Source organism: Streptomyces sp. NPDC048197 (assembly GCF_043202395.1).
In the GTDB taxonomy this organism is placed as follows: domain Bacteria; phylum Actinomycetota; class Actinomycetes; order Streptomycetales; family Streptomycetaceae; genus Streptomyces; species Streptomyces siderophoricus.
The window spans coordinates 232,868-290,538 of the sequence record NZ_JBIDAJ010000001.1; the positions used below are offsets into that span (position 1 = coordinate 232,868).

Genomic DNA, 57,671 nt, shown 5'->3' on the forward strand with positions numbered 1-57,671 from the left:
GCCGTCGAGGGCGTCCTCGCTCAGCGGGACGACCTCGACCTCCGCGCCCCGCACGGTCAGCTTGCGGCCGCCCGGGCACGGGTCCGGGTCCCCCCTGCCCGAACGCAGGTGGGGGCTCGCGTGGGGGTCCCCCCTGCCCGAACGCGGTGGAGAGCTTGGGGGAGGAGCGATCAGCCGGATCTCGCCCCAGATGTCGGCCCGCTCGGACAGGATGCCGAGCAGGACCGAGCCGACGGCGCCGGTGGCACCGACGACGGCGAGATCCGGCTTGCCGGCCGGCTCCCGGGCCGTGCGGGCCTGTGCCCCCGCCGTATCAGCGAGGGACGGGCGGCCCGCTTCGGCCGGAATCATCGACCGGTGCCGCCATAGACCACGGCCTCGTCGCTCTCCGAGTCCAGACCGAACGCGGTGTGCACGGCGCGCACGGCCTCGTTGACGTCATCGGCGCGGGTGACGACCGAGATGCGGATCTCGGAGGTCGAGATGAGCTCGATGTTCACATCGGCGTTCGACAGCGCCTCGAAGAACGTCGCGGTGACGCCCGGGTTGGTCTTCATGCCCGCGCCGACCAGCGAGATCTTGGCGATCTGGTCGTCGTAGCGCAGCGAGTCGAAGCCCACCGTGGCGCGGGTCTTCTCCAGGGCCGCCACGGCCTTGCGGCCCTCGGCCTTGGGGAGGGTGAAGGAGATGTCGGTCAGACCGGTCGACGCGGCGGACACGTTCTGCACGACCATGTCGATGTTGACCTCGGAGTCCGCGATTGCACGGAAGATGCGCGCGGCCTCGCCCGGCTTGTCCGGGACTCCGACGACCGTGACCTTCGCCTCGGAGGTGTCGTGTGCGACGCCCGAGATGATTGCCTGCTCCATCGGCTGGTCCCCTTGCGGTTCGTTGCTGACCCACGTGCCCTGCAGCCCGGAGAAGGACGAGCGGACGTGGATCGGGATGTTGTAACGGCGTGCGTACTCGACGCAGCGGTGCAGCAGCACCTTGGAGCCGGAGCTGGCGAGCTCCAGCATGTCCTCGAAGGAGATCCAGTCGATCTTCCGGGCCTTCTTGACGACCCGGGGGTCGGCGGTGAAGACGCCGTCCACATCGGTGTAGATCTCACAGACGTCGGCGTTCAGCGCGGCGGCCAGCGCCACCGCGGTGGTGTCCGAGCCACCGCGCCCCAGCGTGGTGATGTCCTTCTTGTCCTGGGACACGCCCTGGAAACCGGCGACGATGGCGATGTTGCCCTCGTCGATGGAGGCCTGGATACGGCCCGGGGTGACATCGATGATCCGTGCCTTGTTGTGCACGGAGTCGGTGATGACACCGGCCTGGCTACCGGTGAAGGACTGCGCCTCGTGACCGAGGTTTTTGATCGCCATCGCCAGCAGGGCCATGGAGATCCGCTCTCCGGCGGTCAGCAGCATGTCGAACTCGCGCCCCGACGGGATCGGGGACACTTCCTGCGCGAGATCGATCAGCTCGTCCGTCGTGTCGCCCATCGCCGAAACCACCACGACAACCTGGTTGCCGTTCTTCTTGGCCTCGACGATTCGCTTGGCAACGCGCTTGATGCCCTCGGCATCCGCAACGGATGAGCCGCCGTACTTCTGCACGACAAGGCCCACGTGCGCTCCTCGCAACTGTCTCTTCGGGAGTTTCCTCCCGGACCCCCGGACATGGGGGTACTGCGGTCGGCTCAGTCTAACGAGCAAGCGGAGTCCGCCCTGCTGTTATCACATGGTGAGACGCGTCCGTGAGACGGACCGTCCGCGCCGTACGTCGGGAGACGCCCGGCCCACCGCGTGATGATCTCCCGCCGGTCGGTTCCGCGTGGCGCACCGTCGCGCCCGCTCGGCGAGCACATGCCCGCTACGGGCCGGTACACACGGAAAGGTAACCCAGGTCACAGCCACCGGCCCGGCAGCCCGGCCCCCGCGGGCCCAGGGACGCCCCACAGCTCCCGGGCTCATCAGATGCCCCGCAGCTCCCGGGCTCAGGTGCCCCGCAGCTCCCGCAGCCCCAGCGGCCCGGCGATCTCCGCCGCCATGACCTTGCCGGCCTCCTCCGCGAGCCGCTCCTCGTCACCGTCGCCGTTGACGCCGCTGTCGGTGTCCAGCCCGTCCAGCTCGTCCAGCGGCTGGTCCAGGCGTACGTGGGCGACCAGCGACTGCAGCGCCCGCAGGGCGGCCGAGGCGGTCGGGCCCCAGTTGGTCAGGTAGGAGAACTGCCACCACCACAACGCCTCGACGATCCGCCCGGCGCGGTAGTGCGCCAGCCCGTGCCGCAGGTCGGTGATGATGTCCGCCAGGTCGTCCGAGATCCGGCAGGCCACCGGCTCGCTGCGCGGCACGTACGGGTCGAAGACCTCGGAGTACACGTCCACCGGGTCGAGCAGGACGGCGAAACGCTCCCGCAGCTCGTCCACATCGGGCTCCGGCCCGGTGTCCGGCTCGTAGCGCTCCTCGGGGACGATGTCCTCGTGCGCACCCAGCCGGCCGCCGGTGAGCAGCAGCTGGGAGACCTCCAGGAGGAGGAAGGGCACCGCGCTGTCCGGCTCGTCCCCCTTGGCGACCTCCGTGACCGCGACGATGAAGCTCTCGATCGAGTCGGAGATCGAAACGGCGAAGTCGTCCGGGTTCTGTCGCGCGTTGTGCAGCGTGGCATCAGACATCGAGAAGTCTCCTCCCTTCGAAGGCCCGCCCGAGCGTGACCTCGTCGGCATACTCCAGATCGCCTCCGACCGGCAGACCGCTCGCCAGTCGTGTCACCCTCAAACCCATGGGTTTGATCATGCGGGCCAGATACGTGGCCGTGGCCTCGCCCTCCAGATTCGGGTCGGTGGCCAGGATCAGCTCCGTGACGGTGCCGTCCGCGAGCCTGGCCAGCAGTTCCCGGATCCGCAGGTCGTCGGGGCCGACGCCCTCGATGGGGCTGATCGCGCCACCGAGGACGTGGTAGCGGCCGCGGAACTCGCGGGTCCGCTCGATCGCCACGACGTCCTTGGGCTCCTCCACGACACAGATGACCGCCGGGTCACGCCGCGGGTCCAGGCAGACCCGGCACTGCTCCTCCTGCGCCACGTTGCCGCAGACGCTGCAGAACCGGACCTTCGCCTTGACCTCCATCAGCGCGTTCGCGAGCCGGCGGACATCGGTCGGCTCGGCCTGAAGGATGTGGAAGGCGATCCGCTGCGCGCTCTTGGGACCGACGCCGGGCAGCCTGCCCAACTCGTCGATCAGGTCCTGGACCACGCCTTCATACACGGAACGTCTTCTCTCTCTTCTGCCGTGATGCGTACGCTAGTTGGCTACTCCTCAGAAAGGGAGACCGGGGATTCCTCAGAACGTGAGGCCGGGGATGCCGCCGCCACCCAGACCCTGGGCGAGCGGACCGAGCTTCTGCTGCTGGAGCTGCTGGGCCTTGGCGTTGGCGTCCCGGACCGCCGCGAGCACGAGGTCGGCGATGGTCTCGGCCGTCTCCTCCGCGGAGTCGGTGTCGACCGCCTTGGGGTCGATGACCAGGCCCTTGAGCTCACCGGAGCCGGTCACCGTCGCCTTGACCAGGCCGCCGCCCGCGGAACCCTCCACGGGCGTCTCCGCCAGCTCCTGCTGGGCGGCCGCAAGGTCCTGCTGCATCTTCTGGGCCTGCTGGAGCAGCTGCTGCATATTGGGCTGACCACCGGGGATCACGACGTGACTCCTGCCATACGACAACGATTGTGCGGTAGCCCGAGCCTACGTGTTTCGACGCCCCGGCGCCCTACGCCGCAGGGAGGAGCACAGGTGTACGTCCGGTGTACGTACCGCTCCCCGGCCACACACCGTCACCACCCCTGACGCACCGCTTCTCCTGCCGTGCGCCAGGCCCTGTGACCTGCCGTACGTCCTGCCGTACGTCCTGCTGTTCCTCCCGCCGTTTCCGGCCCACGCGGCGTCGTCCTACTCGTTGTTGAACTCCTCGATCACCGTCGCGCCCAGCTCGCGGACGATGAGGTCGTGCCCGCTGAGCGCGGAGTCGACGAGGTCGGGGTCGTCCTCGGCCGGCATGTCGTACTCGATCGACATCGGCGGGGGCTCGGGGGTGTACGAGGGCTCCACGGCGGGTGCGCCCGGGGCGCCCCCCGCGGACGCGGACGGGGCCACGGCCTCACGCGCCATCCGGGCGCCCTGACCGCCCCCGCCGGCACCGCCGCCGGAGCCACCGGCCGGCCCGCCGCCCTGGCCGTACGACCCGCCGTACGCCCCGCCGGATGCTGCCGGCGCCGCCGGGCCGCCCTGCGAGGACGGTGCCTGGGGCGCGGACGGCTGCGCCGGCGCACCGCCGAAGCCGCCGCCGCCGCTCCGGGGCGCGCCACCGGCCGGCGGATTCGCGCCGCCCGACGGGTCGACGATCGCCTCCACCCGCCACTGCACCTGGAACCGCTCGGCCAGGACGTCCTTCAGCACGTCCTCGCTGCCGCCGTTGGCGAAGCTGTCGCGGGCTCCGGCATTGGGGAAGCCGATCTGCAGGGTCGTGCCGTCGAAGCCGGAGACCTGGGCGTTCTGGCTCAGCAGGATCCAGGTGAAGCGCCGGCGGGCCTTCACCGCATCCAGGATGTCCGGCCACATCTGACGCACCTGGGCGGCACCCTGCGCCGCCCCCGGAGCCGCTCCTACGGCCTGCGGTCCGGGCCCCGACACTCCTCCGGGCGCGCCACCGGGCACACCACCGGCCGGGCCGCTCGCGGCCGGCGGCCCGGCGGGCGTCCGGCCGCCCTGCGGCGCCGGCACCTGGCCGCCGCCCTGCCCCGGCGCCACGGCCGTGGGCCAGCCCCCGGGCTGCCGCGCCGCACCACCGACACCGGCTCCGCCGCCGCTGCCGTTGCTCGCGCCACCGGGGGCCGCACCCCCGGAGGCAGCACCACCAGGACCGGCGCCGGCACCCGCGCCCGCACCCCCCCGGCCTGTCCCTCCGGGCCACGCACCGGGCCGCGCCGGGCCCCCCTCACGGTCATCGGCCGGCCCACCGGCCTGCGGGGCCACGCCCTCGCCGCCCTGCGCGCCCCCGGCAGCCGGGGCGTCCGGCACCGAGGGAGCAGCGGGAGCAGGAGGAGGCGTAGGAGCCGAGGGGGCAGCGCCCGCCCCCGTGCCCCGTACCGCGGCCCGCGCGGCAGCCGGTCCCGACGGGCCGCCGGGTGCCGGCATCGGCGGATGCGCCTCCGGACCCGGTACGTATCCGGCCGCGGGCCCGCCACCGGACGCCACGACCGGCGCCGGCTCGCCCCCGAGGCCCGCACCGGGGCCGCCGGGCACGCCACCGAGGCCGCCCGTACCCGCTCCGCCCAGCAGCGCCGCGCCCGCGCCGCGCTCCAGACGGTCCAGCCGCGCCTGCAGCGACCGCTCGTCGTCGTACGCCGCGGGCAGCAGCACCCGCGCACAGATCAGCTCCAGCTGGAGCCGCGGCGAGGTCGCGCCGCGCATCTCCGTCAGCCCGGTGTTGACCAGGTCGGCGGCGCGGCTCAGCTCCGCCGCCCCGAACACCGAGGCCTGCGCCGTCATCCGCTCCACGACGTCCGCGGGGGCGTCGATCAGCCCCTTCTCCCCCGCATCCGGCACGGCAGCCAGAATCACCAGGTCCCGCAACCGCTCCAGCAGGTCCGCCACGAACCGGCGCGGATCGTTGCCGCCCTCGATGACGCGGTCCACGACCTCGAACGCCGCCGCCCCGTCCCCCGCGGCGAACGCCTCCACGATGGAGTCCAGCAGCGAACCGTCGGTGTACCCGAGCAGGGCCGTGGCCATGGCATACGTCACACCGTCGGCGCCCGCCCCGGCGAGCAGCTGGTCCATCACCGACATCGAGTCACGCACGGACCCGGCACCGGCCCGTACGACCAGCGGCAGCACCCCGTCCTCGACCGGAATGTCCTCCTGCCCGCAGACCTGTCCCAGGTACTCGCGCAGCGTCCCGGGCGGCACCAGCCGGAAGGGATAGTGATGGGTCCGCGACCGGATCGTCCCGATGACCTTCTCGGGCTCGGTCGTGGCGAAGATGAACTTCAGATGCTCCGGCGGCTCCTCGACGACCTTCAGCAGCGCGTTGAAGCCCGCCGACGTGACCATGTGGGCCTCGTCGATGATGTAGATCTTGTACCGGCTGCTGGCCGGCCCGAAGAACGCCTTCTCCCTCAGCTCACGCGCGTCGTCGACACCACCGTGGGACGCCGCGTCGATCTCGATCACATCGATCGAGCCGCGCCCGTTCCTGGCCAGGTCCACGCACGACTGGCACGTCCCGCAGGGCGTGGGAGTGGGACCTTCCTCACAGTTGAGGCAGCGGGCCAGGATGCGCGCACTGGTCGTCTTGCCGCAGCCGCGCGGACCGCTGAACAGATACGCGTGGTTGACGCGGTTGTTCCGCAGCGCCTGCTGCAGCGGATCGGTCACGTGCTCTTGCCCGATGACCTCGGCGAAGGTCTCGGGGCGGTAGCGGCGGTACAGCGCAAGGGACGACACGCTTACGACGATATCGGGCCCCACCGACAATCGACCGGCCCGCAAGCGACCGGCCCCGCAAACGCAAGCGCCCCTCACGCACCCGCCAGAGCCGACCTACCCTTGCTGCCTTCCGGCCCTGGGGGAGTTCAGTCAGATAGCGCCACGTGAGGGGCTGCGACCCACCCTAGCGGATCCCACCCCCAACCCACGAACCCGTCCCCCACCCCGTCCCTCCTCCACCCCCCTCCCGAACCCCGCCCCCGGATCATGTTCGCGAGCACTCCCCAACGTCTTGTATTGTTTGCGGCGGAGGATTCGCCTAGTGGCCTAGGGCGCACGCTTGGAAAGCGTGTTGGGGGCAACCCCTCACGAGTTCGAATCTCGTATCCTCCGCACTCGCCCATCAGGGCAAACGAAGGTCCCGGCCGCTCAGCGGCCGGGACCTTCGTTGTTCCGTGGTCTCACTTCTGGTCTCAGTAGGCTGCGACCTGGCAGAGCTCGGGGCCGCGACGACCGCTGCCTGGGGTCTCCTGCCCGAATCATGGTGTCCCCCAAGACACTGGCAGCCAGCCCAGATACGTGACACCTCGGCGAGACCGCGCAGCCCGGCCGGAGTAGGCAGCGCGCTGCGGTCGACATGATCGCCAGAGCTTGCGCTGCTGGGTGACCAATCCGACTGATCACGGCCGCGGCCTCTGACATGCTTGCCCAATAACACCGGCAGTCAGAGAGCAGGACCCTGAATTGAGCACCCTGGGTGGCCTCGTCTGGTCGATCGCCGACCAGCTGCGAGGCGTCTACAGGCCGCATCAGTACGGCGGCATCATCCTCCCGTTCACGATCCTGCGTCGCTTGGACTGCCTGCTCGAGCCCACCCGTGACGAGGTCCGCGCTCTCGCCAAGGAGTACGAGGGCGGCGCCCTGGACGTCCAGGTCAAGCGCAGGACCGGCCTGACCTTCTACAACACGTCTCAGTACGACTTCGCCCGACTGCTCCTGGACCCAGCGGGCATCCGCGCCAACCTGATCGACTACATCTCGCGCTTCTCAGGGAACATCGACGTCTTCGAGCGTTTCGGCTTCGAGGCGGAGATCAACAAGCTCGACGAGAAAAACCGGCTGTACCTGATCGTCTCCAAGTTCGCCAAGGTTGACCTGCACCCTGACACAGTCCCCAACGCGGAAATGGGCGACCTGTACGAGCACCTGATCTACAAGTTCGCGGAAGCATCCAACGAGGAGGCCGGCGAACACTACACGCCTCGCGACGCGATCCGTCTCATGGTCGACCTGCTGTTCGCGGAGGAGAGCGAGGCTCTACTTGAGCCTGGCACCATCCGCACCATCTATGACCCCACGGCAGGTACGGGCGGCATGCTCTCGGTGGCCGAGGAGCGCCTACTCGAGCGCAACCCTCAGGCTCGTCTGCGCCTGTATGGTCAAGAGATCAACGACCTGTCCTATGCCATCTGCAAATCGGACATGATCGGCAAAGGGCAGGACGTCGGCAACATCCGGCTCGGAGACACCCTGGCCGATGACAAGTTCTTCGATAAGACCTTCGACTTCTGCCTGTCCAATCCGCCCTATGGCGTGGACTGGAAAGCCTCGGAGGCAGCAGTCAAGGACGAGTGCAAGAAGGGCGGGCGGAACGGTCGCTTCGCTCCCGGTCTTCCGCCGGTCACCGACGGCCAGATGCTGTTCTTGATCCACTTGGCTCACAAGATGCGACCCAGGAACGAGGGCGGTGGCCGTGCGGGCATCGTCCTGAACAGCTCCCCACTGTTCAACGGAGCCGCCGAATCCGGCCAATCGGAGATCCGCCGTTGGCTGCTGGAGAACGACATGGTGGACGCCATCATCGCGCTCCCCACCGACATGTTCTTCAACACCAACATCTCCACCTACATCTGGGTTCTGGACAACGCCAAGCAGGCCGAGCGTCGAGGACGGGTCCAGCTGATCGATGCCTCCGACATGTGGACCAAGATGCGCAAGGGTATGGGGTCTAAGCGCAAGGAAGTCGACGCAGCCGCCCGCGAGAGGATCGTGAAGCTGTATGACACATTCGCCGAGGCCGAGGACTCCAAGATCCTCCGAAACTCCGACTTCGGATACTGGGCGATCACCGTCGAGCGCCCTCTCCGTCTGAACTTTGTTGCTTCCCGCGCCGCTGGATTGGATGACAAAGCACTAGCCAAGGTATTCGGGAAGGGCGCAGACCCAGCCCCGTTCGTCGCTGTACTGGCGGGCATGGGCAAGCAGATGTACCTGAGCCAGGAGAAGTTCGTCGAGGATGTCCGTGGGGAGTTCGTTGCTGCTGGCCTCAGGCTGACCTCCACCCAGTACCGCCACTTGGCCGTGGCCCTCGGCGAACCCGATGAGTCTGCAGAGATCGTCACGGACGCAAAGGGCAACCCTGAGCCTGACACGTCCAAGCGGGACACGGAACACATCCCGTTCACCTACGCTGGCAACACCCTCGGCGAGACCGCCCGAGACGAGATCATTCGGTCCTACTTCGAGACCGAGGTGACCCCGCACGCCCCGGATGCCTGGATCGACACGAAGAAGACGAAGGTCGGCTACGAGATCCCGTTCAACCGGATCTTCTACAAGTACGCCCCGCCGCGCCCACTAGCAGAGATCGACCGCGATCTGGAGGAACAGATCGCCAAGATCATGGGACTGCTGCGGGAGGTTGAGGCGTGACTGACCGCAACACGGATGTCGTGGACTCCAAGATCCCTTGGGTCGGGGAGATCCCAATCGGTTGGAGTGTGAGACCACTCTGGTCAATGTACGAACGCATTAAGGACGTCAATCACCCCGACGAGCAGATGCTCTCAGTATTTCGCGACTACGGTGTAGTCGCGAAGGACTCCCGCGAAAATACCAACCAGACAGCGGACAACAAGAGCATCTACCAACTCGTACACCCAGGCTGGCTCGTCACCAACCGGATGAAAGCGTGGCAGGGGTCCCTCGGTATTTCACGCCTCAGGGGAATCGTTTCCGGGCACTACATCTGCTTCGCTCCACGCCACGAAGAAAGCCACGACTACCTAAATTGGCTCTTCCGATCGCCCCCCTATATCGCCGGATATAATACGATTTCGCGTGGTGTTCGCCCCGGCCAAGCCGAAATTGACAACGACCACTATCGACTCCTACCGGTAATCGTCCCTCCTGTTCCTGAGCAGAAAGCAATCGCCGCCTACCTCGATCACGAAACCGAGCAGATCGACACGCTGATCAACGAGCAGCGGCGGCTAGTGGAGATGCTTCGCGAGCGCCGTCAGGCGGTGATCGACCACGCGTTTGCCGAGCTCCCCAAGGAACGTATCCAACTTCGAAGGTTCACCAGGTTCTTGACCAGTGGATCACGCGGATGGGGGGCATACTACGCGGACTCGGGTGACGTTTTCATCCGAATTGGAAACTTGCCCAGAGGATCTCTTTCGCTCGGCGGAGAGGTGCAGCGCGTGGACCTTCCTCCCGACGTCAATGAGGGGTATCGCACCAAAGTCGAAGTGGGCGATCTTCTATTTTCCATCACTGCCTACATCGGCTCAGTCGCAGTGGTCGACGAGGAATGGGCTCACTCCTATGTCAGCCAGCACGTCGCTCTATGCCGGTTGGACTGGTCCGTTCTAGACCCCGAGTTCACCGGCTATTTCATGCTCACCACAGAGGGGCAAGACCAGCTTTCCGAAGGGGCAGTCGGCGGCACAAAGGTACAACTTGCGCTCGATGATATCCGCGCGCTCCGGGTAGCCGTCCCACCTCTTGATGATCAGCGGCAGATCGTAAAGCACCTGAACCGCGAGACTTGCCGGATTGACACACTTATCGCCGAGTCCGAGCGACTGATCGAACTGTCCAAGGAGCGGCGCGCCGCTCTCATCTCTGCGGCCGTCACCGGCCAGATCAAGGTCAGCTAGGAGCGCTGATGGCCCAGCACGACGAGGGTGAGTTCGAGAAGGAACTATGCGAGCACCTTGCCACCCACGGCTGGCTGTACTCCGGGAACGATGCCGGCTACGACCGTGACCGTGCGATCTTCCCGGAGGACACCTTCGGGTGGCTTCAGGACACTCAGCCCGGCGAGCTGGCCAAGGTCGTCAAGGCTGGTGCGACGGACGAGGCCAAACAGCGCAAGCAAGTCCTGGACCGTCTCGTGAAGTTACTGGCGATCGACGTGGAGAACGGTGGCGGCACGCTCAACGTGCTGCGCCACGGGTTCAAGCATCTGTCGGCCAGATTCCGCATGTGCCAGTTCATGCCCGAGTCCACCCTGAACGCCAAGACAGTGGAGGACTACGGGAAGGTCCGCCTGCGCGTGATGCGGCAGGTCCACTTCTCCACGGCTGACCAGCGCAGCGTTGACCTGGTGTTCTTCATCAACGGCCTGCCGGTGGCCACTGCCGAGCTGAAGACCGACTTCACGCAGACGGTCGAGAACGCCAAGCAGCAGTACAGGACCAGTCGGCACCCGAAGGACCCCGGCACGAAGCATGTGCAGCCGCTGTTCACCTCTGGGCGCGGCGCGCTGGTGCACTTCGCGGTGTCCAACGACGAGGTCTGGATGACCACGAAGCTGGCCGGCGAGAAAACGGTCTTCCTACCGTTCAACCGGGGCACCGAGGATGGTGGGGCCGGCAACCCGCTCAACTCGGAGGGATCGCCATCGTCGTACCTGTGGGAGCGCGTGCTGCAGCGGGACGCGTGGCTGAACATCTTCGGCCGGTTCATGTACATCAAGCACGACCAGCACACCGATCCGATCACCGGCAAGAAGACCCGCTCAGCAACACTGCGCTTCCCCCGATTCCATCAATGGGAGACGGTCACCGAGGTGACCAATAAGGTCATCGAGGAGGGCGCTGGCCACCGGTACCTGATCCAGCACTCGGCGGGCTCGGGCAAGACCGACTCGATCTCCTGGCTGGCTCACCGCTTGGCGCGGCTGCAGGTGGACAACACCAAGGTTTTCGATTCCGTCATCGTGGTCACCGACCGCAACGTGCTGGACGGGCAGTTGCAGGACGCGATCAAGCAGATCGACAACGATCAGGGCATCGTGTTGGCCATCGACCGGAAGCTGGCCGCCCGTGAGGGCTCCTCCAAGTCGGGGGTGCTGGCCAAGGCCCTGGCCGAGGGCAAGCTGATCATCGTGGTCACGATCCAGACTTTCCCCCACGCGATGGACGAGATCCGGCAGTCCAAGGGGCTGAAGGGCAAGAGGTTCGCCGTCATCGCCGACGAGGCGCACTCCTCTCAGTCCGGGCAGGTGGCCAACAAGCTGAAGTCTGTGTTGACATCCGAGGAGCTGAAGGAGATCGAGGAGGGCGGCGAGGTCGACGTCGAGTCGGTCCTCGCCGCCGAGGCATCCGAGCGGGCGGCCAGCGAGAACATCTCGTACTTCGCATTCACCGCCACGCCCAAGGGTAAGACGTTGGAGCTGTTCGGCCGGGTGCCCGAGGGCACGACTCTGCCACCGCAGGCTTTCCACGTGTACTCGATGAAGCAGGCCATCGAGGAGGGTTTCATCCTCGACGTACTGCGGGGCTACCACTCCTTCAAGCTCGCCTTCCAGGTCGGACAGAAAGCGGCCGGCGGCGACTCGGAGGTCGACCAGAGCGAGGCGACCAAGCAGGTCATGCGGTGGGTGAAGCTCAATCCGCAGACCATCGCGCAGAAGGCCGCGATCATCGTCGAGCACTTCCGTTCCAACGTCGCGCACCTACTGGACGGTCACGCCAAGGCCATGGTCGTGGCCGACTCCCGCAAGGCGGCTGTGCGCTTCAAGCTGGCGATCGACGACTACATAGCCAAGAAGGGCCTCGGTTACGGCACCCTGGTGGCTTTCTCCGGCAAGGTCGACGACCCCGAGTCCGGCCCGACGGACTTCACCGAAGCCTCGATGAACCCGGGGATATGCGACCTGCGCACCGCGTTCCAGGGCGATGAGTACAAGGTAATGATCGTCGCCAACAAGTTCCAGACTGGCTTCGACCAGCCGCTGTTGTGCGCCATGTACGTCGACAGGCCGCTGTCGGGCGTCACGGCTGTGCAGACGCTGTCCCGCCTCAATCGCACGTACGTCACCCCCTCGGGCATCCACAAGACCTCGGCGATGACGCAGATCGTGGACTTCGTGAACCCTCCGAACATCATCCAGGAGGCATTCGAGCCGTACTACACCGACGCGCACCTGGAACAGTCGACCGATCCGAACCTGGTTCACGACCTGTCCGCCAAGCTGGACACCTTCGGAATCTACACGCTGACCGAGATCGACCAGTGCGCCGAAGCGTTTGTGAAGAACAAAGGCAACAACGCCCTGACGGCCGCAGTAAACCCCGGAAAGAAGCGATTCCAGGATGCGTATACCGCCGCTCTTCTCGCGAACGGCGGCGAGGGGGACAAGGCCGTCCTGGAAGAGCTCGACATGTTCCGAAAAGACGTCGGAACCTTCGTGCGCCTCTACGACTTCATGAGCCAGATCATCGATTACGGCGACGCGGACCTGGAGAAGCGCAGCATCTACCTGCGGCTGTTGTCCCGCCGGATCCAGCCCGACAACTACACCGCCCCGATCGACCTGTCCGACGTGGTGCTTCGAAACGTCAAGCAGATCGACAAGGGCAAGGCCGACATTTCCCTGGGCAGCCAGGACGTCGCGCTCAAGGGCATGACGGGTGCGGGGTCGGCGAGCAAGAAGGACCCCAAGGTGGTTGCGTTCCAGACCGTCCTGGATCGGCTCAATGACCTCTTCGGCAACGAAGATTTCACGGCCACCCAGAAGGTGTCCTTCCTTGAGGCGCTCCTCGGGTATCTGCTCGAAGATGAGGACCTCGTGCAGCAGGCCAAGGTCAACACCCCGAGTCAGTTCGCCGAATCCCCAGACTTCGACGATGCCGTCACAGGGGCGGTTGCGGACAATCAGGGCGCCCACAACAAGATGAGCGACTACTTCTTCACAAGCAGCTCTGGGCGGACGCAGTTGGTCGCCGAAATCGCGAAATGGTTCTATGCCGTTGCCGTTGGCCAAGCCGAGCGGGACATTGAGGTCGCAGAGGAGGCCAGACGCTGATACACAGCAAGGTGCTCGTCGGAAGAGCCCACCGGGCACGGGCCCTGCGGCGCCAGTGCACCATCTGAGCTGCCAAGCCGAGCCGTCCGATCAACTCGCAGCCGTGGAGTTCAGCCGGCGGCAGGGTTGGTACGGGCGGCGATGCCACCCGTACCAACCCGACTGCTCACAGCAGCCGAAACCCAGCGATGGGGCTACCAGTCATCGGCATCACCGTATTTCCCTGGGTTCCGAGCACGATCCACAGCCTCCGCACAGGCATCGGCCAATGCAACGGTGACAGCCGCCTGGTCCGTGCCGCGGACCTGCGCCTCGACCTCTTGGCCGGGTCGCCGTGTGGTGTGCCAGCGCACCGGGAGGTCCGTGTAGAGGTCGGTTTCGAACTCCCAAGCCGACACGGACCATTGCTCATCACGGCCAATATTGAGTCGTTCGCCGCCGGGCAGGAAGACAGCGTTGGCGTGGTGAACAATTCGGCGGTCGGGCATCCGATCGCGGATGGCCCGCATTCCGCCGACGCCTTCTTGCTCCCACTTCCGCCGATCCCTCTCCTCGACCTCCGCAAGGCGGCCGGGCTGGCCAGTGCGCCACTGGGCGACCACGGCCTCGGCATGCTCGCGGTGCAGGAACGGGATACGGCGCTCGCCGAGGAGAGCCACGTACACCGTCGGCGCCCCCGGGACAGGCGCCTGACTCAGGCCAGGCCCTGGACCTCCTGGGACCGGTTCGAGCGCATGCGCCCCCGTGCCCCACAGCAAGCCTCCGACCTTCGCAGCGGTCTGCTGCAGCACGGGACCGGTGAGGTGCTGGTAGCGGCGGCGCATGCGGGCGGACTTGCCGGGCTCCCAGCCCATGATGCGGTCGACGACCGCATCGGGGACGCCGAGGATCAGCAGGACGGTTGCGGCAGTGTGGCGGGCGGCGTGCAGGCGGCCGTCGCGAACCTTCGCCGCCTTCAGCAGGTCCTTCCACCTGTGGAAGTCGGTGTTGGGGTTGAGCGGTTCGCCGGTCGGCGAGGTGAAGACGTACCCCTTCTCCACCCACAGGTCACGTGCGAGGGCCCGCTCGCGTTCTTGCTGCTCCTTGTGCCGTCGTAGCAGCTTGAGCAGTTCCTCCGGCACGCCGATCGGGCGCTTGCCGGCGCGAGTCTTGGTGTCCTTTGTCTCGCGCCGGATGTTGATTTTCTGTGGGCAGTAACCGGGCTTGCGTCCACAGCGGTTGCCGCAACCGTGCTTGTAGCGGGGCCGCAGCCGTCCACGTCGGACGAGGATCACGCCCGCCTCGAAATCGACGTCCTCCCACTTCAGGCCGAGCGCCTCGCCCTGGCGCAGGCCGAGTGCGAGCGCGATGACCCAGCGAGCGGTGTTGCGCACCTTGGCGGCCTCGGCGAGGAGGCGCTGGACCTCCTCCAGCGAGTACGGCTCGACCTCCTCCTCTTCGACCTTGGGCGACTTGGCGATGGAGGCCGGGTTGGTGGTGAGATGGCGGCGGCGTACGGCCTCGTTGAGCGCTGTGTTGACGGTGCGGTGCGCCTGGTGGGCGGTGCCGGCGGCGCTGCCGTTGGCCCGCATCTTCTGGTAGAAGCGTTCCAGGTGCTCCGGCTCCAGCTTCTCCAGCCGGTGGGCGCCGAGGCCCGGTATGAGGTGGTGGTAGACCGCGACGCGGTAGCCATCAATGGTGTTCTCGCCGACGTTGGGCGCGGCGATGTTCTCCACCCAGTGGGTCAGCCAGGTCTTGACGGTCCAGGTCTGGCCGGCCTTGCGGACGCCGGTGGAGTCGCGCTGCCGCTCCAGCTCGCGGACCGCCTTGGTGACCTCGGCGCGGGTCCTGCGGGAGAGGTGTCGGCGGTCGGGGGTGCCGTCGTCCTTGACTCCGACGGTGACGCGGCCGTGCCAGCGGCCGTCCTTGCCGAGGTAGATGGACGACGCCCCATTGGGCTGTCGGTTCTTTGCCATGTCCGCCGCCTTCAGGCCGCAGCCACGAAGTCGCCGGCGCTCAGACGCCTGGCAAGGAACTCGTTCACCGCCTCAGCAGGGATGCGGCGAAGGCTTCCGATCTTGACAGAAGGGATCTCGCCGGAGCTGACGTACTCGTACATCTTGGTGCGGCCGATGCCGATGCGGCGGGCGGCTTCGGCGACGGTAAGCCCGACAAGGGTGGGGTCACCTTGGGAGCCGTCACGCTCCTCCATCAGGGCTCGGAGGTTCTCCTCCGGTACGCCGAGGAGGTGGGCGATCTGGGGTATGGGCAGGTTGTGCTGGGGCAAGGGGGATCCTCGTCTCGGCGGGCCTTATGGGGCGGCAACCCCGGCCATGCCGTACTGGTCGTTCAGGGATGGGCGTTGGTGTTGGTGTGGCCTGGTGTCCGGTGTTCGTAGCACCGGATGACAGGTGGTCCGTCTACTCGGCGTCGGGCTTGGCAGGGGCGTCGTCGCCGATGAGGCTTCTGTGTGAATGGGGAACGTCGCGGTGGCGCCTGAAGTCGTTGCCGGAGGCGCCGGAGACCTCGTAGGTGAGCAGGGCCTTGACCATGTCTTCCTGGTCGGGGTGGGCCTTGATGTACTCGTCGATGTCGTCTCTGGCGCGGTCCATCGGCTTGCGCGCGGCCCGCCAGTCCTTCCATCTCTCGACGTATTCGCCGATGAGCCTGCGGACCTCGGCGTTGGAAACGTGGCCCGGAGGGCTGGTCAAATCGTCGAGGGGGATGTCGAAGACCTTGCAGAAGCCGAGTGCCTCGTCGAGGTTGACCCTCCGGCGTGGTTTGCCGCTCTCGATGCGCCAGATCGCGGACTGGTTCACCGGGTGGCCGACCTCGGCCATCCTCTCGGCGAGCTTCTGCGTGCTCCAGCCGCGGATCTCGCGTTCGAGCTTGATGCGCTCGGCCACGTTGTTCTCCGGCAGGGGCCGCTCGGGGCCGGCGCGGGAGGCGCCGTCGTCACTGCTCACTCTCACACCTCCTCGCGGGCATGCCTCGGCCGGACCGCTGTGGCACGGGGTGAACAGGTAACCTCATTTCGGAGCCGAATGCAACTCGTTCGGGAACGCATCAGATGGGGTAGTGTTGTGGGCGTCCGCCGCCGAACGGCTTCGGACATGCGAAAACCCCCGGTGCTACGACACCGGGGGCCCGAATCAGAAACCTCACGACCGCCCATCCCTGAACGACCTACCGGCCCGGCCGGGGTTGCCGCCCCATATGGCCCGCCGGGTGAGGAGTTTCCTTGGCACAGCCTACGGCCCAGCCGCGGCAGACGCCATCCCGCCAGGCAGCAGGAGCCGCTCCGCCCGCCGACATCACCGCGGTTCCACCGCATGACATGGACGCCGAGGCAGCGGTTCTCGGCGCCTGCATGCACGACGCGGCAGTGGTCAACGCCGTACGCAACCTCCTCGACGGCGCCGACTTCTACCGCCCGGCCCACGAGACGATCTGGCGCGCCATCCTTGTCCTGCGCAGCGAGGAGAAGCCCACCGACCCGATCGTCCTGTGCGACCGCCTGCATGAGCAGGACGACTTGGAGCGCGTGGGCGGCAGGGTCTACGTGCACCGGCTCGCAGACGCCCCACCCTCCGTCAGCGGAGCGGCCCACTACGCCAGCATCGTGCGCAAGATGGCCGACCTGCGCCGATTGCGCGCGTCCGGCCTCCGCACCGTGCAGCGCACCATGGAGCCGGGCGCCGATCCCGACCTGATCCGCAGTGATGTCGAGTCGGATGTGCGCGCCGAGCGGGAACGGGCACTGGCCTCCGGGCAGGGACGCCTGTCCCGCTTCGCCGTCGACGGCTGGCGGTTCCTTACCGAGACCGGCGCGGCGACCGCCCCTCTGTGGGGGACGCCCGAGCAGACCGCATGGTCCTCGGGCGAGAGCCTGATGATCGTCGGACCGCCCGGTGTCGGGAAGACCACGATCGCCCACCAAGTGGTCCTCGCCCGCTTGGGCCTCGCCGGCAGCGTCCTGGACATGCCCGTCGCACCCAGCAAGCGCGTGCTGTACCTGGCGATGGACCGCCCCAAGCAGATCGCCAAGGCCATGGTCCGCCGCATCCGGCCCGAGCACGAGAAGCGGATACGGGACGGGCTCATCGTCTGGCAGGGCCCGCTGCCCGCCACGCTCGACAAGGAGCCCGACCTCCTCGCCGACCTCGCCGCCGCCCACCAGGCCGACACGATTGTGATCGACAGCCTCAAGGACGCGGTCAGCACGATGGTCGACGACGCGCTCGCCGTCGCCTTCCACAACGCCCGCCAGCGCACCTTGCGTGAAGACGTGGAGATCATGGAGATCCACCACTGCCGCAAGGCCACCGCAGAGTCCCCACGCGCCCAGCAGCCCACCATGGACCAGGTCTACGGCTCCACCTGGTACACCTCCGGCGCGGGCAGCGTCCTGTTCGTCAACGGCAAGGCCGGCGACCCCGCGGTCACCGTGCACCACCTCAAGACCCCGACCGGGGAGGTCGGCCCTCTCCAGGTGATCCACGACCACGAGCGTGGTACCACCACGGTCGGCCCCGCCCTCGACCCCGTCGCGATCCTGCGCTCCCGGCCCGACGGACTGACCGTCCGCGACCTCGCCACCATCCAGAGTGGCAGCGCAGCCCCGGACCGCGCCGCCACCGAGAAGGCCAGGCGCACCCTGGACCGACTCGTCAAGGCCGGGCTCGCCGCCAAGGCAGAGGGCACAGCAGGCGGAACCGGAGGCGGACAGCAGGCACGGTACTGCGCCTCCGTCCGCCACATCGGCGTCGTCTCCTGACCTGGCCCCAAGACCGGCAGGACCGTACACGGAGGCGTACACGCGCCCCTGTCACCACCCCAGGTCCACGCCACGCCCCACGCGCCCACGCTGACCGCAAATCCGCAGGTCAAACGTTCACGCGACCGTACACGCCGTACACGCGCCCCAGCGTTCACGCGCGAGCCCCCCTTTAGAAGGGGGCTCGCGTGTACGCCCCCTCCGTGAACGCCGTGATCGACCGCCCAGAAGCACCCGGAGCACTCCCGCATGACCGCGCTCGCCATACCCGCCGGCACCACTGGCCACCACGTCACCAGCTGGGACCGCGCCGCGATCCTCACTCTCGGCGCCGCCGCGTGCGCTCTCTCGTACGACGCCCTCCAGCAGATGGCCGTAGCCATTCACATCCGCGGCCTGCTTACCTACCTCTTCCCGCTCGTGATCGACGGGTTCATCGCCTACGGCGTCCGCGCCCTCCTCGTCCTGCGCACCGCCCCTTTCCGGGCCCGCCTCTACGTATGGACACTCTTCGGTACCGCCACCGCCGCGAGCATCTGGGCCAACGCCCTCCATGCCATCCGCCTCAATCAGCAGGGCACCTCAGGCGAACTGCACTTGGGAGATGCCACCGTCGGCCTCTTGTCCACCATCGCCCCGCTCGCCCTGGCCGGAGCCGTCCATCTCCACATCCTCGTCACCCGCGAAGCCACCGACGATGGCTCGTCGGAACCGGTCGCCGCGGTTCAGGACACCCGGGTTCGGGGCGCGGGAGTTCAAGAGGCCAAGCGCCGAGGCGGCCGTCCGGCCGACGCCACCCTGGACGAGCTCCTGGAGGTCGGGCGCATTGCCGCTGGCGAGCAGGGGCGCCTCTCCCGTGCGGTCGTCCTGAAAGCCGTACGGGGCAAGGGCCTCAAGGTCGGCGGCGAACGCCTGACCGAGGTCATGAACATCCTGCGGACCGAACTCGGGACCGACGCGAACGGCCACTGACCGCAGGGTGACCGGAACCCTTCCGACAACCCCACCAACGGCCGTCCCCGCTTTCCCAGCGCCTGTCCACACCTGTGGACCGGAGCTGGGACCGCTCAAGCGACACCGAACCGAAGTGCCTGCCCGTCCCCACCAGCCCGCCTGCCCTACTCAACGCCTCCCCGCCCGTACCGGAGAACCATCCATGCCGCACCCCCCACACCACCCTGACCACACCGACAACGCGCCCGCGCCCCTGACGAAGTCCCCTAAGCTGATCGCCGGTTTGCGGCGGGCGTTCGGAAGGACGGCCCCTGGCGGAGCCAGTAGTACCCCGAGTCCGACTCAAGGCCGGACTTCGGGGATCTCCGCCCCAGGGGTGGCGGAGACGGCCCAGCGCCAGGGGGCGCCGGGCCAAGAGGGCGGGGCCGAGGGCGGCCCCGCCCCGGACACGCTCCACGCCGTCCAGCGCGAGACCCTTCGCCCCGCCCGTGCCGCCGAGACCGCCATCGGTGAGCCCGTCGTGAAGAGCGCCCAGACCACGATCCGTCGCTTCAGCGGCAACAAGCGCACCGTCCGCGTCGGCCCGCTGCGGTTCACCGACGACGAGCACGCTGGCCTTCACGAGGCTGCTGCCGAGCACGGCTACAAGGGTGAATCCGGCTTTGCCGCCGACGTCGTCCTGGCCTTCATCGCCGGCCGGTTCACTGCCAACCTGCCCCTGTCCGAGGACCGCCGCCGCACGCACATGTTCCGCGCCCAGGTCCTGCGCCAGCTCAACCGCATCGGCGTCAACGTCAACCAGATCGCCCGCGCCCTCAACAGCGACCTCACACCACCCGACATACGCCACCGCCTCGACGAACTCCACCACCTGCTGGAACTGATAGCCCAGGCCCTGCGCCAGCCCGCCATCGAGGAGGAGGTCTCCGCATGATCGCCGCCATCAAGCGACAGGGTTCGAACACCCGCGGTCTGCTCGCCTACCTCTACGGCCGGGGAACCCACGACGAACACTTCGACCCGCACATCGTCGCCGGCTTCGCCACGCTCGGCATGCCCGACCCCGGCCGCGACGAGAAGGCCACCCTCACCGAACTCGCCCGCCACCTCGACGAGCCCGTGCGCCTGCGCAACAGCGAGTTCGGCAAGCCCGTCACCGACCACGTCTGGCATTGCCCCGTCCGCGCCGCCCCCGAAGACCACCACCTCTCCGACACCGAATGGGGCGAGATCGCCCAGCGCATGGTGGCCGCCGCCGGCATCGCTGCCGAAGGCGACGACCTGGCCTGCCGCTGGATCGCTGTGCGCCACGCCGACGACCACATCCACATCCTCGCCACCACCGTCCGCGAAGACGGCCGACGCCCCAAACTCCACGACAGCGGCATACGCGTCGGCGACGCATGCCGCGAGATCGAGAAGGACTACGGCCTGCGCCGCCTGAAGAAGGGCGACCGCACCGGCACACGCCGCCCGACCCAGGCCGAGATGCACAAGGCCGAACGCCTCGGCTGGGAACAGCCCGCCCAGGAGTGGCTCGAAGACCGCATCCGCGCCGCCATCCCGCACGTCACCGATACCGAGGAACTCCTCACCTACCTCGAAGCCGACGGCGTCCTGCTCCAGGTCAAGCGCGGCCCCTCCGGCGACCCCCTCGGCTACGCCGCAGGCCGCCCCGGCGACCTCAACGGCAAACAGGAACAGATCTTCCACCCCGGCGGGGGGATCTCCCCTGACCTCTCCCTGCCCAACCTGAAGAAACGGCTGGAGACCGCCACGCCGGAGGAACACCCCACCGCCCGCCGCAACCGGCCCAGCACCCCCTGGCACCAGGCCACCAACGCCCTCGACACCCTCCACACCGAGCTCGCCGACACGAGCGCAGGTGATGACGGGGACGCGCGGGCCCAGGCCCACATCGCCGCCCTCGGCGAAATAATCGAGGCCACCGCACAACGGATGCCGACGGATCTGCGCGTAGAACTTCAAGCCGCCGCGAAGGCGTTCGCACGCGCCCAGCGGTCCCAGATCCGAGCAGAAGATCGCGCCGCCGACGCCGTGCGCATCGCCGCCCGCGACATCATCAACACCGCCACCGGCCCAGACGGCAGCGCACTGGCCGCCCTGCTCTCGGCCATGGTCTGGGCGACCATCCTCGCCAGCCGCTGGCACGAGGCGAAGCAACACGCCCACCAGGCCGACGCCGCCCGCAGTGCCCTCCAGCACCTCCAGGCAGCCGCCGACCGCGCCCTCACACCGGTACTCACCGAACTACAGCACCGTCAGCCCAAGGAGCAGATCCGCCGCACCCTGGCCAGCGACGTCCGCTCAGCCGTCCCCGACCACGCCCAGCGGATCCTCGCCGACCCCGCCTGGCCCGCCCTCGCTACGGCTCTCGCCGACGCCGAGGCCGGCGGCCACAAGCCACACCAGCTCCTCAAGGAGGCCGCCGGCCAGCGTGAACTGGACACTGCCCGCCAGCCCGCCCGCGTCCTGATCACCCGCATCCAGCACACGAGCCGCAACCCCGTACCCAACCGCCGCGCCGAAGCCGCCCGGCGTCGTACAACCATGGCAGCAGACATCAATTCCTGGCAGGTTCAGGTCCCGCAGCCCATAGCGGCCACGCCCCCCACCAGCCAGCAGCACCGGCAGCGTCGGTAGATCCGACACCCTCGTGGGGCCGGCCGGCGGCAGTACGGACGGCCCCAGAAGGGCTCTGCCCCAGAGCTGGGCCGGATTCAGGCCCCAGCGGGCCGCCAGTGCTTCGGAGGCTTACAGGGTGCCGATTCCGGTGAGCACGCACCGACTGCACCGTGGCTGAATTGCGCACCCGCCAGGTCCCTTGTCAGTGCTGTATGTCATCGTCACTAACGGTGAGCTGAACGTATCGTCAGCGGCTCACGATGGGTTACGAGAAGAGAGCCAAGGGGGAGGCATGGCCGGCGACGGCTTTGACGTAGACACCGACCAACTCAAGTCCGCCGCTCCGACGTTCCACCGAGAGTCTGTTGCCCTGGAACGGGCGACGGCCCAGCTTCGCCACACTCTCGGTGGGCTGGGGGAGCCGTGGGGCGGTGACGAGCAGGGCAAGAAGTTCGAGCACGCCTACGCCCCGCACCAGGCGCAGATCGAGAAGGCGGCCGCGGCCCTGGTCAAGGGTCTGTCCAGCATCACCAAGGCCATAAACGACATGGCCGCCAACCACGAAGACGCTGACCACTCGGCCAAGTCCGGCTTCGAAGGTGGTAAGTGATGGGCGCTGCCGACAAGGCCAAGGAGATCGTCCAGGACCTCACCGGCATGTGGTGGCCGGAGGGCGACGAGGACGAACTCCGGGAAGCCGCCCGCGCTTGGCGCACCTTCGCGGACGATGTCGAGGACTGCACTGCCGCCTGCCACAAGAAGGCCCAGGATGTGATCGACAACAACAAGGGCAAGTCGATCGATGCGTTCGGGGAGTTCTGGCGCAAGTACCACGGCGGTAGCAAGGGTTACCTCGACGACGTGGCCAGCGCAGCCCGCGACATGGCCAAGGCCCTGGACAAGTACGCCGACCAGGTCGCCGAGGCCAAGAAGAAGATCGAGCACGAGCTGGAGATCGCCGGCGCGGTCCTGGTCGCCGGTACGGCCCTGGCCCTCTTCACCGGAGGCATCAGCGAGGTCGCGGCAGCCGGCGCCACCGAGGCGATCGTCGCCGCAGCAAGTACGGCGGGCGTCGCAGTCTCCGCCACTGTCGCCGAAATCGCCGGAACCGTCCTGGCCACCGCAGCCATCGGCAGCATCGAGGCCATCACGGTGGACGTGGTCGTTGCCCAAGGTGGCCGAAACCTGCTGGGGGACCAGAAAGGGTTCAACCTGTCAGAGGCCGCTGAAGCCGGCGTGGTTGGTGGAGCTCTCGGAGGCGTTTTCGGGGGCGTAGCCCGTGGGGCAAGGGTCCTCAAGGACGCGCGTCTCCCCGAGGTCTCGGTAGCCGAACTCCGTCTGGCATCCAAGGATGAATGGATCACTGGTGCTCGGCGACGCCCGCGCGATCTGTTGGACGTCGATCAACAAAGCAAGTGGGCAGATGACGCCTACGCCAATTTCATGCAAGACTCTCGCGACATCGGAGCTATCAGCAAATATACCCGAGATGTCGTACGAGGAGACGGGACCAAAGGGTTCTCTGAAGAGGAAATCGCCAGCGTTAAGAAACATGTCTTCGATACCGAGCACCCCATCGAAGACTACGAAACCGGCCGGGTCGTTACTCGAAAATTTGATGCCGATCCCGAAATCGCTGACGCTTGGATTCGCCTGCGGTCTGGCATCTCCCTACCTGAAGATCACATCTTGCTAGAGCATGAGCTGACAGAGCTTAAATACCTTCGCGAGAATCCAGGGGCGACCTACCAAGAGGCGCACAGAGTAACAAATGAGACGTATAATTGGGAAAGAAACATTCCGTTGAACAAGCGCCAAGACTTTGAAAGCGAGTGGGGCTAGTGGCTTCGCTGGTATATTTTAAGAAGCTCTCAGAGGACTCCGACTCCATTGTCTACTCATTCGGCCCAGAGCCTTCCGAGATGGATCGGAAGTTGACGATGGACCGGACTACGCATAGGCCGCAGCCGGGCGACGGGGACATCGACTACTTGTTCCTCAAAGCGTCGTGGAAGATCGCTGCTATCTATAACGAACGGAATGAATGGCCTGAGCGCGGGATGAGTGCCAGCTGACCTTTCGTCCCCCTCGCAGATCTCAGTGACGACGCGCCTCCGATCCGGCATGTGGCCGGATCGGAGGCGCTTTTCGCTTTGCGGCCGTGGCTGCTCTGAACCCTAGGATGCCCAGCCCGCGTCGACGGCAGTGGACACTGCCGAAGGCCCGGGAAAGTCCGCAGGCAGGGCATCCGTGATCACTTCATCGACGCACTTCCCGAGCCAGTAGCCCGCCTGTCGGAGTCGCCCGGCTGGACGGAACCCAGCCTTCTCATAGGCCGTGATGCCGGCCTGGTTCGGCCGCCCCAGGACCTTGAGCCACACCATGCGCAGCGAGCCGAGGTGGAACGCCCAGTCGAGCGTTAGACGGGTGGCCTCGGCTGCGTAGCCCTTCCCCCGCGACTCGGGGGCGACGAGCATGATGTACTGCGCCGTGCGGACAGCCTGGTCGACGTACAGGACCGTCATACCGACCGGTTGCTGTCTTCCTCCGGTGCCGCCCGGGCTTCGGGTGCGGTGAGCCCCGGGCTTCACGCGGCACGGTGTGGACGTGGCGCACCGGGGCAACGAGGAACGGATCGGCTGGCAACCTCCTCCTCCATGGCACTGCAGATCAGGGGCCACGGCACCTGAAGATTCGCGCTGGCCGCCCAATGCTGGTGGAACGCTCGAACAATGGCGCTAGACCCAAGCCGTATAAGCCCCGGCGGGATGTTCGCGATCACTCGCCGGGCGACGCCGCCAGCGCCCCTCGCCGAGGGCATGATGCCGCTCCCCAGGAGCAGAGTCGCCGTACGGATCGCGTCTAGGACAGAGACCGGCGCAGCGTCAACGAACGGGCCGAAAACCAGCTTGTTCCAGTCCCGACGCGTCCGCGCCCAAGCGAGGCGTTCGAGCCCTGTGCCCAGATCCAAAGCCATGCGGTCGGGATTCTCCCTGTCCCACAGAAGGACGAGGTCGCCGACGGTGAGGTACAGGTGGTTGAACATTAGGGTCACTCCGGCGACCTGCCTGCGCTGCCACACCTCGACACGCCCGTGGACCTCTATGTGCCGTGCGTGAAAGCCGAGTTGGGAGAGGACGAAGAGCCAGTCGTCCAGCGCCTCGGCGTAGTCGTCAAGGCCGGCGATGGGCTGAACCTGGGAGACGTTGACGAATGCGGTCAGGAAGCCGTCGAGCAGGTCTCCGTGTTCATCACGGTCTCCGGTGAAGCGGACCACGGGCTGCGGAAGGAAGCCCTTGCGATAGGGGTTGACACGGCCGTCCTTGAGCACGGGATCGAGCGCCTGCACCGCGGAGATCGTCAGTTCTGTCTCGCGGCCCCAGCGCAGGGGCAGGCAGTCGTCCCGTGTGACACCTCGGGCCGCAAAGGCCGTGGTCAGGGTCGACAGCAGCTGATCCCATGAAGGAACCGAGCGCGGCGGGATGTATGGAGTGCCGCGGTCACGGTGACGAATCTCGAAGGTGCGGTTGGCAGGGGCGGTAAGGGAGAACTCCCATTGAGGGCCGAGAACGTGGCGTAAGGCTGAAACTGCCTGGTGAGCGCGCGAGTGGCTCTCCATCAGAGCGCCGCCAGAGCCTTGAAGTGGCTCGTGGGGTCGAAGCGCGCCAATCCTGTTGCTTGTACGTCGAAGTGGTCGAGTGCGGAGGCACGCTCGATGGCCTCGGCAAGCGCTTGGGCTGCGCTCTCGTCGTCGTCTGCGGGGTCTGCAACGACCGTGGCGCCTGTGCGGTCGCAGATCGCCGCTTGGGCGCAGGTGCCGTCACGCCAGGTCAAGGCGGCGATGGGGGTTCCGGCACGCAAGGACTCGCCGAAGACGGCAGCGCCGGCCTCCACGTAATGCCGCGCGTAGGTGTAAACGAAGACTGAGCCCTCGGCAATGGCGGCGGTTTTGGCCGCCCCTCCCAGTTCACCGACCCATTCCACGTGGTCCGCCGCGAAAGTCCTCTCGAAGCGGCGGACGTAGTCCTCATCGAAGACGGGGCCGACGATGCGTATCCGGCGGCCGAGAATCTGTGCCGCCCGTACGGCGAGGTGGGGCGCCTTGTCCTCGTCTATACGACCGAGCCACACGAGGTCGCGGCCCTTCACGGCCGGAGGCTCCTCTTCGTCGAGCCCCAGGTGGACGGCGAGCTCGGCGGTCGGGTTGTGGGTGGCGTACCGCTCGACCATCTCGGGCGAGTAGCAGTAGAGCCGTGAGCGATCGCCGTCGAAGGCAGTGGGGGTGTGCTGGAACGTCGGCGAGTGCTGGAAGGTGGCAACGTCGCAGTCCAGCTCGCGCCAGGTTCTGACCCATGACGGCCGGGATGGGTATTCGTGGCCGACGACGAGGAGCTCGTAGTCGGCGGACTTCAGGTCGCGCTCGGCGAGGGAGCCTGCGGTGATGTCCTCAAGGCGGACCGGCTTGCGGACCCATTGGTCTTCGAGGTCCGCAAGCCAGCCCGGCCCGAGGAGATGCACGTCGGCGCCTGCGGTGCGGGCTCCTACAGCGACTGCCCAGAGCCATCGTTCGATCCCGCCGTATCCGGCCGGGGGGAATGCGTAACTACCGGGGAAGTCGCAGACGCCGACCAGCACTTATTCCTCCGAGGGGGTTCCGTCCGCCTTGATCCGGCGGAAGCCGAGGTACTTCACGAGGGATTCGGGCAGCAGGACCGAGCCATCGGCCTGCTGGTGTTGCTCAAGGACGGCCGCGAGGGTGCGGCCGATCGGCAGTCCGGAACCGTTGACCGTGGCTGCCGGGGTGGGCTTGCCGTTCTCGTCACGGGTGCGGATCCCCGCGCGGCGGCCCTGGAAGGTGCCGAAGTCGGAGACCGAGGAAATCTCGCGGTAGGTGGCCTGGCTGGGCAGCCAGACTTCGAGGTCGTACGTGAGCTGGGCGGAGAAGCCGGTGTCGCCGGCGGCGAGCGTGACCACTCGGTAGGCGAGGTCCAGTTCCTTCAGGCACGCCTCGGCGTGGCCGACCATCTTCTCCATCTCGGCGCGGGCCTGGTCCGGTGCGGCGATACGCACCATCTCGACCTTGGCGAACTGGTGCTGGCGGATCAGGCCGCGAGTGTCGCGGCCGTACGAGCCGGCCTCCGAGCGGAAGCACGGGGTGTGCGCGGTCAGCGCGACCGGGAGCTCAGTCGGCGGGATGATCTCGTCCGCGTACAGGTTCGTGAGCGGGACCTCGGCCGTGGGGATCAGGAACAGGTCCCGGTCCGCGACGCCCGTCTTGAACAGGTCCTCCTCGAACTTCGGCAACTGGCCCGTCCCGGTCATCGTCTTACGGCTGACCAGGAACGGCACCGAGTGCTCGACGTAGCCGTGACGGCGGGTGTGCAGGTCCAGGAACAGCGTCGCCAGCGCGCGTTCAAGGGCCGCGCCGACACCGCGCAGGACGCTGAAGCGTGGCCCGGACAGCTTGGTCGCCCGGCCGAAGTCCAGGATGCCCATGGCCTCGCCGAGGTCGACGTGGTCCTTGGACTCGAAGGAGAGGGCCGGCGGGGTGCCGACGCGGCGCTGTTCGACCGCGAACTCCTCCGAGTCGCCGTCGGGCGCCTCGTCGGCGGGCAGGTTGGGGATGGTGAGCAGCAGCTCGGTCAGCTCCTGCTGGATGCGCTCCTGCTCGGCCTCGGTCTCCCGGATCTGCTCCTTGAGCTTGCGCGCGGTCTCCTTGAGGGCGGAGATGTCACCGCCCGCCTTCGCCGTTTGCTGGACCTCCTGCGCGATGCGCTTGGACTCGGAGCGCAGCTCGTCAGCGGACTGAATGCTCTTGTTCCGACGGGACTGGAGGCTCTCCAGAGAGGAGAGGTCCAGCGTGTAGCCACGGCGGGCCAGGCGACGGACGGCGTCCTCGCCCATGTCGATCAGAACGCGAGCATCATGCATCGGGAAGATCCCTCTGTGCGTGCGGATGGTTTACCCGATCGAAGGTAGCAACATCCGGTTCTGGCTCCGCTCGGGTTTTCTCCGCATCACACCGCGGTTCCGAAATGCTGTCGGGCTCTGCGGCAATCTCGGATAGGAGACTCTTCACGCAGCGCAGCAGATCCTCGTCCTCGAACGAGATCGGCTGTGCGTAGGGCGCCTCAGGGAAGAACAGCGGCATGGAGTCGCCGGCGGACCGCTCCCGGTACCAGTGGAGGACCGAGACGAGTAGCCCATGGCAGACGATCACCCGTGGGCTGGGGTGCTCCACGGCCGCCTGAAGCCCCTTGAGCATGCGCTTGATGCCCTCCCGCTGGGATTCGCGCGCTCCTGGTGGCCGGCGCCGTCCTCCGTGCTGCTCCAGCCAGGAGGCGTACTTCAAAAACGGGCCTCCTTCGAAGTCGCCGTAGTCCAGCTCGTTGAGCTGCGGGTCGACGATCGGGCCCGGCTCCGGGACGCCCATCAGCCTCGAAGCCGTCTGACGCGCCCGCGGAAACTCGCTGGAGAGCCATGTGGACACCTGCCGCAAGGGCAGCGTGTGCCAGACCAGGCCGCAGGACAGGAGGCCGTCCTTGCTGAGCGGGACCGGTCGTGTCGGATCGCCGTTCACGAGGTACTGACGGCTGTAGTGGGTCTCAGCGTGGCGCAGGATGTGCGTCGTCATGCCTGCCTCACCCCTCCAAGCCTGATGCCATCAGCGCGGCCAGGACGTCTGCGGCCAGTTCCTGAGCCTGATCGCCGATCTCCGTGTAATAGAGGAGCCCGTCCAGGGCGACAGCCCGACACCATGCGGAGATCTCCGGAACCGGGATCCGGGATATCCGTGACGCGATAGCCATACGCTGGAAAGTCGCCTGACCGAGGCCGTAATAGACGCTCCAGAACGCCCAGTCGTATACCGCGTCACCGACCATCGGATGCGGATCAATGAGCCTGGCGTTCCGCCGGGCATCGAAGACCACGTTCTCCCGGTAGAGATCGGCATGGAGGACCGTCGTACGGGCGGGCGACTCCCTGAGCGCGTGAAGCTCGGGCACTGCCTCCCGTACGAGCCACTCACGCCGTCCGAGATCCAGGGCCGCCGCCCGTCGGGCCACGCGTGGCAGCACCGTGTGCTGGAGATGATCTCCCAGCCGGGGGAGCGCCGGCCGGCCCTGCTTCGCGCCAACCGCATGCAGCCCCTGGATCACCGCGGCCACCATCTGGACTTCCCGCTCGGGTCTGGCCGTGCCGCCCGGCCGGCCGCCCACCAGTTCCATCGAGGCCACTGACAGGTCGTCCGCGGTCTCGATGACGTCCGCCGTCGGGCCACTGCCCCACAGCCGTAGCGCAGTGACCTCGTCGCGATAGCGGGCGGATTCGTACCAGGCTTTGAGCAGGACGGGGACATCATGAATGTCTCTGGCCACGGCGACGACCGAGGAGTGCCCTGCGTCGTAGTAGCCCCGTAGCCTCAGCTTCCATCGCTCGGCGGCCTTCTCCAGGAGCTGCGGGGCGGTGTCGAGCCACTTGCCGGCAGCGGGACCGTAGTGAGCCAGAAGTCGGTCCCGTGCTCCCGGGAGGACGCTGCCGAGCGATCCTGCCGTCATCAGCTCAGCACCAGCCCGTATGAGACGAGCTCGTCGGTCAGGGCAGGGAACTCGTCCATGGCCTCGTTGACGAGGGCTTGCACCTTGTCGACCTCCACATCGGGAGACGAGAGTCGCACCAGAATGCGCCATGGCTGATCGAGCCGCTGGCCGGTTGTGCTGACGAGGTGGACCTCGGCATGCTCGCCCGTGGCTTCGTGCAGACGGTGCGCCAGCCGTTGCGCCGCGATGTTGTAGAGCTTGCCGACGTGGTAGACGGGGTTCTTGCCGTTGACACCCTCTAGGTTCATGGGTCGCAGGGGCGTGATCAGACCGTTGACCCGGTTCCCCCGACCGACGACTCCCTCGTCCCCGGACTCGATCGAACTGCCTGTGTAGGTGAGATACAGCTCGTCCTTCTCGGGGACGTCACGGGCGTTGAGCCGGAAGCCGACCGTGGCGCCGGAAAGCCTTAGTGCGGCCATGCGGCGGCACTCGTCGAGCACGGTCTCGGCGTTACGGATGTACTCCGCCCGGCTAGGGACATGGCGGGACTTCTGGGGCACGCACAGTACGACGTCGGCCTGCTCTCCGTCCCAATAGCCCATGAGCTTGACGTCGGAGCCACACCAGGAGTGAGCGCGGGTGAAGTCGCTGTCGCCGGAGAAGTGGTTCACGAGCTCCCGCACGAACGACTCGAAGGCGTTCTCCGGCGCCCATCCCGTCCCCAGCGACGTGTCGTTCGACAGCCGTACCCGCCGCTCGCGCAGGTCATCGATCGAGCGCGGGTTGAACCACCGCGTGCGGTCGGGGACTGCGTCACCGGTGAGCACGGCTCCGGGGCTGGAGTTGCTGGTGACGTTGAAGACGATGTCGAGATGATCGGAGACCTCTGGGAGCCGCTCGGCGAAAAACGCCCGGATCTCGGCCTCAACGATCTCGGTAGTCGGGATGCGCTCGCCGCCGCACATGGACGCCGCCCTGCCGTTGACCAGAACCCGGACGGGCGCGGTCATACCCCCACCGCCGTACCGGACCTCGCTGGCCCCGCCGAGCAGGGCGAGCTTGTCGAAGTTGTGGTGCAGGACGGCGCCGAAGTGGCGAACGGTGTAGCGGCTGTAGGCCCGGGACAGCCTCTCGGCCAGGTGGTCGGCGAGGGTGTCCGGGTGACCGAGACCCTTGCGCTCCACGATCGTGGTCGCGTCGGGCCGGGCGGCACCGGTTTCGATCACCAGATGGCTGTTGCCGAAGGTCGTGCTCGTGCGGGGCATGAACGTGCTCCCATCTCAAGGTCGACGGCTGAGCGACTGATGATGAGTGAAGCCGTCTGGCGATCGGGCGGGAACGTTTCTAGGGGGTTTCTCTCGGCGTCGAGGGCTCTCATGCGCACGTCAGCATGGGTAACCTGCCCATCACTGCACGCAGTTGACGGGAGGCATGTCGTGACTGGTGAGTCGTTAGCAATGCACCCACTGACCTTCGTCCGCCAGTCGAGCGGATGGGGGAAGGCTGAGCTCGCCCGACTCATGCAGGCGCGGGGGAAGGAGCTGGGCATCTCTCTGGCGACCAACCGCACCACCGTGTGGAAGTGGGAGCAGGGCCAGGAACCGGACGCCGACGCTCAGCTCGTCCTCGCCGACCTGCTGTGCGTTCCGTACGAACGGGCCCAGGAGGAAGGATGGCCGCGGTGGCTGCCCGTGTGGGAGGTCACCGGGCTTACTGCCCCCTGGACAGAGGCCGGTACCGTCGAGGCGCTGGCTGACCTGGTGGGGAGCGGCCGCATGGACCGTCGGGGGTTCCTCACCATCACCGGCGCCGCCCTGACGGGGCTTGCGGCGAGCTGGGCCGAGGCGCCCTCCGCCTTCGCCTCCGCCCTCAACGGAGACCGGGTCACCGACACGATGGTCTCGACGATCGAGCAGCGCATCAGCACGCTCCGCACGCTCGATGACCAACTCGGAGGCGCCCGACTCCTGGAACAGGCACGAGGCGATCTCGCCCTGATCACCAGCCTCCTGGGCACCGGCCGATACACCGACAAGATCCGTCTCCGTCTGTACTCGTTGGCGGCCCGAGTGTCACATCTGACGGGCTGGATGGCCTACGACGCAGGGCTGCGCTCCGCGGGACAGCGGTACTACATCGGGGCCATGCGCAGCGCCCGAACCGCCGGCGACGACGCCTTCGGGGCCTTCGTCCTGGCGGAGATGGGTGTCCACGTCTCCGAGGCCGGACGGACCGCCGAGCGAGTCGACCTCATTTCGACCGCCATCGACAACGCGCCTAGAACGCTGTCGCCTTACGCTCAATCCTTCCTCTACCTGCACAAAGCTGAGGCGCTTTCCCGCGACGGCGATCACCAGAGGGCAGGTACGGCGCTCAACCGTGCCGCTTTCCTCTGGGAGCGCCACACGGTGGAGGAGAATCCGGACTGGCTCGACTGGTTCGGCGAGGCACAACTGAAGTCGACCGAGGGCAAAGTTCTTTTGCGTTCTGGCCAGTTGGACCGCGCGACAGCCTCCCTGGAGACTTCCGTAAAGAAGGCCGCCCCTCGCGACAAGGCTGTACGGTCCGCCCGTCTGGCCGAGGCCCGCCTCGCCGGCCACGACCTGGAGGGGGCCCTCGACGCCGCCAACTACGGTGCCGAGCTCCTCGAAGACAAGGTCAGCTCCGTGCGTGCCACGGACCGCCTGAAGGAGTTCTCCGAGCAGCTCCAACCCCACAAGTCCGTCCCGGCTGTCCGTGAATTCCGCGAGCGCCTCCATGCGCTGCCCGATGCCGCCTGATTGGTACGGACTGCTCGCTCCCAAGGAGCCCCTCGGAGCAGGCGGCTGCAATGTCAGGATGGAACGCATGACGACGATCAACGGTGAGGTCGCAGCCGGGTTCGAGCCAGTACGCGAAGCCTTCGCGGCGAACTTCGATCACCACGGGGACATCGGTGCGGCAGTGTGCGTGTACAAGGATAGCTGGCCGGTAGTGGACCTGTGGGGTGGGATGGCCGACCCCGCCACCGGTCGTCCGTGGGAGCGGGACACCCTGCAACTGGTCTACTCGGCAACCAAGGGCGCCACGGCCACCGCAGCGCATTTGCTAGTCCAGCGAGGCGCGCTCGACCTGGATGCCCCTGTGGCCAAGTATTGGCCGGAATTCGCCGTGAACGGCAAGGCGGAGATCCCGGTGCGGTGGCTGTTGTCCCACCAGGCCGGCTTGGTCGCACTGGACCAACCGGTGCCGCTGGCCGATGCGCTGGCCTGGCAGCCAATGGCAGACGCACTAGCCGCTCAGCGTCCTCTGTGGACCCCAGGCACGGCGCACGGGTACCACGGCCGGACCTGGGGCTGGTTGGTCGGCGAGGTCATCCGCCGCGTATCCGGCCGTACGCCAGGCCGTTTCTTCGCCGAGGAGGTCGCCACCCCCCTGAGCCTTGACTTCTTCATCGGGTTGCCAGCGAGTGAACGCGACCGTGTCAGTCGGATGGTGTACCAGCAGCCCGAGATCGACCTCACCACCCTGCCCACGGAGTCGATCCCCGAGGAGCTCCGCGAACAGGTCACGGCCTGGCGCGACCCGAACTCATTCAGCAACAGGGCGTACCAGGTCACCGACCCGGCCGCGATCGACTTCAACTCCCCTGAGGTGCAGGCCGCGGAACTCCCGGCCTCCAACGGCATCAGCACCGCACGCGGACTGGCTCGGATGTACGCCACGGTGATCGGCGAGGTAGACGGCGTGCGCTTGCTCAGCCCGGAGACCCTGGTGTCGGCGACCGAGGAGCAGGCCAGCGGCAGGGACCAGGTGTTGGTGGCACCAAGCCGGTTCAGCTCCGGTTACATGCTGCCCACCGAGACCAACCCCATGATCGGACCGAACTCCTTCGGCCACACAGGCCGAGGAGGCTCACTCGGCTTCGCCGACCCAGAACATGGCATCGCGTTCGGCTACGCAATGAACCACATCATCGGGGGCCCTGACGATATCCGTGCGCCGTTGCTGGTGGACGCAGTACGGAGGTCGCTGGCGTAACGGACAAGGGCAGCACTCTTCTGCTCCAGGGCATAGCCATGGCGGCCGATTGTCTTCGTTGGCACGGATTGACCTCGCAGCGATCGCCTGAGCTCTTCAAGCTCCTGTCTGTAACCTCATCGGCAGTGGCCGTGATCTGAGAGTGGGCGGGGAGATCATGACGGACGAGGAGATTCGGCAAGCCCTGGATCGGGCGCGCAAAGCCCTCGACAAGATGGGGGTGTTTGAGCGCCCGCATGGCCTCCGCTGGGCAGCAGCCCACGGGATTGTGCTTTCCGTCTGGCGCAATGGTCCCATTGAGGACGCCCATGCCTCTCCGCCGACCAAACGGCGCAAGCGCCTGCATGACGGCGTGATGTTTGCCCGCAACACATGGCTGACACAACAGGCGTTTGACGTCCTGGGGAGCAGCAAGAGCTACCGCCTGCTACGCCTCGAACGTGTGATCTTGGATGGTGACGCGATCTGGCCCGGGACCGACGGGACGCTGACGGACTTCGGCTGGGGCTTCCTCGGCGAGATCAAGAACCACGTCAAGCAGCGCATCAACACACTGCTGCATTTTGAAGATCAGCTCTCTCCGGACGACTTCCTGGTCTTCGCGGGTGCCCCACAGATCGGAACCCATGTCGGCCACTTCGGCATGCCGAAGTGGCCTGCATGCGTGAACGCGGCAGTGCACCGTCTCCGCGGCGAGGACGAGGAGTTCTTCCGCGAGTGGGATGATCTGATGCAGCGCGTCGGGCCGGCGCCGGATACGGTCACCTCCGACCTTGAGGCGACGGAGAAGGTGCTGCTGAACGCGCCTTGGGAACTCGGCGCCGAGGTCCTCAAATGGTTCGCCTGGAACCCGATCCTGCACTTGGAATAGCGGCCCTCCCCTCCACCACGGACGGCATGGCCAAGGGCGTATAGAGCACGCTCGACAACCAGCATCGTCGTCCGAGCCGAACGCTCCCGCCAAAGAAACCTGCCGAGGGACCGAGGCCCATGTACTGGATGCTTGGAAAACGTGCGATCGAGCTTCTCAGCACACTTCGATGTGCTCTGCCGACTGAGCTGACCTGGGAAGCACGGGGCACACCCCTGCAGCGTTTTCGCGAGCACGGGGTCGAGGGCCTGCCCGTCCGGTCGTCGAGACGCTCGGGCAGCGGAATGCGGGAACATCACCATTCTGGTTGTAGGAGCTCGACGGGACCGGTACCACGGTCACCATGTACCGATGGTCGCCGCTCAACGATCGACAGCTGGCCTTGCTCACCCGAATCGGAGAGGGAACGAATCCTGTTACCTCCGAGAGTTCGGAACTCGCCGTCACCGCCCGTGCCCTCAAGAGCCGTGGCCTCATCACCATGCCCAAGCATGGGGGGAAGTGGCAGGCGGAGATCACCAATGACGGTCGCTTCTACCTGGAACACGGTCACCACCCGGACCGGCCCGAGCCGGCCCCGCGCAAGCAACGACCGGTAGCCGCCGAGCCCAAGCCGACGGTTGCGGCACCTCGCCCCCAGCGAGTGGTGCCCCCACCTGCGCCGAAGCCGACACCAACGCGTGCCGCGAAGCCTCCCCGGCAGTCGCCAGCGGAGGTCGGCGCGGCCTTAATCGCGCAGGTGCAGAAGGCCGGTCGGTTCCTTCGAATCCCCGACCCGAGCACCGAGGAGCGGGCCCGCTATCGACGGGCGTTCGACGCAGCGCGGCAGTGTGCGCCGGAGGGCTACCACCTGAAGTACAGCGGGCGGGCGAAGGGGGACTTCTTCCTCGGCCTCCTCCGGGTGACAGGCGAGGACGACACCGAATGGAACCGGATCCGCCTGGCACGCAGCCGAGTGATCACCGACGTCGAGGATGTCATCGCGGCGGTCACCGCGGACCACAGCGCCTTCGAGATCTCGGACGAGGTACTCCCACGGGTGGTCTCCCTTCTTCGGCTCCTCGCCGAGCAGGCCCTCGCACGGCATGGCGAGATCGCGGTGTCCAAGAAGCGCAGGCAGCCGAGGCCGCTGCTCACGATCCATGGCAGAACGTACGAGATCAGTTTCAGTGAGCGACAGAAGCAGGTCAGGTACGTGCCTAAGCAGCCGGGAAGACGAACGTATGACTGGCAGCGGGTCACCCCGGCGCACCGGTTCGAACCGTCCGGCGAACTGGAACTGGTCGTGAGCCATGCCTCGGCCTACAGCAGCGGCTACCACTACGGCTGGAAGAAGGAGTGGGGCGACACAGCCAAGAAACCGTTGGAGAACCAGATCAGCTCGATCTTCCGGGCGCTGAAGGCCCGCGCGGAGGAAGAGGAGCGGGCTCGGCTGGCGCGGGAGGCGGAGCAGCAGCGTCTGCGTGAGGAGCGGGAGCGCCTGGCAGAGGAACGTCGCCTGCGAGAGGCCAAGGAGCAGGAGGAGCGCCGTCGGCGGGAGGCTGAGGCGGAAGAGCGCACGCGGCGGGAGTGGGAAGCGGCGGTCAGCGTCGCGACGATCAAGGCAATGGACGCCGTGCGGGTCGATCGGTTCGGCACCGCCCTGGCGCAGTGGCGGGCCGCCGGGGAGATGCGGGCCTTCTGCGCCGCGCTCGATGAGGCCGCCTCCGTCTCGGATGACGCTCACGAAGCCGGGCGGCTAAGAGAGTGGTCAGCGTGGGGGAACGCTGAAGCCGACCGGCTCGACCCGACCGTGGCCGGCAGGGGCCTGACCGGCCACAGCCTCCACGCGAAGCCCACGGACGACCAACTACGACCCTTCCTCGATGGATGGCACTCCCAACGGCCGGAGAAAGAGAAACCTCCGAAGAAGGAGGAACCCAAGGCGGAAGCTGAGCCGCCCAAGCCGGAGCCGGAGCGGTGGCGCAGCTTCACCGACGAACGTCTGGATCAAGGCTGGAGATATGGGTCCCGAGGTCGCGCTCAATGGTGGAGGCGATGACACCGTGCCCACGGTCGCGCAGGGCCTTCACCGACTTCTCCACGAGCTTCCCGAGCCGGACGACCTCGTCGCGCAGGGCGACCAACTCGTCGTAACGATCCGCCTTGTCCTGGCCGCACCACTCCCGGACGGTCCGCAGGACGGCCGCTTCCTCGTCCAGCTTGCGGTCGTCCCTGCGGCTGTAGGAGTACCAGGAGGATTGGGTGCGCTCCTGATCGACAGCCTGCTGTCTGCGGTCCACCTCGGGGAGGATGTCGTCGGCAAGTCGGCCGGCCACGTGACGCGCGAGCCGCTCAGTGACCGGCCACCCGGCCAGACACTGCCCCTCGCGATTCTCGTGGACCATCGGATCACCCCGAAGCTCCGCGGGTTCCAGCCCGACAAGCCTGGCGCCTTCGTCGAGACAGCTCATCTCCAAGATCCCAGCGTCAGCAGCGCCGCGCCGCAGGCGCAGCTTGCTCTTCGGGCGGACAAATCCAAGCACGAACCGCGCCGCCTCAAATTCGGCACTTCCTCGGACGCTCCGCGACGCTGCGGCCAGCGCTCGCTCGCGCGCATCGTCCGCGCGGAACGCCTCGACGTCCTCCCACCGCGCCACGAGAGAATTCGGGTTGACCCACTCCTGCAGTCCCGCGTCATCACCTTCGAGAAACCGCACGTGGAGCCATCCAGACCTGCCGCTCCCACCCACCCGAACGATCTCAACTTGGCGAACCGCGGCGCCCAGCTCCTTCGGCCGGGCGCGGTAGGCCCAGTTCTCACCAATCTCCATGTGCCTATTCAGCCAGGTCTGTCACTCCCGTCGCCCAGCCATTGCGAAAAGAAGCAGGAGATGGAGAGCAGGGCCCCCTGATGTTCCCAGCCACGGCCGCCTGTCCGTCCCAGTTGGCCGAACGGTACTCACGGCGGCAACCGTCCAAGCTTCAATGGTCAAGCCAGGACGATCGCAGCGGCCGCAACGTCGTGAGACGTGCATGCCGGGCGACTCCCCAGTAGCCAGCCCGTTCACCGGAGGATCCCGCATTGACGCCCGTGACACAGAGCTTCCCGATCGGATCGATCGTCCTGTACATGGGGAACCGCGCCAACGTCACCGGGCACACAGCCGACGGCGACGTCGAGATATGCATGCTCAACACGGGAAGCGAACTCTCCGTCTCTCCAGACAGGCTGTCGCCCCTGACGCCCTCTGCCCCGCCGCGGCCCTCCCGGACCGGGCTGATCTTCGGCACCGGAGTAGCCGGGGTGTTCGCCCTGGCAATGATCTACGGGCTCTTCGACACCGCCGCCAGCGAGCCCAAATCGGCAGTCCCGCAGACATCGCCGTCGGCGGACGCGTCCGTTCCCTCTTTAGAGGCAACGCCAACAACGCCGGCCGCCCCTCGCTCTCGTGACGCCACCCCGTCCGTGGCCCCCAGCTACGGGGCAGGAGTGCCCGCGTGGGTCAAGCGCCTCCGGGGCGTGAAGGCCGCGTACATCCAGCCTGGCAACCCCGAAGAAGCGAACCCAGCCGACCGTCGCGACTCGATTCAGATCGAGTTCACCGGCGGCGACGCCGGCCAACACTGCACCGCAGCGAGGGACCTGGCTGAGACCCAATACGGCATTATCGTCACCACCCCCACCGGCATAGCGGTGGACTCAAACGACTGCCTCAGCGTGAACCTCGATACGCCCTGAGAGCCATGCTTGTGGTCTCAGTTCTGGTCTCTTTCGCGTCCGTCCGGCCCCGTCCGAACGGGGCCACCCCCGACGCTCCGCCGCAGGTCAGGACACCCACGTCCCCCGCCGGACTCCCAGACGAACATTTGGAAAGCGTGTTGGGGGCAACCCCTCACGAGTTCGAATCTCGTATCCTCCGCCTGATGGAAGGCCCCGACCGGTTCGCCGGTCGGGGCCTTCGTCGTTCTCCCGGCTCGGTTTCCGTCTCAGTCGGGTCGACCTCAGGGGATGCCCAGAGCGCGTCCCCGATCTGCGCCGCGACCTTCAGGAGCATCGGACCGGTGATGTGCATGTACCGAGCGCGCATCGTGCCGCTCCCCTCGGCTCCAAGCCCATGATCGCGTCGACCACGACGTCCCGGACGCCGAGGAGCAGCGGGAGGCTCCCCGGTGCCACCGCCAGGGCGACCACCCACCGCGCTCCGTTGCGGAGCCTGGCAGCCTCAACGAGGAGGCTCAGCACCTCCTCGATCGTGAAGGATTCGGTATGCACCTCTTGGCGTCGCAGCGCTTGGCGATCCGGGCGACGTTCGTGGACAGGCGTTTACGCCATACCGTCTCGCTCAGGGTGGTGCGAATGGCCCGATGGACTGGCGGGCAGCACTGGCCGAGCTCCCGGAGCCCTGCATCTTCCGGTAGAAGGCGCTACAGGGGTGCTCCAAGCAATGCAGCTTGGAGTTTCCGGGCCGAGCGCTCCAACTCGAAGGGTGCCTTGTCTGAGGCCTGGGAAGAGACAGGCATCCACGCCGAGGTGACGAGCTCACGGAGTTCTACAGGAACACGACCCGAAGCATCGTCGCCTTGGTCTTCCGCCGCAAGTCCATGTCCGAGGTCTATGCGCCCCGTTCCTGAACGCCCTGAGCGGAGCATTCCTCACGTACGAAGTCATGACGGCAAGCGCCTGACACCGCGCGCTAGAACTTTCCCTACTCCTCAAGGCCCGCGCACGACGCGGGGCGCACCGCCTCGGCGGCGCGGCCTGCCTCCTGTCTTCGCCCCGCTTACCGCCCGGCGGCGCACTCGCGGCGGGCACATCGTGTGGAGAAGCCCTCGCTGGCTGGGGCTGTCGGCTCCAAGGCTTTAAGGCAGCCAATTTGGCGCGAGCCTCGAAGATCACGACGCAAAGATCGAACACTAACGGGCAGGCTCACAAACCTGCCCGATCCGCTGGCTAGCGAAATGGACCATGATCGCTCGCGCCACATCAGATCAGAACAAAGCCGCTCCACCGACCTCGCTGAAGAGCATGACAGGTTGCGATTCTAAGCCGTTACTCGATCTCAGGAAGCGAATTCCAGCTTCCAGCAATCCGGAAGGCGTCTTGGAGTTTGTTAATGCCGATTCGAGCCGGCTTGAGCGATTTCCTTAGGGGGGAGCTCATTACCTCGAAAAGCGTCAGCATGGAGAGTACGCCCGACATTTGCGTGATCAGCGATTGAAGCTCCGAGGGCTCTCCGCGTAGACTTTCAGCGAATTGTCTTGCGGCTTCACGCGCTTCAGGATGCCCAGTTCGAGACAGCTGCTCAATCATGAGTCGCATAAGGGCATCCGTCTCGGCTGCCGTATCGGCGAGTGCCGTTCCGGCGTTTCTGAGACGGATCGAAGGATCTTTTGCTTTGCTTGCCATGCGAAGAGAAACGGCTTGCATTTGCTGAGGTGTTTTCTGGTTCGAAAAGGACTCCATATCTTCGGAGATGGCCTCCACCCATGCTTCAACAGCATGGCCGGCTTCCTCCATCTCCTCCTCGACTCGCGCTGAGAGAGTTCCTAGGTCCGACATCCCTTGCAGCAGGTCGCCATCCTCACCATCAATGGCAGCATCTGAGGGGAGTGCGGGTTGGCCAGCTTCCCTACGCGCCTCCTGTTCGGCCTCAGCCGTCCCTACGATGTCGATGAGCTCGTCGGTGAGCTTGCTGAGGGTGGTCCGCCACTCCGGCGTTCCCGGGCCAGCAAGAAATGCAGACTCAAGGTTGCGATATTGCAACGCCTCAATAATGCGCACTTCCGGGATCTGATGGTCGGCGGTGATTGATTTAGCGCCAGCAATCACGACCGGAAGGATCAACTCTTTGACCCCCAGACGCTCTGCGCTGCTTTTGAATGCGATCAGCTCGTCGCGACAAGCGGCGCGATTGAAATACTGCATCGTAATGATTGGCATAAAGATCATGGCATTGTTGAGATCATGATCAATCTCTGCGCGCCAATTCTCGCCCCAGCCAATGCTTTGCCTATCAAAGAAAACCGCGAGCGAATTCCCTGTCTTAGCCGAATAAAAGTTGCTAAGATCCTTCGCGAAGATGGCGACTGCCTCATCGAACAGTTCATTATCTTTATGGGCATAACTAATGAATAGCCGGTGGGACTGCTCAATGCTAGGCACGGTGACCATCGCTAACTCCTTGTTGTGCCAACTGATCAAGGGAGAGCCGCCAAGTAGCCCCGCAGCTTAGTGCCTGTCGGAGCAGCGTGGCCCGGTAACCGCGAAAGAAAGCGAGCGTCATCCGGTACCGTGCCAGTTGGCGAATGCGTGATCTGCGGTGAGCGGCCGCCACCTGGTTCCGGTGCCGCGACTGGCATGATCGCCCCTGGGCCGTCTCTGGGTTGTGCGAGGGTGCCCGAGGCCGATCAGTGGTGGCCGACAGTGACAGGGAAAACCCAGGTCAGAGCTCCCCAGCCTGACAGGCTTCCCCGGGGGTGACGATCAGGCAAGATGCAGGCTTGGATTCCCGCCCCAACCAGTTGGATGAGGCTGGTTGGTTGGTGGGTGACCACGAGCATTGCCCCAGGGGCATCTGCAAGCTCAACCGCGACGTGCATGGCGTCCGCTCCACGGCCTGAGGACAGGTCGGTCTGCGACGCAGCCGCCGGCGATAGGCCGTACCGTCAACAACGATGCGTCGCGCTCCCCTGCGGTCCAGTGCCATGGCCCCGCCCCGACAGCGAGGATGCTAACGATTCCGGCTCTGCTGATCGTCTCAGTTTCCGTCTCATTCAGCGCCGTTCGGAGCCGTTCGGACAAGACCGAAGTCGATAGCCGCTCCCACGGCCGACCTCCCATGAACGCAGGTGAATAGCCCCCGATGACGCATCCAGACTCACCAACAGACTTGAAAGCGTGTTGGGGGCAACCCCTCACGAGTTCGAATCTCGTATCCTCCGCCTGATGGAAGGCCCCGACCGGTTCGCCGGTCGGGGCCTTCGTCGTTCTTCCGGCTTCCGGTGGTGGGCTGCTCCGGTGGCTGGGATCGACGCGCTGAGTTTTTTGGGGTCCGTGTACAACCCCTGGGCTGTCTTGTGGGTCTTGGGGGCGCTGATCATCCCGTGGCCGCATGGGCAAGTCCGGGCGAATGCGGGAGATCCGGTCCGCCCGTACGAGGGGTGCTTGCCCGGCACCCCGCATGTTTCAGGAGAGCGTCGATGCAGAAGAAGCTCCGCACCGCCCTGGCCGCCGCATCGGTCGCCGCGCTGACCGGTGGCCTGCTGGTGGTCACCGCCGCGCCGTCTACGGCGGCCTCCGCCAAGTTCGCGGACGACTTCAACGGTGACGGGTATCGCGATCTCGCGGTTTCCGCGCCGGGCACAGTCGTCGGGGGGCACGACCAGGCGGGAGCGGTGGTCATCACCTATGGCTCGGCCGGCGGCCTGCAGAGCGGCAGGACGCAGGTCGTCTCGCAGAGCTCCAGCGGGGTGCCCGGCGCGTCCGAAGAAGGAGACCGTTTCGGCGCGGCCACCGCGGCCGGCGATTTCAACAACGACGGTTACGCGGACCTCGCCGTCGGTGCCCCCGGCGAAGACACCACCGCGGGGTCGGGCACCGGTGAGAACGTCGGGGCGGTCACCGTGCTGTGGGGCAGTCGCACGGGACTGTCCGGTGGGACCGCTCTGGAGACTCCCCCGGTGGCCCACCCGGCAGGCTACGGCCAAGTTCTCGCCAGTGGTGACTTCGACGGTGACGGCCTCCACGACGACGTCGCGGTCGGCCTGTCCGGGGACAACTCGGTCTTCCTCTACCGGGGCGGCACCACCAAGAGCAGCACCCTCGGGGGACGAACGGGCTTCCCCGCCACGTCCCTGACCGAGGTCATCTCGCTGGCCGCGGGTGACGTCGACGCCGACGGTGTCGACGACCTCGTGGTCGGCGGGCACAACAGCGACAGCCGGGAGCTCTACAAGCAGTCCCTGTATCTCGGACGTGCCTCGTCCCGGCCCGAGTACGCGGGCGATGCGGGACACGGCCAGACAGCCGCAGTCGGAGATGTGGACGGCGACGGGTACGCCGACATCGTCACCGGTCACCCGTGGGATCAGCGGTCCTCGATGGCGGGCACGACTCTGGGGGGCAACGTTTCCCTCACCTACGGCTCGGCCGGCGGCCGTGACACCTCGCGCCCCACCGTGACCATCACCCAGAACACCGAGGGGATCCCCGGCGCCTCGGAAACGAACGACAACTTCGGGCACGCGGTGGCCCTCGACGACATCAACGGGGACGGCAGGGCAGACCTCGTCGTCGGCGCTCCCTACGAGTCGATCGGCGCGGCGGAGTCCACGGGCTCCGTCACGGTGATCCCGGGTTCCGCCAGTGGTCTCGCCACGACCTCGGCACACGCGTACGACCAAGGAACCACCGGGGTCCCGGGCGCGGCGGAGGGCGGTGACCATTTCGGGGAGGCCGTGGCACTGACGGACACCAACGGTGACGGGAAGGCGGACCTCGCCGTCGGCGCCTCCGGGGAGAACAACATGGACGGCGCTGTGTGGTCCCTCAAGGGACGTGCTTCCGGGCTGACCACGACCGGTGCGGTGAGCTTCGGCGCGGGAACGGCCGGGCTGCCGACGAGCCAGTGGCCGGAGTTCGGAGTCCTGATCACGGGGTGACGACGGCTGAGGTGCGCACCGCTCCCGGCACCTCGCCCACCGGCCGCATCCTCACTTCGAGCGGCCCGCCCCCAACGGCCACCCACCCCCACTCACTCCTTCCTTATTGCATACAGTTCGCAAGTGCGTAGTGCAGGCAACTACCCTGGCCGGGGAGGTGGAGGACCGTATGTGTGCGGCACCCGTAGTGCTGGGGATCGAGTCGTCCTGTGACGAGACGGGGGCGGGGCTCGTCAGGGGCGGGCGGCTGTTGGGGCATGCTGTGGCGTCGAGCATGGACGAGCATGCGCGGTTCGGTGGGGTGGTGCCGGAGATCGCGGCGCGGGCCCATGTGCACGCCCTCGGGCCGGTCCTCCGGCGCGCGCTGGGCGAGGCGGGGCTGCGGACGGCGGACATCGGGGCGGTCGCGGTGACGACCGGGCCGGGGCTGTCGGGGGCGCTCCAGGTCGGGCTGGCGGGCGCCAAGGGGCTGGCGTACGCGCTCGGAGTGCCGCTGTACGGCGTGCACCACCTGGCCGGGCATGTCGCCGCCGACACCCTCGCGCACGGGCCGCTGCCCGACCCCTGTGTCGTACTGATCGTCTCCGGCGGCCACACCTCCCTGCTCCTCGTCCGTGATCTGGCCCGCGACCGCATCGTGCACCTCGGCGACACCCTGGACGACGCCGCCGGCGAGTGCTTCGACAAGGTCGCCCGGGTCTTCGGGCTGCCGTATCCCGGCGGGCCGGCCATCGACCGGGCAGCGCGCGTGGGGGATCCGCGCGCTGTCGCCTTCCCCCGCCCGCTCACCGGACCGCGCGACGATCCGTACGGCTTCTCCTTCTCGGGGCTGAAGACGGCCGCCGCGCGGTGGGCCGAGCGGCACCAGGGGCGGGTGCTGCCGGTGGCGGACGGTGCCGCCTCGCTGCAGGAGGCGGTCGCCGACGTGCTGACCCGTAAGGCGGTGGCGGCCTGTACCGACCATGGTGTCGGCACCCTCGTCGTGGTCGGCGGGGTGGCCGCCAATTCCCGGGTCCGGGGGCTGGCGGAGGAGCGGTGCGCGGCGGCCGGGATCACCCTGCGCGTGCCGCCGCCGAAGCTGTGCACGGACAACGGCGCGATGATCGCCGCCGTCGGGGACCTGCTGGTCCGGGCGGGCGCGGAACCTGCCCCACTGGATGTCTCGGTCGATCCGTCGGCTCCCTTGGAGTACGCCGCGCTGCACCCGGTCGCCCGCCCTGCACCTGCCGCGGCGGCCGGCGCTCGGTGACGGCGTAGCACTGTCGCGCGCTGCTACCGGCCCCGCGCGCTGCCACCGGCTCGCGCGTCTCAGCCGTGCCAGGACGGCGCACCCGGCTGGCCCGCCAGGCTGTGCGGCGGGGCCGGCCGGCCGTTGTGGCCAGGCGGATGGGCGTGGAAGAGGGTGGAGTACAGGCCGTCGTGGGCGAGGAGTTCGGGGTGGGTGCCGGATTCGACGAGGCGGCCCTGGTCGAGGACGAGGATGCGGTCGGCGTCGGCGGCGAGGTCCAGGTCGTGGGAGATCACGAGGGTGGTGCGGCCCTCGGCGAGGCGCCGCAGGGGGCCGAGGATGCGCTGGGTGGCCAGGATGTCCAGGCCCGTCGTGGGCTCGTCCAGGACGAGGACCGGGGCGTCGCGCAGCATGGCGCGGGCGATGGCGATGCGCTGCAGCTGGCCGCCCGAGAGGCGGGCGGTGCCCGGGGCGATGACCGTGCGGTAGCCGTCGGGGAGGGCGGCGATGAAGGTGTCGGCGTCGGCGGCGCGGGCGGCGCGGACCACGTCCTGGTGGGTGGCGTGCGGGCGGCCGCAGCCGATGTTCTCCTCGATGGTGTCGTGCAGGACGAGGGTGTCCTGGGGGAGCAGGGTGATGTTGCGGCGCAGCTGGGCGAGCGGCATCTGGTTGACGGGGATGTCGTCGAGGCGGACGGTGCCGGTGTCCGGGTCGTAGAACCGCAGCAGCAGGGCGGCCAGGGTGGACTTCCCGGCGCCGCTGGGGCCGGTGAGGACCAGCAGCTCGCCGGGGACCGCGGTGAAGGACAGGTCGTGCAGGACCTCGTCGGGGTTGTCGGGGTAGCGGAAGCCGACGTGCCGGACCTCGATCTCGCCGAGGGCGCGGGTGAAGCGCGGCGGGGCGACGAGGGACGGCGGCGGGTCGGTGACCGCGGGGCGGGCGTCGAGGATCTCCAGCAGGCGCTCGGAGCCGGCGGTGGCCTCGGTGGCGGTGAGGCCCAGCTGTCCCAGGGAGCGGATGGGCGGGTAGAGGTAGCCGATGAACGCGGCGAAGGCGAGCAGCTGGCCCAGGGTCATCCGGCCGGCGGAGATCTCCCACGCGCCGAGGCCGATGATCGCCAGCACGCAGAGCGTTTCGAGCAGCTCGACGACCTGCGCGTACAGCTCGTTGAGGCGGGCGCTGGTCACCGACGCCCTGAACCAGGCGCGGGCCTGCCGGTCCAGGCGCTGCTCCTCCGCGTGCCGGCGGTTGTACGCCTGGGTGAGTACGACGTTGACCAGGCCCTCCTCGACGACCGAGGTGATCGCGCCGTCCGCCGCGCGCTCCCGGCGGGACACCTCCTTGACCCGGCCGGTGAAGCGGCGGGTGGCGCTCCAGAACACCGGTGCCAGTACGAACGTGGCCAGCGCGAGGTCCCAGCGCAGCCAGAGGGCCGCACCGGCGTAGAAGACGATGCCGAACAGGGCGGCGACCGCCTGGACGAGACCGGAGACCACCATCTGCTCGATGGCGTCGACGTCACCGGTCAGCCGCTCGACCAGGTCACCGCGCCGGTTGCGCTGGAAGAAGTGCGGCGGCAGCGTCTGGAGATGGGCGAAGACCCGGGCCCGTAGGCGCATCACGAAGCGCTCGGCGGTCCACGCGGCGAGCGAGTTGCCGAGGTAGCCCACCACCGCGCCGATGACGGCCACGGCCAGCCACAGCCCGGCCGGCTGCCAGAAGGCGCTGACCGAGCCCTTCTGCAGGGCGTTGTCGGTGAGTTGGGCGAAGAGCAGGATGGCCGCGGTCTCGGCGAGCGCGGCGGCCACGGCGCACAGGCAGACCAGAATCAGCCAGCGCCGGTCACCCTTCGTCAGCGGCCAGAAGCGGCGGACGGATTCCTTGAGCCCGACGCGCCGGGTGCGGATGCTGGGGTCGGCCAGCGGGCCCCACAGGCCGCGGCCCAATCCTTCGGACGCGGGCTGCGCTTCCGGAACTTCGGGCCGCATCGGCGGTGTTGGTTGCGTCGGCTGCGTCGGCTGTGTAGGCCGTGTCGACTGGGTTGATGCTGTCGGCGGTGCGAAGGCTTCGGTCGGCGCCGGGGCCGGTGGCGTCTCGGTGCGCACCGGCCGCCGTCGCGAGCTGCGCAGATGCATGATGGCTACGCCGTATCAGTCAGCTGGTCGGACCGGGCGGAAAGGCCGCTGAGGGGCCCTCACGCACACCCGCTCGCAAACGCACGAGGCGGACCCGCGCGCCACGCGAGCCAGCCTCGAACTCAGTGCTTCGGGTCAGTCAGTCGTCGTAGTCGAAGAAACGGCGCCTGTTGTGCCGGCGGCCGTGCCTGCGGCGACGCCTCCTGTAGCGGTCCCGGTCGTGGTCCCAGTCGCGCCTGTGCCTGCGCGGGAAGACTTTCCGGAAGCTCATGCTGCCTCCTTGATTGATTCCTTCCGACGCCCCGTTACCGGTGGCGTCAACTCCCAAGCTACGTCGCCGACCTACTGACAACAAGGAAAATACGTGAAATTTCAGACGAAAGCTGAAATTCTTAATATTTCTGCACAGAGTGGACAATTCATCACTCTCCGCAGACGCCTCCCGCCGGCGCCGGACCGTCCGTTCACCGATCACCCGCCGTAGCCACCACGGGACTTGGCCGCATACGGGCCGCGGCGACGACGGTGCAGGCGAGCAGGGCGACCGCGACCCCGAAGGCATCGCGTACGCCGTGCAGTGCCGCGAGCGCGCCGGGGCCGCCGGCCGGCGAGGCCGCGTGGACGGCGGGGACGGCGTGGACCGAGGGAAGCCCGGGGGTGCCGAACGCATGGAAGAAGACCGCGCCGAGCAGTGCGGTGCCGAGCGTGCCGCCGAGCTGCTGGGCGGCGTTGAGCAGCCCGGCCGCCGAGCCCGTCTCGTGCGGCCGGACCCGGTGCAGCGCGGTGGTGAAGAACGGGACGGCGAACAGCCCCTGTCCCAGTCCGCAGACCGCCAGCGCCACCGGCAGCGGCCACGGGTAGGAGGCCGCGGGGGCGGTGGCGTAGACGGCGACCGCGCCCAGCGTGCCGGCGAGCAGTGCGGCGAGCCCGGCGAACATCACCCGGGAGCCGTAGCGGGGCACCAGCCGGGTGCCGGCGCACCAGGACGCCACCGCCATCGCGGCCGACCAGGGCAGCAGGGTGAGCCCGGACGACCGGGCGTCGGTGTGCAGGCCGAGCTGGAGCTGCAGCACGACGACCATCATCAGGCCGCCCACCACCGCGAAGAACAGCAGCGAGGCGGCCAGCGCGGCGGGGAAGCCGCGGCCGCGGAACAGTCCCGCCTCGACCAGCGCGCTACGGCCCTCCCGGGCGCGGCGGCGCTGCTGCCGCCCGAAGACGGCCAGCACGGCGAGCCCGGTGGCCAGGACGGCCCAGGGCCGCGGCGCGAACCGGGTCAGCCCGCCGTCGAGCAGCGGCTGGACGAGCAGTCCGGTGCCGAGCACGGCCAGCACGGTGCCGGTGAGGTCCAGCCGCGACCGCCGCTCCGAGCGGTCCTCGGGCAGCAGCGGGGTCGCGGCGAGGACGGCGAGGCCGAGCGGGAGGTTGACGAGGAAGACCGCCCGCCAGGACGAGCCGAGCAGGTCGGCGTGGGTGAGCAGCCCGCCGAGCACCGGCCCACAGACCGCGGCCAGGCCCATCACCGGACCGATGCTGCCCATGGCCCGGGCCAGCGCGTCGCCCTGGAACATGGCCCGGATCAGCCCGATGGTCTGCGGGATGACCAGGGCGGCCGCGGCGCCCTGGACGGCCCGCGCGCCGATCAGCAGCGCCGGGGAGCCGGCCAGCGCGCAGGCCGTGGAGGCCAGGACGAAGCCGGCGACCCCGAGGCGGAGCAGCCGCCGGCGGCCGGCGATGTCACCGAGCCGGCCGCCGGTGATCAGCAGCACCGCGAAGGGCAGCGTGTACGCGGCGCTGTACCAGGGGATGCCGGACGCCGGCCCGCCGAGATCGGCGTGGATCACCGGTGCGGCGACCGTCATGATCGTGGAGTCGAGCAGGTTCATCGCCTCGGCGAGCAGCAGCGCCGCGAGTGCGGCCCACCGGCGGGGGTACGGCGCGGCCGACGGACCGACCGGGCCGGCGGCCGGCAGCGGGCGGGCCGGCCCGCAGCCCTTCGACAACGGACTGTGCGGCAGGGGGTCGTTCGGCATGGGATGTCCCTTCGGCCGTGACGGATGTACGGCCGAGCCTGCGGGCGCGTACCGTGGACGTTCCAGCCAGGGCGCTCGGCTCGCAGCTTCTTTCCATCTCGCGCCCCTCCAGTGAAGAATTCGTCCATCCGCCAGCCGTCCGTTCTCGGCCAGGAGGCCCGGGCATGCCGCTCGACGAGATCGACCGCGGGCTGATCCACGCCCTGCACATCGACGGCCGGGCGCCGTTCAGCCGGATCGCCGAGGTGCTCGGCGTCTCCACGCAGACCGTGGCCCGCCGCTACCGGCGGCTGTCCGCCGAGGCCGGCCTGCGGGTCGTCGGGCTGGCCGATCCGCACCGCGCGGGCCGGGCCCAGTGGCTGGTCCGGCTCACCGCGACCCCGCACAGCGCCCAGGACCTCGCCCGTGCGCTGGCCCGGCGGTCGGACACCTCCTGGGTGAAGCTCGCCTCCGGCGGGACGGAGATCATCGCCGTGGTGCACACCCCGGCCGGCGGCGCCGACGGCCGGTCCCTCCTGCTGCACGACATTCCGCGCACCGCCGGCATCACCGCGGTCTCCGCGCACTACCTGCTTCACACCTACCTCGGCGGCCCCACCGCCTGGCGCGGTCGCGCGAACGTCCTCGATCCGCGGCAGCGCCGCCAACTCACGCCACCGGCAAGGGAGAACGCCGCCCCCTCCCCCGCCACGGCCGCCACGCCGACCGACGACGACCGGGCGCTGCTGTCCGCGCTGCAGCGGGACGGCCGGGCCGGCCAGGGCGAACTGGCCGCGGCCACCGGCTGGTCACCGGCCACCGTGGCCCGCCGGCTGGCCGCCCTGCGGGCCTCGGGTGCGCTGTTCTTCGACGTCGAATGCGATGACACGCTGTTCGGCGCCACCACGCAGGCGCTGCTGTGGATGACGGTGGCCCCGGCCCGCCTGGAGCAGGTCGCCACCGCCCTGGCCCGGCACGAGGAACTCGCCTTCGTCGCCGCCACCACCGGACGGACGAACGTGGTCGCGCACGCCCTCTGCCCGGACCCGGCGGCCCTGCACCACTACCTCACCCACCGCCTCGGCGGTCAGCGTGCGATCCACGCCCTGGAAACCGCACCGGTACTCCGCACCGTCAAGGCAGTCGGTTCCCTCATCTCATCGCCGGGCAGGGCAAGTTGACGTTCCATCGGTCGTGACGGAAGCGCCGCCTCACCACGACTGGCGCTGGGTGACGCCCACCACGTAACCGTTGAGGTCGGTGAAGTGGAAGAGCTTCTGGCCGTGGTGGGTCAGTACGTCCTTGGTGACTGACCAGCGGGCGGATCCGTTCGACAGCCGCGGGCTTCTCGGAGGGATCACCTCGGGCGGCGGCACCGGCACCGAGTCGGTCTACGGCTGGCAGCGGGGGCACCACACCGTGCCCCGGCCGGCGACCCGCGCCCGGCGCAGTGGTGTGCCGCAGCGTGGGCAGGCCGGGCCGGGGTCGTCGCGCCGGCCGGTGAGCCAGGAGTCGCGCGGCGGCACGCAGCCCGCCCGGACCGCCGCCCGCAGGGTGCGGCGCAGCTCGGCGTGCAGCCGGTCGCAGTCGTCGGCGGAGAGGTCACCGGCCGGGCGGCCGGGGGGAAAGCCGGTGCGCCAGAGGATCTCGTCGACGAGCAGATTGCCCAGCCCGGCCAGCACCGACTGGTCCATCAGGACGGCCTTGAGGCTGCCGCGCCGCCCGGCGAGCGCGGCCCGGAAGTCCGCCCGGCCCACCTTCCCCGCGTCCGGGCCCTGACGGCTCAGGATCCGCTCGGTACCGGCCGGGTCCATGAGCCACAGGCCCTGGAGTTTGCGCTGGTCGCGATAGCGGAGCTGGCGCTCCCGGCCGAGCGTGAACACCACCCGGTCGTGGGGGTGGACCGGCTCGTCCGGGGAGCTGCAGACCAGCCGTCCGGTCATCCCGAAGTGCAGCATCAGGGTGGGGCCGCCGGTGTGGGCGAGCAGCCATTTCCCGTGCCGCTCCGGTTCGGTGAACCGCCGGCCCTCCAGCTCGCCGCGCAGCCGCTGCGGGCTCACCCCGTGCAGCACGCCCTCGTCGTACACCTCGATCCGCCGGATCACCCGGCCCCGCGCGCACGCGACGAGCGTTCGCCGGAACCCCTCGACGTCCGGCAACTCGGGCATCCGGCCCACCGCCCATCCGGTCGTCGGCCCCGTTAGGCGTGCCGTGCCGAGTGTGACGACGGATGGCGTGACGAGGGCCGTGACGAGGGTCGTGACGGATGCCGTGCCGCGTGGGGCGACGAGTGCGCTGACGGGTGGGCTGACGGGTGCCGCGCCGCGTGCGGTGACGCATGCTGTGACGAGTGGGGTGACGAGGGCTTGGCCGCCGGCGGGTGATCGGTGGACGACGGGTCCTGGTCACGTGGCGGGTCCTGGTCACGCGGCGGGTCCTCGTCCCGCGGCGGGTCCTGGTCGCGCGGGTCCTGGTCGCGCGGAGGATCCTCGTCGTAACGCGGCGGGTCGTCGTCCCCGGGGTCGTCCGACGGGACCAGCTGCAGGCTGCCGTAGCGGGCGAACACCGCCTCCGTGCCGGCCCGGACGGTGGCCATGGAACGGCCGGTGCAGTCGCGCGAGGACCACAGCACGAGGTCGAGCGGGGTGTCGTTCACCACCTCGCCGCCCCCGGGCCCGAGGCCGTAGCAGTGGTCGTCGCCGGGGTCGACGATCTGGTACTGCCGGTTGCCCGGCCGCATGTGGAAGATGATGGTGCCGGTCGTGGCCTGCGCCGTGGGTGGTGCGGACACGGCGAGCGCCGCGGTGAGCGCTCCGGTGAGGGCCACGGCGCCGAGAAGAGCGGTCTTGCGTCGCATGGACCCAAGGTTCCCGAGGCCGTTTTGTCCTATTCCTCCTTATTCGCAGATTCACCCGCCGTGCCGCTCGGCCGGACGCTGCCCAGCCACAGCACGTCCCGCGCCCGGGTCATCGCCACGAAGAGCTGGCTCCGCAGCAGTTCGCCCTGCTCACCGGCGGTCCCCGCGTCGTCCCGCGCCTCCTTCGCCGCCGTCAGGTTCGCCTCGTAACGGGGCAGATAGACCCGTTTGAACTCCAGCCCCTTGGCCCGCCGGTAGCTGCCCAGTTTCACCGCCGCGACCGGCCGCCCGTCGTAACTCTCCAGCAGGCACACCCGTACGCCCGCCCGGGTCAGCAGCCGCCGGTAGCGTTCGATGGCGCGGGTGGCGGGGCACAGCACCGCGGAGTCCGCCAGTTCCTGCGGGCTCAGGCCGCGCAGCACGGCCACCAGCGCCGCGTCGTGCGCCGCGGGCGAGGGCAGCACCGCGCGGACCACCTCGCCGTGGTGGTACGTCAGGTCCACGTCCCGCCGGCCCGGGGTCCGCGAGCCGTCGATGTCCTCGAAGGCGTCCTCGGCGACGACGGACAGCGCGGTGTCCACGATCTCCTTGCCGTTGCGGTAGTTGGCGCGCAGCACCTGCCCGCGGTCGCCACGGATGTCGATACCGGCGTCCGAGAGCCGGAACCCGCCGGGATGGACGGCCTGCTGTCCGTCGCCGACCAGCAGCAGCCCGTTGGGGCTGTCCCCCACCAGGGAGTGCAGCAGCCGCACCCCCACCAGGGTGAGGTCCTGGACCTCGTCCACGACCACGGCCGCGTACGGGTGGCCGCCGCGACCGGCCGTCTCGGCGAGCGCGAGGGAGAGCACGTCGTTGAAGTCGTGCACCGCGCGTTCCGTGCGCTGCGCCTCGTACGCCTCGTAGAGCGCCCAGACGGCCTGCCGGTGCGGATGGCGCAGGCTGGTGCGGCGGCGCCGGCGGGGCAGCACGGCGTACTCGTCGAAGGAGGTGATCCCGCGGCCCTTGATGACGTGGTCGATCTCCTCCTTCCAGTAACGGGGCAGCGGATCGATCTCGGCCAGGCAGCTGTCCCGGCCGAGGTGCTTCCAGGCGAGGCTGAAGGCCGTCTCCGCCTTCTCCCGGTGCAGGCGCACCGGCACGTCGCGGGACTGGAGGTACTTCTGCGCCCAGTGGTGCAGGCTGCTGAATTCGATCCGGTCGGCCACCGCGGGGGCCATGGTGGCCAGGAACGTCGCCTGCACCCGCGGCAGGTTGTTGGCGAACGTGACGTACAGGACGCGGCCGCCCGTGCGCTGGGCGAGGTACGCGGCCCGGTGCAGCGCGACGACCGTCTTGCCGGTGCCGGCCGGGCCGCTGATCCGGGCCGGGCCGGCCCAGTTGCGCCGCACCAGCGCGAGCTGGTCGGGGTCGAGGAAGGTCATCCACCGCTCGATGGGGGCCCGCCGGGCCTCGTCCAGGGCGGCCCGGCGCAGCCCGTCGAGGTCGAAGAGGCCGTCGTCCGCCAGGGAGGGTGCGGACGGGGCGGCCGGTGTGGCCGCGGGCCGGTGCTGCGCGGTCCGGGCGTCGGTCCGGTCGGCCGCCGCCGGGTCCTCGTACTCGGGGAAGACCCGGCCCAGGTGCTCGGCGAGCGCCCGTACCGAGCCGGCGGACAGCCGGGTGCGCTCCGACAGCAGCGCCGGGCCGATCTCGTGCTCGCCCAGCAGCCGCAGCCGGCCCAGTTCGGTGTCGACGCGGTGGCCGGCGAAGGCCATCAGCGGGCGGACCGCCACCGGTGACATGCCCAGCGCGGCCACCGCGCCCTCGGCGGCCTTGGTGACCGCGAGGAGTTTGCGCCGGTGCTCGTCGCGGGAGAAACCGCCGGCCCGCAGCCGCCCGCCGGACGGTTCCGGGGCGGCCCGCCAGTTCTTGACGTCGATGACGAAGACCCCGCCGGGCCCGATCAGCAGCATGTCCACGTTGGCCGCCCGGGTGCCCGGCCAGCGCCGGTCCACCAGCAGCCGCCAGCCCCGCTCGGTCAGCATCAGCAGCTGGGCGGCGATCCGCCGCTCCCCCTCGCCCGCCGCCTCCCAGCGTTCCGCCCGCTGACGGGCGGCCCGCCACTGTTCCCGTAACAGCCGCTCCTGGCGCCGGGCCTCCTGGGCCCGCCGTGCCGCCGATCCGCCCGCCGCGCTTCCCGCCGCCGACCCGCCTGACGTCATCCCGCGCCCCCTCACCTCGCCCCGCGTCCCACGGGGTCATGAACCATAGGTCCGTGGCACATGACGCGGTAGTGCGCACAGGAGGGGCACGGGGGCATGGCGCGGGCCCGTGGTCCGCGGTCCACGGGCCCGCCGCGTCAACGGCTATCCGCTGCTCGGTACCGGCCGCCGGGCGGGCCGGAACGCCGAGGTGCCCAGGCCGCCCGGGACGCCCGGCCAGCCGGGCGAGCCCATCGGGTGCCGGAGTTCGGAGGCGACGTAACGGCGGCAGTTGCGGTGCCAGTTGAGGATGCCGGCCATCCAGTTCTCCAGCTCGTGGACGTAGCCGTCGAGCACCGCACGGGCCTCGGCGGACAGCTGGAAGTCGTCGTGGACGACCGGGAGTTCCTTGGCGGCGATGTGCCGGAACTCCTCGATGCGCGAGGTCATGAGGTCATTGATGACGGCCAGCGCGCTCGGGTAGTCACAGTTGAAGAAGGTCTGGACGACGAGGACGCCGTTGTGCACCTCGCCCTCGTACTCGATCTCCTTCTGGTACGAGAAGACGTCGTTCACCAGGCAGGCGAAATCGGCGGCGGAGTTCTCCAGCGCGCGCAGGGTGCCGGTGCGGTAGACCTCGGGCGGCACCCGCCGGCCGTGGCCGATCCGGCACAGGGACATGGTGAGGTCGGACCCGAACGTCGCCCGCCGCATCTCGATGTAGTCGACCGGGTCGGGGATGCGGTGCTGGATCTGGTTGTCGATCTCCCACAGCCAGCTCGCCGTCATGACGTCGACGGCCTGCCGGAAGTCGCGGCGCGCCTCCGGCGTCATCGACACCACCGTGCGGGGCCACAGGTCCGCGAGGCCGCGTTCGAGGGCGTTGGCCGGCTCCGGGACGGGCGCGGTGGCGTCGAGCGGCATGAACGCCGACAGCCGTGCGGTGCAGGCCTTGGCCGAGGCGAGGTCCCGGGTCCGGCCGAAGACCTGTGGGTAGTAGTCGTCGGCGTAGGTGCCCCAGGCCAGCCACTGGGAGCTGAGGTCCAGTTCGTCCGGGGTGGCGTCGGGGTGGATGCCGGCCGCGCACAGCGCCAGGTCGTGGCGGACCATCGCCGGCTCGTCCCAGACGTCGGAGAGCGGCACCCCGGGCTGCGGCCGCAGCATGCCCATCCGGTGGGCCCAGTCGAGGGCCCGGCGGCGGGCGCCGTCCAGGTGGGGGCTCAGGGTGAGCGGGAACGGCATGGTGATCTCGGGGATCCGCGCCGGGCCGACCTTCTGGTGGGGGACGTGGGTGTGGCTGCGGAAGCGGTGGGCGCCGGCGGTGGCCAGCGCGGTCCGCAGGTCCGCCGCCGAGGTGCCCGGACCGGTGAGGGACAACGGCGACCAGGGCCGGGCGGATCCGGCCGCCGCCGTTCCGCCGCCGTTCATGTAGCGGCTGGAGCGCAGGTGCCACTCGTGGCCGCCGGACTGCCAGTCCTGCAGCCCCTTGGCGTACGCCAGCACGTCCGCGCAGGACCGCGCGTCCAGGCCGGCCTCCAGGAACAACGCGGGGAGTTCGGTGACCACGGTGTTCTCGAACTGCTGGAGCCGGGAGGTGATCAGGTCGTTGACCGCGTCCGCGGCCTCCTGGGTGGTGCAGTCCAGGAAGGTCTCCAGCACCAGGACTCCGTTGCTCAGCTCGCCCTCCTCCTCGGTCTCCCGCTGGTAGGAGAAGAGGTCGTTGCGCAGGTGGACGCCGTCGGAGAAGGTGTCGCGCAGCACCCGCAGCGGCCGGGAGCCGGCGACCGCGGCCGGGACCTCGGCGCCGGCCGCGTACTCGACCAGGCCCGCGGACCAGGGGGCGCCGCCGACCTTGCGGCGCATCTCGATGTACTCGACGGGGTTGGGCACCCGGTTGATGTGGATGTTGGACAGTTCCCAGAGGGACTCGTTCAGCAGGTGCTCGGTGCTCTCGGCGAACCGCCGGCGCCAGTCCGTCGACATGTGCGGCACGGTGCGGGCCCACAGGTCGGCCAGGCCCGCCTCGACCGGGTTGGCCGGCTCCGGTACGGGCGCGTGGTCGTCCATCGGCATGAAGGCGGGCAGCCGGTCGAGGTACCGCTTGCCGCCCTCCCGGTCCTGGGTGCGCTTGAACTCCTCCAGGAAGTGGTCGTCGAAGAAGAAGACCCAGACGTACCAGTCCGTCACCAGCGACAGCGCGTCCGCGTCGCAGTCCGGGTGGGTGTACGCGCACAGCAGGGCGTAGTCGTGGGCGTCGAGGTCCGACTGCTCCCAGATGCCCGAGCCCTCCAGCATCCCCATGGCGCGGGCCCATCGGCGGCAGTGCGTGCGCGCCGCCTCCAGGTGCGGGTTCAGCCGCGCCGGGTAGGGCGTGTAGAAGCGGGGCAGTTCGAATGGCTGGGTCACCGTGGCTGGCCTCTCCCCATGCGTGCGGAAGGAGGGCGCGGCGGACCACGCCCCCTGACGGGGCCAGCGCTACCCCGGGGTCCGGCGCTTCAGACGTTGCGGAGTTCGAGCTTCCGCGTCCGCCGCTTTCTGCTCGTTCAGCCCCGCGCCGGTGACCACTTCAGGCGTTTTTCCGACGCCGCCCTTCCGTTTCCCCAGCCGTAGGGGCGGCACCGGCGGTACGGGTGGTAAGGGCGGTGCGGGCGGTGCGCAGGGCGAGGTCCGCCAGGACTTCGGGGGCGCCCGCCTGTCCCCGTATGCCGGGGAAGGCGTTGACGTCGACGACCACCGGCCCGGCCGGGCCGAGCAGCACGTCCACGCCGTAGACGTCCAGGCCGAAGACCCCGCCGGTTCGCAGTGCGAGCTCCGCCCAGCCGGCGGGCAGTTCACCGGGCGGCAGCGGCCGGGTCGGCCCGCGCCCGTCCGGTGCCAGCTCCGAGCGGCGCAGCCCGGCGAAGAGCCGCCGGCCGACCACCCACAGCTTGTGGTCCCAGCCGCTGTTCGCGGTGAAGTCCTGGACAACCACCGGCTCTTCGGGCCAGGCGGCCGCCAGCTCCCGCAGCTGTGCGACGGTGTCGGCGCGGGCCACCAGGTCGCCGCGCCGGCTGTACCGACTCTTGACCACCAGCGGCCCGGCCGGCTCCCCGGCCGCCGCCAGTTCCCCTACCGTGTCCACCGGCCGGGTCACGGCGAACGGCAGCCCCGCCGCCCGCGCCCGCTCCGCCATCAGCACCCGGTCCTGACAACGCGCCGTCGCCGTAGCCGAGTTGAGGACCGGGATGCCGTACGACTCCAGGCGGGCGGCCAGCGCCAGCGCCCGCGGGGTGCGCGCCTTGAGGAGGTACACGTCGGCGAGCGCGCCGCGGTCCGGGCCGGGCGCCGCACCGTCCGGGTGCAGGTGGTCGACCCGGTGGCCGTCCCCGGTCAGCAGACGGCTGGCCGCGGCCAGCAGCGGGTGCGCGGGATCCGCCGTGATCAGGCCGATCCTCACCGGTCGCCGCCGATCGCCGCCAGCGGGACGGTCTCCGGTGCGGCCGGCGCCGCGGCCGGTGCCGCGGCCGGTGGCGCCGCGGCGGCCGGCACCCGATGGTCGCGGCCGGTGCTGTTCCCGCCGTTCCCGCCGGCGAGCCGCAGCACCGCCGCCGACACCCGGGCCACCGCGTCCGGCACCTGACGGAAGCTCGGGAAGTCGTTGATGTCGACGACCACCGGCCCGTCCGGGCCGAGCAGCACGTCCACGCCGTAGAGGTCGAGCCCGAAGACCGCCCCGATCTCCGCCGCGATCCCGGCGACCTCGGCGGTGAGCGGCACCTGACGTTCCGGTACGTCGGCCCCGGGGTGCAGCGGCGAGCACCGCTCGGTGGCGTACAGCTCACCGGCGACGCAGTAGACCTTCAGATCGGTACCGGAGTTGGGGACGTACGGCTGGGCGATCAGCAGCCCGCCGGCGCTCGAAGGCGCGCCCGGCCCGGTCAGCCGGCCGGGGCTCTCGACCAGCCGCACCGCGCGTCCCGAGCTGCCGTCCGCGGGCTTCACCACGAGCGGGAACGCGCTCTCGGGCAGCTGGGCGAACTCCTCGGCCCGGGCCGCCGCGTACGTCACCGGCACCGGCAGGCCGTGGGTGCGGGCGATCACCGCGGCCAGTGCCTTGTCCCGGACGCCGCGGATCGCCCGGGCGTCGTTGACCGTGGTCAGCCCGACCGCGGCGGCGGCCTCCAGCAGGGTCAGCCCCGGCCCGCCCGAGACGGTCTTGAGGACCCAGGCGTCATGGCTGCCCGCACGGACCGACTCGGATATCGGGATCAGCGAACGGC

45 protein-coding genes, 1 tRNA gene and 1 other RNA gene (2 of these 47 running past the window's edge) are annotated in these 57,671 nt (G+C 68.6%); 18 read left to right on the plus strand and 29 right to left on the minus strand.

The annotated features are described in order from the left end of the window. The 7 genes from ACGF4C_RS01080 to ffs all read right to left on the minus strand — a co-directional run. Nucleotides 1–351 carry the start of an aspartate-semialdehyde dehydrogenase gene (locus tag ACGF4C_RS01080; protein WP_393562251.1) on the minus strand. The gene continues 915 nt to the left of window position 1, outside the view, so only the first 351 of its 1,266 coding nucleotides appear in the window; its start codon is at nucleotides 349–351; the stop codon falls past the left edge of the window. Continuing rightward, nucleotides 348–1,619 carry an aspartate kinase gene (locus ACGF4C_RS01085; RefSeq protein ID WP_030417013.1) on the minus strand — a complete coding sequence of 424 codons (1,272 nt, stop codon included), beginning with the start codon at nucleotides 1,617–1,619 and terminating at the stop codon, nucleotides 348–350. Before ACGF4C_RS01085 ends, ACGF4C_RS01080 begins: the two co-directional genes overlap by 4 nt. 368 nt (nucleotides 1,620–1,987) lie before the next feature. Continuing rightward, nucleotides 1,988–2,665 carry a DUF5063 domain-containing protein gene (locus tag ACGF4C_RS01090; RefSeq protein WP_362137283.1) on the minus strand — a complete coding sequence of 226 codons (678 nt, stop codon included), beginning with the start codon at nucleotides 2,663–2,665 and terminating at the stop codon, nucleotides 1,988–1,990. Next, nucleotides 2,658–3,257: a recombination mediator RecR gene (gene recR / locus ACGF4C_RS01095; protein WP_006604196.1), complete on the minus strand. Its 600-nt coding sequence runs from the start codon at nucleotides 3,255–3,257 to the stop codon at nucleotides 2,658–2,660. Before recR ends, ACGF4C_RS01090 begins: the two co-directional genes overlap by 8 nt. 75 nt (nucleotides 3,258–3,332) lie before the next feature. Next, on the minus strand, nucleotides 3,333–3,683 hold the full coding sequence (locus tag ACGF4C_RS01100; RefSeq protein WP_078866577.1) for a YbaB/EbfC family nucleoid-associated protein: 351 nt from the start codon (nucleotides 3,681–3,683) through the stop codon (nucleotides 3,333–3,335). A gap of 249 nt (nucleotides 3,684–3,932) precedes the next feature. Continuing rightward, nucleotides 3,933–6,488 (minus strand): DNA polymerase III subunit gamma and tau, encoded by a 2,556-nt coding sequence (locus tag ACGF4C_RS01105; RefSeq protein WP_393562253.1) that lies wholly within the window; start codon nucleotides 6,486–6,488, stop codon nucleotides 3,933–3,935. Between the two features lie 60 nt (nucleotides 6,489–6,548). Further along, nucleotides 6,549–6,647, minus strand: an RNA gene (ffs, locus tag ACGF4C_RS01110) — signal recognition particle sRNA small type. Between the two features lie 131 nt (nucleotides 6,648–6,778). On the opposite strand from ffs, the gene ACGF4C_RS01115 reads away from it, so the two are divergent. The 4 genes from ACGF4C_RS01115 (at nucleotide 6,779) to ACGF4C_RS01130 (ending at nucleotide 13,569) form a co-directional block, all read left to right on the plus strand. Then, nucleotides 6,779–6,863 (plus strand) — tRNA-Ser (locus ACGF4C_RS01115). Nucleotides 6,864–7,214: 351 nt separating this feature from the next. Next, nucleotides 7,215–9,182 carry an N-6 DNA methylase gene (locus ACGF4C_RS01120; RefSeq protein ID WP_393562255.1) on the plus strand — a complete coding sequence of 656 codons (1,968 nt, stop codon included), beginning with the start codon at nucleotides 7,215–7,217 and terminating at the stop codon, nucleotides 9,180–9,182. Further along, a complete protein-coding gene (locus ACGF4C_RS01125; RefSeq protein WP_393562257.1) occupies nucleotides 9,179–10,414 on the plus strand; it encodes a restriction endonuclease subunit S in 1,236 nt (411 codons plus the stop codon). Before ACGF4C_RS01120 ends, ACGF4C_RS01125 begins: the two co-directional genes overlap by 4 nt. An 8-nt stretch (nucleotides 10,415–10,422) precedes the next feature. Next, nucleotides 10,423–13,569 carry a type I restriction endonuclease subunit R gene (locus ACGF4C_RS01130; RefSeq protein ID WP_393562259.1) on the plus strand — a complete coding sequence of 1,049 codons (3,147 nt, stop codon included), beginning with the start codon at nucleotides 10,423–10,425 and terminating at the stop codon, nucleotides 13,567–13,569. 194 nt (nucleotides 13,570–13,763) lie between these two features. Here the strand turns inward: ACGF4C_RS01130 and ACGF4C_RS01135 are convergent, their stop codons facing one another. The 3 genes from ACGF4C_RS01135 to ACGF4C_RS01145 form a co-directional block, all read right to left on the minus strand. Further along, nucleotides 13,764–15,524, minus strand: a complete 1,761-nt coding sequence (locus ACGF4C_RS01135) for a tyrosine-type recombinase/integrase (RefSeq protein ID WP_393562260.1) — start codon at nucleotides 15,522–15,524, stop codon at nucleotides 13,764–13,766. Between the two features lie 11 nt (nucleotides 15,525–15,535). Then, a complete protein-coding gene (locus tag ACGF4C_RS01140) occupies nucleotides 15,536–15,835 on the minus strand; it encodes a helix-turn-helix domain-containing protein (protein WP_393562262.1) in 300 nt (99 codons plus the stop codon). Nucleotides 15,836–15,968: 133 nt separating this feature from the next. Continuing rightward, complete coding sequence (locus tag ACGF4C_RS01145) at nucleotides 15,969–16,514, minus strand: helix-turn-helix transcriptional regulator (protein ID WP_393562264.1); 546 nt, start codon at nucleotides 16,512–16,514, stop codon at nucleotides 15,969–15,971. 275 nt (nucleotides 16,515–16,789) lie between these two features. Here ACGF4C_RS01145 and ACGF4C_RS01150 point away from each other — a divergent pair, with 275 nt between their 5' ends. The 6 genes from ACGF4C_RS01150 (at nucleotide 16,790) to ACGF4C_RS01175 (ending at nucleotide 23,767) form a co-directional block, all read left to right on the plus strand. Next, the gene (locus ACGF4C_RS01150; protein ID WP_393562265.1) at nucleotides 16,790–18,325 is read left to right on the plus strand and encodes a DnaB-like helicase N-terminal domain-containing protein; all 1,536 of its coding nucleotides are present in this window, start codon (nucleotides 16,790–16,792) and stop codon (nucleotides 18,323–18,325) included. A gap of 249 nt (nucleotides 18,326–18,574) precedes the next feature. Beyond that, nucleotides 18,575–19,297, plus strand: a complete 723-nt coding sequence (locus ACGF4C_RS01155) for a DUF2637 domain-containing protein (protein ID WP_393562267.1) — start codon at nucleotides 18,575–18,577, stop codon at nucleotides 19,295–19,297. A gap of 358 nt (nucleotides 19,298–19,655) precedes the next feature. Continuing rightward, entirely contained in the window at nucleotides 19,656–20,213 is a 558-nt protein-coding gene (locus ACGF4C_RS01160; RefSeq protein WP_393562269.1) for a MobC family plasmid mobilization relaxosome protein, read from the plus strand. Beyond that, nucleotides 20,210–21,943 (plus strand): relaxase/mobilization nuclease domain-containing protein, encoded by a 1,734-nt coding sequence (locus tag ACGF4C_RS01165; protein ID WP_393562270.1) that lies wholly within the window; start codon nucleotides 20,210–20,212, stop codon nucleotides 21,941–21,943. The genes ACGF4C_RS01160 and ACGF4C_RS01165 overlap by 4 nt, the downstream gene beginning before the upstream one ends. Nucleotides 21,944–22,217: 274 nt before the next feature. After that, nucleotides 22,218–22,535: a WXG100 family type VII secretion target gene (locus ACGF4C_RS01170; protein WP_393562272.1), complete on the plus strand. Its 318-nt coding sequence runs from the start codon at nucleotides 22,218–22,220 to the stop codon at nucleotides 22,533–22,535. Beyond that, nucleotides 22,535–23,767, plus strand: coding sequence for a WXG100 family type VII secretion target (locus tag ACGF4C_RS01175; protein ID WP_393562273.1), 1,233 nt, complete (start codon nucleotides 22,535–22,537; stop codon nucleotides 23,765–23,767). The genes ACGF4C_RS01170 and ACGF4C_RS01175 overlap by 1 nt, the downstream gene beginning before the upstream one ends. Before the next feature lie 335 nt (nucleotides 23,768–24,102). Here the strand turns inward: ACGF4C_RS01175 and ACGF4C_RS01180 are convergent, their stop codons facing one another. The 7 genes from ACGF4C_RS01180 to ACGF4C_RS01210 all read right to left on the minus strand — a co-directional run bounded on the left by ACGF4C_RS01180 (nucleotide 24,103) and on the right by ACGF4C_RS01210 (nucleotide 30,734). After that, entirely contained in the window at nucleotides 24,103–24,450 is a 348-nt protein-coding gene (locus tag ACGF4C_RS01180) for a GNAT family N-acetyltransferase (protein WP_393562274.1), read from the minus strand. Nucleotides 24,451–24,512: 62 nt separating this feature from the next. Further along, nucleotides 24,513–25,544, minus strand: a complete 1,032-nt coding sequence (locus tag ACGF4C_RS01185; protein ID WP_393562276.1) for a hypothetical protein — start codon at nucleotides 25,542–25,544, stop codon at nucleotides 24,513–24,515. Next, nucleotides 25,544–26,443 (minus strand): glycosyltransferase, encoded by a 900-nt coding sequence (locus tag ACGF4C_RS01190; protein WP_393562278.1) that lies wholly within the window; start codon nucleotides 26,441–26,443, stop codon nucleotides 25,544–25,546. The genes ACGF4C_RS01185 and ACGF4C_RS01190 overlap by 1 nt, the downstream gene beginning before the upstream one ends. A gap of 117 nt (nucleotides 26,444–26,560) precedes the next feature. Next, on the minus strand, nucleotides 26,561–27,856 hold the full coding sequence (serS, locus tag ACGF4C_RS01195; protein ID WP_393562280.1) for a serine--tRNA ligase: 1,296 nt from the start codon (nucleotides 27,854–27,856) through the stop codon (nucleotides 26,561–26,563). After that, nucleotides 27,849–28,559, minus strand: coding sequence for a histidine phosphatase family protein (locus ACGF4C_RS01200; RefSeq protein ID WP_393562282.1), 711 nt, complete (start codon nucleotides 28,557–28,559; stop codon nucleotides 27,849–27,851). The genes serS and ACGF4C_RS01200 overlap by 8 nt, the downstream gene beginning before the upstream one ends. A 7-nt stretch (nucleotides 28,560–28,566) precedes the next feature. Beyond that, nucleotides 28,567–29,484, minus strand: a complete 918-nt coding sequence (locus tag ACGF4C_RS01205) for an aminoglycoside phosphotransferase family protein (protein ID WP_393562284.1) — start codon at nucleotides 29,482–29,484, stop codon at nucleotides 28,567–28,569. After that, a complete protein-coding gene (locus tag ACGF4C_RS01210; RefSeq protein ID WP_393562286.1) occupies nucleotides 29,484–30,734 on the minus strand; it encodes a methionine adenosyltransferase in 1,251 nt (416 codons plus the stop codon). Before ACGF4C_RS01210 ends, ACGF4C_RS01205 begins: the two co-directional genes overlap by 1 nt. Before the next feature lie 192 nt (nucleotides 30,735–30,926). Here ACGF4C_RS01210 and ACGF4C_RS01215 point away from each other — a divergent pair, with 192 nt between their 5' ends. The 4 genes from ACGF4C_RS01215 to ACGF4C_RS01230 all read left to right on the plus strand — a co-directional run bounded on the left by ACGF4C_RS01215 (nucleotide 30,927) and on the right by ACGF4C_RS01230 (nucleotide 36,401). Next, nucleotides 30,927–32,249: a transcriptional regulator gene (locus ACGF4C_RS01215; protein WP_393562288.1), complete on the plus strand. Its 1,323-nt coding sequence runs from the start codon at nucleotides 30,927–30,929 to the stop codon at nucleotides 32,247–32,249. A gap of 67 nt (nucleotides 32,250–32,316) precedes the next feature. Beyond that, the gene (locus tag ACGF4C_RS01220) at nucleotides 32,317–33,489 is read left to right on the plus strand and encodes a serine hydrolase domain-containing protein (protein ID WP_393562289.1); all 1,173 of its coding nucleotides are present in this window, start codon (nucleotides 32,317–32,319) and stop codon (nucleotides 33,487–33,489) included. A gap of 157 nt (nucleotides 33,490–33,646) precedes the next feature. Next, on the plus strand, nucleotides 33,647–34,360 hold the full coding sequence (locus ACGF4C_RS01225; RefSeq protein WP_393562291.1) for a hypothetical protein: 714 nt from the start codon (nucleotides 33,647–33,649) through the stop codon (nucleotides 34,358–34,360). A 343-nt stretch (nucleotides 34,361–34,703) separates the two neighbouring features. Next, nucleotides 34,704–36,401, plus strand: a complete 1,698-nt coding sequence (locus ACGF4C_RS01230) for a PE-PGRS family protein (protein WP_393562292.1) — start codon at nucleotides 34,704–34,706, stop codon at nucleotides 36,399–36,401. Here ACGF4C_RS01230 and ACGF4C_RS01235 read toward each other — a convergent pair. Further along, nucleotides 36,331–37,173 carry a PE-PGRS family protein gene (locus ACGF4C_RS01235; RefSeq protein ID WP_393562294.1) on the minus strand — a complete coding sequence of 281 codons (843 nt, stop codon included), beginning with the start codon at nucleotides 37,171–37,173 and terminating at the stop codon, nucleotides 36,331–36,333. The genes ACGF4C_RS01230 and ACGF4C_RS01235 overlap by 71 nt on opposite strands. A 251-nt stretch (nucleotides 37,174–37,424) precedes the next feature. Here ACGF4C_RS01235 and ACGF4C_RS01240 point away from each other — a divergent pair, with 251 nt between their 5' ends. Then, nucleotides 37,425–38,081: a hypothetical protein gene (locus ACGF4C_RS01240; RefSeq protein ID WP_393562296.1), complete on the plus strand. Its 657-nt coding sequence runs from the start codon at nucleotides 37,425–37,427 to the stop codon at nucleotides 38,079–38,081. 1,311 nt (nucleotides 38,082–39,392) lie between these two features. On the opposite strand, the gene ACGF4C_RS01245 is transcribed toward ACGF4C_RS01240, so the two are convergent. Continuing rightward, on the minus strand, nucleotides 39,393–40,514 hold the full coding sequence (locus tag ACGF4C_RS01245; protein WP_393562298.1) for a toll/interleukin-1 receptor domain-containing protein: 1,122 nt from the start codon (nucleotides 40,512–40,514) through the stop codon (nucleotides 39,393–39,395). A 1,028-nt stretch (nucleotides 40,515–41,542) separates the two neighbouring features. On the opposite strand from ACGF4C_RS01245, the gene ACGF4C_RS01250 reads away from it, so the two are divergent. Continuing rightward, on the plus strand, nucleotides 41,543–43,003 hold the full coding sequence (locus tag ACGF4C_RS01250) for an FG-GAP-like repeat-containing protein (RefSeq protein ID WP_393562300.1): 1,461 nt from the start codon (nucleotides 41,543–41,545) through the stop codon (nucleotides 43,001–43,003). A gap of 169 nt (nucleotides 43,004–43,172) precedes the next feature. Beyond that, nucleotides 43,173–44,252 carry a tRNA (adenosine(37)-N6)-threonylcarbamoyltransferase complex transferase subunit TsaD gene (gene tsaD, locus ACGF4C_RS01255; RefSeq protein WP_393562816.1) on the plus strand — a complete coding sequence of 360 codons (1,080 nt, stop codon included), beginning with the start codon at nucleotides 43,173–43,175 and terminating at the stop codon, nucleotides 44,250–44,252. A 59-nt stretch (nucleotides 44,253–44,311) separates the two neighbouring features. Here tsaD and ACGF4C_RS01260 read toward each other — a convergent pair whose 3' ends face one another. The 3 genes from ACGF4C_RS01260 to ACGF4C_RS01270 form a co-directional block, all read right to left on the minus strand. Beyond that, nucleotides 44,312–46,219, minus strand: a complete 1,908-nt coding sequence (locus tag ACGF4C_RS01260; RefSeq protein WP_393562302.1) for an ABC transporter ATP-binding protein — start codon at nucleotides 46,217–46,219, stop codon at nucleotides 44,312–44,314. 286 nt (nucleotides 46,220–46,505) lie between these two features. Further along, the gene (locus tag ACGF4C_RS01265; RefSeq protein ID WP_393562304.1) at nucleotides 46,506–46,637 is read right to left on the minus strand and encodes a hypothetical protein; all 132 of its coding nucleotides are present in this window, start codon (nucleotides 46,635–46,637) and stop codon (nucleotides 46,506–46,508) included. Between the two features lie 193 nt (nucleotides 46,638–46,830). Beyond that, the gene (locus ACGF4C_RS01270; protein WP_393562305.1) at nucleotides 46,831–48,399 is read right to left on the minus strand and encodes an MFS transporter; all 1,569 of its coding nucleotides are present in this window, start codon (nucleotides 48,397–48,399) and stop codon (nucleotides 46,831–46,833) included. Nucleotides 48,400–48,563: 164 nt separating this feature from the next. On the opposite strand from ACGF4C_RS01270, the gene ACGF4C_RS01275 reads away from it, so the two are divergent. After that, complete coding sequence (locus tag ACGF4C_RS01275; protein WP_393562307.1) at nucleotides 48,564–49,559, plus strand: Lrp/AsnC family transcriptional regulator; 996 nt, start codon at nucleotides 48,564–48,566, stop codon at nucleotides 49,557–49,559. A gap of 30 nt (nucleotides 49,560–49,589) precedes the next feature. Here ACGF4C_RS01275 and ACGF4C_RS01280 read toward each other — a convergent pair whose 3' ends face one another. From ACGF4C_RS01280 to ACGF4C_RS01310, 7 genes are all read right to left on the minus strand, one after another. Then, nucleotides 49,590–49,760, minus strand: a complete 171-nt coding sequence (locus ACGF4C_RS01280; RefSeq protein WP_393562308.1) for a hypothetical protein — start codon at nucleotides 49,758–49,760, stop codon at nucleotides 49,590–49,592. A gap of 9 nt (nucleotides 49,761–49,769) precedes the next feature. After that, complete coding sequence (locus ACGF4C_RS01285) at nucleotides 49,770–50,546, minus strand: Fpg/Nei family DNA glycosylase (protein WP_393562310.1); 777 nt, start codon at nucleotides 50,544–50,546, stop codon at nucleotides 49,770–49,772. 32 nt (nucleotides 50,547–50,578) lie between these two features. Further along, the gene (locus ACGF4C_RS01290) at nucleotides 50,579–51,235 is read right to left on the minus strand and encodes a chitin-binding protein (protein WP_393562312.1); all 657 of its coding nucleotides are present in this window, start codon (nucleotides 51,233–51,235) and stop codon (nucleotides 50,579–50,581) included. A gap of 29 nt (nucleotides 51,236–51,264) precedes the next feature. Then, the gene (locus tag ACGF4C_RS01295) at nucleotides 51,265–53,433 is read right to left on the minus strand and encodes a UvrD-helicase domain-containing protein (RefSeq protein WP_393562314.1); all 2,169 of its coding nucleotides are present in this window, start codon (nucleotides 53,431–53,433) and stop codon (nucleotides 51,265–51,267) included. A gap of 144 nt (nucleotides 53,434–53,577) precedes the next feature. Beyond that, nucleotides 53,578–55,818, minus strand: a complete 2,241-nt coding sequence (locus tag ACGF4C_RS01300; protein WP_393562315.1) for a family 2 encapsulin nanocompartment cargo protein terpene cyclase — start codon at nucleotides 55,816–55,818, stop codon at nucleotides 53,578–53,580. Between the two features lie 160 nt (nucleotides 55,819–55,978). After that, entirely contained in the window at nucleotides 55,979–56,848 is an 870-nt protein-coding gene (locus tag ACGF4C_RS01305) for a RimK family alpha-L-glutamate ligase (RefSeq protein WP_393562317.1), read from the minus strand. Next, nucleotides 56,845–57,671, minus strand: partial view of a RimK family alpha-L-glutamate ligase gene (locus ACGF4C_RS01310; protein WP_393562318.1) — the 3' portion only. The gene runs 109 nt beyond the window's last position; 827 of the gene's 936 nt are visible here — the last part of the coding sequence; its start codon lies beyond the right edge, outside the window; it ends in the stop codon at nucleotides 56,845–56,847. The genes ACGF4C_RS01305 and ACGF4C_RS01310 overlap by 4 nt, the downstream gene beginning before the upstream one ends.

Excerpts from the sequence above, each read along its gene's own strand:
- ACGF4C_RS01135 (WP_393562260.1), bottom strand. The coding sequence starts at position 15,524 with ATGGCAAAGAACCGACAGCCCAATGGGGCGTCGTCCATCTACCTCGGC.
- ACGF4C_RS01270 (WP_393562305.1), bottom strand. The coding sequence starts at position 48,399 with ATGCCGAACGACCCCCTGCCGCACAGTCCGTTGTCGAAGGGCTGCGGG.
- serS (WP_393562280.1), bottom strand. The coding sequence starts at position 27,856 with ATGCATGATGCTCGCGTTCTGATCGACATGGGCGAGGACGCCGTCCGT.
- ACGF4C_RS01180 (WP_393562274.1), bottom strand. The coding sequence starts at position 24,450 with ATGACGGTCCTGTACGTCGACCAGGCTGTCCGCACGGCGCAGTACATC.
- ACGF4C_RS01090 (WP_362137283.1), bottom strand. The coding sequence starts at position 2,665 with ATGTCTGATGCCACGCTGCACAACGCGCGACAGAACCCGGACGACTTC.
- ACGF4C_RS01185 (WP_393562276.1), bottom strand. The coding sequence starts at position 25,544 with ATGGAGAGCCACTCGCGCGCTCACCAGGCAGTTTCAGCCTTACGCCAC.
- ACGF4C_RS01200 (WP_393562282.1), bottom strand. The coding sequence starts at position 28,559 with ATGACGACGCACATCCTGCGCCACGCTGAGACCCACTACAGCCGTCAG.
- ACGF4C_RS01265 (WP_393562304.1), bottom strand. The coding sequence starts at position 46,637 with ATGAGCTTCCGGAAAGTCTTCCCGCGCAGGCACAGGCGCGACTGGGAC.
- ACGF4C_RS01290 (WP_393562312.1), bottom strand. The coding sequence starts at position 51,235 with ATGCGACGCAAGACCGCTCTTCTCGGCGCCGTGGCCCTCACCGGAGCG.
- ACGF4C_RS01220 (WP_393562289.1), top strand. The coding sequence starts at position 32,317 with ATGACGACGATCAACGGTGAGGTCGCAGCCGGGTTCGAGCCAGTACGC.
- ACGF4C_RS01230 (WP_393562292.1), top strand. The coding sequence starts at position 34,704 with ATGTACCGATGGTCGCCGCTCAACGATCGACAGCTGGCCTTGCTCACC.
- ACGF4C_RS01250 (WP_393562300.1), top strand. The coding sequence starts at position 41,543 with ATGCAGAAGAAGCTCCGCACCGCCCTGGCCGCCGCATCGGTCGCCGCG.
- ACGF4C_RS01260 (WP_393562302.1), bottom strand. The coding sequence starts at position 46,219 with ATGCGGCCCGAAGTTCCGGAAGCGCAGCCCGCGTCCGAAGGATTGGGC.
- ACGF4C_RS01225 (WP_393562291.1), top strand. The coding sequence starts at position 33,647 with ATGACGGACGAGGAGATTCGGCAAGCCCTGGATCGGGCGCGCAAAGCC.
- ACGF4C_RS01130 (WP_393562259.1), top strand. The coding sequence starts at position 10,423 with ATGGCCCAGCACGACGAGGGTGAGTTCGAGAAGGAACTATGCGAGCAC.
- ACGF4C_RS01295 (WP_393562314.1), bottom strand. The coding sequence starts at position 53,433 with ATGACGTCAGGCGGGTCGGCGGCGGGAAGCGCGGCGGGCGGATCGGCG.
- ACGF4C_RS01155 (WP_393562267.1), top strand. The coding sequence starts at position 18,575 with ATGACCGCGCTCGCCATACCCGCCGGCACCACTGGCCACCACGTCACC.
- ACGF4C_RS01275 (WP_393562307.1), top strand. The coding sequence starts at position 48,564 with ATGCCGCTCGACGAGATCGACCGCGGGCTGATCCACGCCCTGCACATC.
- tsaD (WP_393562816.1), top strand. The coding sequence starts at position 43,173 with ATGTGTGCGGCACCCGTAGTGCTGGGGATCGAGTCGTCCTGTGACGAG.
- ACGF4C_RS01210 (WP_393562286.1), bottom strand. The coding sequence starts at position 30,734 with ATGCCCCGCACGAGCACGACCTTCGGCAACAGCCATCTGGTGATCGAA.
- ACGF4C_RS01205 (WP_393562284.1), bottom strand. The coding sequence starts at position 29,484 with ATGACGGCAGGATCGCTCGGCAGCGTCCTCCCGGGAGCACGGGACCGA.
- ACGF4C_RS01165 (WP_393562270.1), top strand. The coding sequence starts at position 20,210 with ATGATCGCCGCCATCAAGCGACAGGGTTCGAACACCCGCGGTCTGCTC.
- ACGF4C_RS01245 (WP_393562298.1), bottom strand. The coding sequence starts at position 40,514 with ATGGTCACCGTGCCTAGCATTGAGCAGTCCCACCGGCTATTCATTAGT.
- ACGF4C_RS01170 (WP_393562272.1), top strand. The coding sequence starts at position 22,218 with ATGGCCGGCGACGGCTTTGACGTAGACACCGACCAACTCAAGTCCGCC.
- ACGF4C_RS01235 (WP_393562294.1), bottom strand. The coding sequence starts at position 37,173 with ATGGAGATTGGTGAGAACTGGGCCTACCGCGCCCGGCCGAAGGAGCTG.
- ACGF4C_RS01175 (WP_393562273.1), top strand. The coding sequence starts at position 22,535 with ATGGGCGCTGCCGACAAGGCCAAGGAGATCGTCCAGGACCTCACCGGC.
- ACGF4C_RS01285 (WP_393562310.1), bottom strand. The coding sequence starts at position 50,546 with ATGCCCGAGTTGCCGGACGTCGAGGGGTTCCGGCGAACGCTCGTCGCG.
- ACGF4C_RS01215 (WP_393562288.1), top strand. The coding sequence starts at position 30,927 with ATGCACCCACTGACCTTCGTCCGCCAGTCGAGCGGATGGGGGAAGGCT.